The organism is Actinophytocola sp., assembly GCF_036378875.1.
GTDB lineage: Bacteria > Actinomycetota > Actinomycetes > Mycobacteriales > Pseudonocardiaceae > Actinophytocola.
Genome location: NZ_DASUVO010000020.1, coordinates 1 through 57671 on the forward strand (window position 1 = coordinate 1; position 57671 = coordinate 57671).

Below are 57671 nucleotides of genomic sequence, written 5' to 3' on the forward strand. Positions count from 1 at the left end.
CGAGAACACCAACGGCCTGCTGCGCCAGTACTTCCCCAAGAGCACCGACCTGTCCGTTCACGGCCGCGACCACCTCGACACCGTCGCCGCCGAACTCAACGGCCGCCCACGCAAAACGCTCGGCTGGGACACCCCAGCCGAACGCCTCGCTAAACTCCTGACCGAAGCCAGTTAACCACTTGTGTTGCGACGACCCCTGGAATCCGCCCGCGCCCTGCCAGGGCTCTTCGGTCAGCGCACCACGTAGGTGTGCCCGGCCGCCGCGTTGATCGTGATCTCGCGGCCGTCCCGCTGGAATGGGACGCGCTTCACGGTCCGTTTGTCGACGACCGTGAACTTGCCGTCGAACAGTTCGCTGGACACCGTCAGCGGCCCGGTTTGTCCGGTCCGGAGCGCGATCCGGGTCGGCACGCCGTTCGCCCACGCGGCATCGACGGTCACGTCGCCGCGCGCCCGCAGGCCCTTCACCGAGCCGGTCGCCCAGACCTCCGGCAGCGCCGGCAGGACGTCCACGACACCGCGGTGGCTCTGCACCAGCATCTCCGCGACGCCCGCCGTGGCGCCGAAGTTGCCGTCGATCTGGAACGGCGGGTGCGTGTCCCACAGGTTGGTGAGCGTGCTGTTCTTCAACAGCTCGGACAACATCAGGTGGGAGTGGTCGCCGTCCAGCAGCCGAGCCCAGAAGTTGATCTTCCAGGCCTTGCTCCAGCCGGTGCCGCCGTCGCCGCGTGCGGTCAACGAGACGCGGGCCGCGTCGACCAGCGCCGGGTCCTCCTGCGGGGTGATCTGGCGGCCCGGGTGGAGCGCGAACAGGTGCGAGACGTGCCGGTGTTCGTTGTTCTCCTCATCCCAGTCGGCCTTCCACTCCTGCAGCTGACCCCAGCCGCCGACCCGCAGACCGGGGTCGAGCCGGTCGAGATAACCACGCGTTTCGGCCGCGAAGGCGTTGTCCCCCAGCGTGGTCGCCGCCTCGGCGGTGTTGGTGAACAGGTCCCACACGATCTGCTGCGACATCGACGCGCCTGCCGAGAACGGGCCCTGCTCCGGCGAGAAGCTCGGGCTGACAACCAGCTTGCCGTCCCGCGGGTCCGCGACGAGCTCGTCGAACCAGAACCGCGACAGCTCCCGCATGACCGGATAGGCCCGCTGGCGCAGGAAGTTCTCGTCGCCGGTGAACAGGTAGTGCTCGTAGTAGTGCTGCGCCAGCCACGCGCCGGCCTCCGGGAACCAGAACGCGGTCGGCCAGTCGTGCACGCCGGTGAAACCGAACGGGGTGGTCTCGTTGTGCACCACCCATCCCCGGTTGCCGAACATCTCCCGCGCCGTCTTCGTGCCGGGCGGCACCAGCGAGTCCACGTAGTCGAACAGCGGTCTCGTCGTTTCCGACAGGTTGGTGGTCTCGGCGGGCCAGTAGTTCATCTGCAGGTTGATGTTGACGTGGTAGTCGGCGCTCCACGGCGCCCACTGGTGGGTGTTCCACACGCCCTGCAGGTTCGCGGGCAGCGAGCCGTCCCGCGACGAGGAGATCAGCAGGTACCGGCCGTACTGGAAGTACAGGACCTCCAAGGCTTTCCTGGTGGCGGCCGGTGTGTTCGCGTCGCGGTAGGCGCCGAGGAGCTCGTCGGTCGGGATGTCCGGCATCCGCTGGCCGACGTCGAGCGCGACGCGGTTGAACAGGCGCTGGTAGTCGGCGATGTGCGCGGAACGCAGTGCCTGGAAGGACTTGCGGGCCGCGGCGGTCACCCGGTTCGTCACGGCGTCGTGCGGGTCGCTCGTGCGGTAGGCGGGATAGGCGGTTGAGTAGTTGGTACCCGCGGCGAGAACCAGCGTGACCGCGTTGGCGTTCGCCACGGTGACGGTGCCGTCGCTGTTGTCGGTCCGGGTGCCGCCCTCGTTGCGCAACTGCAGCTGCGACTCGAACCGCAGGCCGTTGTCGTTGAGGTTGCCGGCGAACGTGATCCGCCCGTTCCGCGCGGTGGCCGTCTTCGACCGGTCGTCCGGCGCGGTGATCGCGGCGGTGAAGCCGATCCGCCCAGGCTGGCTCGCGGTGAGCCGCGCGACGATCACGTCGTCCGCCGCGGAGGCGAAGTACTCGCGGCTGAACGTGACCCCGTCGGCGGTGTAGGTGATTCCGGCGAGCGCCTTGCCGATGTCGAGGCCGCGCCGGTAGTTCGCGACGTTCGGCGGGTCCTGCGGCTGGGTCAGCCGGACGTCGCCGAACGTCGTGTAGCTGCCGTACCCGGTTTTCGGCTGCCCGAGCAGGCCGGCCACCCATTCCGGGGCGACCTGCTGCTCGGCGTTGATCCGGTTCTGGACCTCCGTGATGGCACCTGGTCGCGGAGCGCGCCAGTCGCCGAAGTCGTAGCCGGCCGAGCCGGGCCCGCCGGTCCACAGTGTCTTCTCGTTGAACTGCAGTTGTTCGGACCGAACCCCGCCGAACACCGTCATGCCGAGCGCGCCGTTGCCGATGGGCAGTGACTGGGACTCCCAGTCGGTGGCGGGCTCGTCGTACCACAGAGCCATGGGGTTTCCGGCCGGCTGGGCGCTGTGTGCAGGGGCGCCCGCCATGGACAAGGCGGTCGTGGTCATGGCCACGACCGCGAGGATATGGGCCGCTCTTCGTTGAACGCGCATCGCTTGGTACATCCCTCGCGGTAACCGATCGACTCTCGCAGGTTACCTTCACGCCCATGGATTTCTCGAAGCTGACGGCCGCGGCGGACGCGATACGCAAGTTCGCCGAAACCGCCACGGACGCGGGGGACAAGGACGAGGAGAAACCCGCCGGCGGCGCGGTCCCGACCAACTCGGCGGCGGTGCAACTGGCCCGCGATGCCCGACAGAGCTACCAGAAGACGGCACGTTGGATGCTGGCCGCGTTCGCGGCGGTGGGCGCGCTGATCTTCGGCTCACTGCCGTTCGCCGGCATCGCGGACGTGGAGCTGACATGGCCGAACGGCCTGTGGCTGCTCGGCGGCCTGCTCCTGGCGGTGGCCGGCATCGTCAGCGCGGTGGTGGCGGTGTCGCTGGTGAACGAGCCGGAGGACGCGAGCCTCGGTGAGCTGGACTGCGACCTGCGGGAGATCCAGAAGATCGACGCGCAGGGCTTCGTGTGGGCCAAGGACAAGCCCGTGTTGATGGTCAACAAGCTGCGCGCACTGTGGAATCCCAGGCTGGCGAGCCGCATCGAGCTCGTGAACATCCTGCACGGCCCGGAGTCCTCAGCCCACCTTGGCCCGAACCTGGAGGACGACCGCCCCGCGTCGGTGACGAAGCTGATCCAGAAACTGGGTGAGCTGGAGTCCGAACACGCGAAGCTGGCGCCGACGGTCGCGAAGCACACGGTTGCCGTCGAAGGATACGAGAAGCGGGTGGCGGACCTGGCGAAGCTGCTCGAGGAACTACGCAAACGTCAGGACAACCAGACCGAAATCGGCACGGCCTCAGCCATGTACACCGCGGCCGCGACAAAACTGGACTCGGAACGCGCGACCCTGACCACGGAAAAGCAGGCCCTGGCGGAGATCGACGACAAGCTCAGGATGTACCAGGACCACCGGGAGCTGGTACTGGCGGAGTCGGCCGTCATGCAGGTACGCGGCACGTTCCGCCTGGCCCGCCGAATCCTGGCCATAGCGGCGGTCCTGACCCTGTTCGGCGGCACCGGCTACGCCCTGTCCCTGCCGGGTGCGACAAAGACGGAGGGAACGCCGACGGCAGCGCCCCCGGCACCAACCACTCCACCGCCCCCGGTCTACGCGACAGGCCTCCCGGCGATCGTGGTGGTACACGAGGGAACCGCGGCCGCCCGCGAACTTCCCCGCGACTGCGTGGACCGCGAACTACCGGCGGTCTGGATCGGCACCGGCCGAGTCCCCGCGACAACCGGCCCGTTCACCGCGATCGTCACGGACCAGGCCTGCACGGGGGAAGTAACGGTCGCCAGGGGCGAAGGCCGTTTCGCACTGACCCGCTGACCCTGCTCCTGAAAGACGCGATCGGGACGTTCAACGACACGAACGCGTCTTTCAGGACACCGGCCACGTCCCGAGGTGGCCCCTCAGGACATCAGGCCCGCGCCATCCGGCTCAACCCGGAGGCCGGCCTTGCCAAACCAGCCCACTACCCGGCCGTCGCCCTCCCCCTCCGGGGGCCCACCCACGGCCCCGGCCAACAAAAGCAACCCGCTCACACCCGCTCGATCAAGTGCCCGATCACGTCCGGTCCTGGATGCGCCGTGCCCGACCCGTCCCGGCGCTTGTCCACCTCGGGCAACTCCACCGACGACCCCGTGTTCGACGCGCCTGCCGGGCGAGGTCCGACCCACGCCAGCACCAACTGGTGCTCCCCCTTGAGGAAGCGGTGCGTCCGCACGCCGCCGGTCGCGCGGCCCTTCGCCGGGTACAGGCCGAACGGCGTGACCTTCACGCTCTGCCCGGTGCACGTGACCACCATCGGCTCGCCATGGTCGTTGTCGTCGGTCCGGATGGCGGCGAAGAACACCGCCGACGCGTCGGCCGCCAGGTTGATGCCCGCCATGCCGCCGCTCTTCACGCCCTGCGGCCGCACCAGCGACGCGCTGAACCGCAGCAGCGACGAGTCGGACGACACGAACACCAGCGTCTCCTCGCCGTCGGTCAACCACGTCGCACCGACGACCTCGTCGCCGTCCTTCAACGCGATGACCTCGAACTCGTCGGAGCGGACCGGCCACTCCGGCGCGCAGATCTTCACGATGCCCTGGCGGGTGCCGAGCGCGAGCCCCGGTGAGCCCTCGGCACGTTCACCGAGCGGCGCGATGCCGACGACCTTCTCCCCCTTCTCCAGGGGCACCAGCTCGCTCGCCGCCATGCCGCCACGCAACGACACCGTGCCGCCGGCCTCCGGAAGCACCGGCAGCGGCAGCACGTCGGTCTTGAACGCACGCCCGCGGCTGGTGACCAGCAGCACCTGCCCACGCGCGGTCGTGTGCACCACCGAGGACACCGTGTCGTGCTTGGCGCGGCCACTGCGTTTGCGTGCCTCGGTCGCCTCCTCCGACTCGGCCGCCGTGCGGGCGACAAGACCGGTGGCCGACAGGATCACCTGGCACGGGTCGTCCGCGACCTCCAACGGGCCGGCCGGCTTCGACGCGGCCAGCACCTCCTTGAGGTCACCGTCGATCAGCGCGGTCCGCCGCTCCGCCCCCAGGTCCTTCGCGACCTTCGCCAGCTCGGACGAGACGAGCCGCTTCAACACCGAGTCGTTCTCGAGGATCTTGGTCAGCTCGGCGATCTCGTTCCGCAGCCGCTCCTGCTCCTGCTCCAGTTCGAGCTTGTCGTACCTGGTCAGGCGGCGCAGCGGCGTGTCGAGGATGTAGGTGGCCTGGATCTCGGAGAGCTTGAACCGCTTCATCAAGCCTTCCTTCGCCGCGGCCGCGTCCTCGCTGGCGCGGATCAGCCGGATCACCTTGTCGATGTCCAACAACGCGATCAGCAGACCCTCGACGAGGTGCAGCCGCTCCTCCCGCTTACGCCGGCGGAACTTCGTGCGCCGCGTGACGACCTCGTAGCGGTGCCGCAGGAACACCTCGAGCAGCGCCTTCAACCCCAGCGTCTGCGGCTGCCCGTCGACCAGCACCAGGTTGTTGATGCCGAACGACTGCTCCATCGGCGTCAACCGGTACAGGTCGGCCAGCAGCGCCTGCGGGTTGACACCCACCTTGCACTCGATCACCACACGAGTGCCGTTCTCCCGGTCGGTGAGGTCCTTGACGTCCGCGATCCCGGTGAGCCGCTTGGACTTCGTCACCTCGTCGGTGATCTTCTCGATGATCTTCTCGGGCCCGACGGCGTACGGCAGCTCGACGATCGTGATCGCCTGCCGCCCCCGGCTCCCTTCGAGCGGCCCGATCTCCACCTTGGCCCGCATCCGGACCACCCCGCGGCCTGTCTCGTAGGCCCGGCGCACCTCGTCCAGCCCCAGCAGCATCCCGCCCGTCGGCAGGTCCGGCCCCGGGACGAACTCCATCAGCTTGTCGAGCGAGGCCTCCGGGTGGTGGATCAGCCACCGCGCAGCCCCGACCACCTCGACGAGGTTGTGCGGAATCATGTTGGTGGCCATCCCCACCGCGATACCCGACGTGCCGTTCACCAGCAGGTTCGGGAAAGCGGCCGGCAGCACCGACGGCTCGTCCAACGACCCGTCGTAGTTGGGCCGGAAGTCGACCGTGTCCTCGCCCAACTCCCCGACTAGCAACATGGCCTCATTGGACAGCCGCGACTCGGTGTTGTGGTTGACGAACCCACCGGCGAGGAACGAGTGATCGTCGGACTCGACCCGGACCGAGTACACCTCGGCAGGCTCACCAGCCTCGATGCCGACGACCTCTTCGAACCGGTAGCCGGAGTCCATGATCGGAAGGATGGTGGCCAGGATCTCCGGATCCTTGATCCGATCAATGATCCGGAGCCGCTCCGTCTCCCAGCGTTCCACACGGTCGAAGTTGTGTTGCGTCAACCATTTACGGCCACTGCCACGCCGATCGAAGTCGAGCGCGCCGCGCACGTAGTCCGCGACGAACGGCACACGGTCCTGGCTGAGACGGTGCGGACGCAACGGCGAACGCCTGAGGAGCTGGTGCGGCTTGGCCTGCTTGGTACGCAGGAACCCAACGCGCTCGGTGTACGCCCGGACGTTCCGCAGGCCGGACACAACGAGACGGTGCTCGACGGCTCCACTCGCACGCGTGTATTTCCGATTTGTGGCGATGACACCGAACTCGGCCAGCAGTTCCTGGACCTCGTTGGCCAGCCGCGCGCTGTACGTTGAGTAATGGATCGTAAACCCATCGTACGCGACTCTCGGACCCCCGTCTCCTTCGAACAACGCCATCAGGAACGCGCGCTTGACCCCCCAGCCGCCAGACCACACGAACTCGGGAACGAACTTCTCCCTTGCGTGGTAGCCGATGAGCTCGCCAAGAGGACTGGCGCGGAAGGCGGCCATGCCACCCTCCTGGATGTCCATCTCCTGGATGCGCTTCCGATCGCGGCGCGTCTGCCTTTCGGAGACGTATCGGGTTCCTCCCACGACTTGGTCGTAGGCGTGAAGCACCTCGCTGAAGAAGTGCTCATCGGTGTTGTTGAAGCCGGCGCGGTTCTCACTCGCCCAACCTTCGGAGACCCAGGCGCCTCCGAGCACACCGAGCATGTACTCACGTGCCGTCGGGATGACCTGCATCCAGGAATTCCTGGCGATGCAGACAACCATCCCCGGCTTGATCTCGTCGAGTCGCCGCCACTGGAAGATCGGCACACCCATCGGTGCTTCGAGACACAGCACAAGGTGGTTCTCGCTGCCGCGTACCGAGAAACCGGACTTCGAGGTGACGCGAAGCGTTGGGTGCACACCCGAGTTGAACACCTTGTTGACGCGAACGGCCTTGCCGTCCTTGTCGAGCACCTCGAAGTCGGCGTCCGCCTCGGAATCCGGTGGCAGGTTGACCACGTCGGCGATACGCGGGCTCGAGCCGTCCGCGAGTCGGATCCGCGTGTCGCCTACAACGCAGTAACGACTCGCGGCCGGTCCGTCGTCTGGCGACCCAAAGTTACCGTGTCCGTCTACAAGTGGCGCGTTCATCGAGAAGTCCTGCGCCAGGCGGACCATCGCGTCGTAGATGGCGCCGTCGCCGTGCGGGTGGTACTTACCCATCACGTCACCGACCACACGGGACGACTTCACGTACGCGTGTGTCGGCCGGTAGCCGTTCTCGTTCATCGAGTACAGGATCCGGCGGTGCACAGGCTTGAGACCGTCGCGGGCATCGGGCAGCGCACGCGAGTGGATGACCGAGTACGCGTACTCCAGGTAGGAGTCCTCGATCTCGGTCTTGAGCGAGTTGTCGAAGACCTGGGCGCCCGCACGGTCGAAAGCGGACGGGTCGACCCTGGTCGCGGATGGGCCCTTGCGGCGTGCCATGTTTCCCTAGTCCCTCTAGATGTCGATCGCCGACTGGTCGACCCGCGCGGACGACTCGACCAGCCAGGCGCGCCTCGGCTCGACCTTCTCCCCCATGAGCAGTTCCAACGCCTTCTCCGCGGCCTCGACATCGTCGATCGTGATACGCCGCACCGAACGCGTGGCCGGGTTCATCGTGGTGTCCCACAGCTCGTCGGCGTCCATCTCACCGAGCCCCTTGAACCGCGGCACCGGCGTGACGACCTGCTTACCGGCCCTCTGTAACGCGGCGAGTTTGGTCTCCATCTCACGCTGGGTGAACGTGAAGTGCGTCTCCGGGTTACGCCCCCTGGTGGTGATCTTGTGCAGGGGAGGCATCGCGGCGAACAGCCGTCCGTCCTCGATCACCGGCCGCATGTACCGCGCGAACAACGTGATCAGCAACGTGCGGATGTGCGACCCGTCGACATCCGCGTCCGCCATCAGGATCACGCGGCCGTACCGCATGGTCGACAGGTCGAAGGTTCGCCCACTCCCGGCCCCGAGCACCTGCACGATCGACGCGATCTCCACATTGCGCAACGTGTCAGCGAGACTCGCCTTCTGGACGTTCAATATCTTGCCACGCAAGGGAAGCAGCGCCTGGTACTCCGACACTCGGGCAAGACGCGCACTGTTGTGCACGAAGACGCCGGCTTCGAGCGCGAAGTTGTGGTACCCGTCGACGGTGAGGTCGTAGACGTCAGCGGTCTCCTCGAGCGGTTCCACCGAGACGACCGCGTGGTTCATCTGGGCCGCGGCCTCGCGCAGGCGCGAGTAGTCGCCGTCGTAGTGGGCGAGCAGGCGGTCGAACCGGAGCCCGGTCCGCGCGGTGCGCATCCGCTCGGCGTCGTACGCGGCACCGATCTCACTGTCGGACATCGAAAGTAATGCCGAGACCCGCTTGAGCGCGGCGAGCCGCCGACCGTCGTTCTGTTGGGCGACCCGAACGGCCCGCGGCACCGACTCGACGTACTTCCGGCGTCCCCGCTCAGCCGGGTCGGCGACCTGCTCGATGGTCTTCTCCCGCCGCCACGCGAGTAGTTCCGGGTCCTGCCACTCGCGGAACGCCGGGTCCTTCCACTGGTCGGACAGCATCGCGGACTTGAACTCGAGCCCGCCACTGGTGAGCCAAGCCCGATAGCCCTCGACATGATGACGGACTGTGCCGTTGTCGGCACTGTCCAGGCCGTGGCGGAGGTTGTAGCCGTCCGCGAGATAGTGCGTGTAGACCCACTCCTCGCGGTCGTTCATCCACACGCGTTCGTATCCGTCCAGCTTCTCGCCGGCGGACTTGGCGGACACCGAACGGTACAGCGGCATCAGGGAGTCACCGGGAGCCAACTCGTCCGCTCGCCGGTAGGAACCGTCACGAAGGCGGAACAGGTGGTCCGGCGTGCAGCGCACCGACTCGCCGTGATCGAGCGTGATGCGCACGAGCGGGGCGTTCCGCTTGGTCATGCGTGGCTCGACCAGCGGCGCGACGACGACGCGCCCCGCTTTGTTGGTCGTGTAGCCGAAGTGCTTGATCCCCTTCGCCCAGTCCTCGGCGAGGTCGGCGAAGGAACGACTCTTCCCGGACGCGAGCGCGACCAAGGTGTCGCCCGTGAAACAGCCGAGGGCGGAGTCCCCTTCCACGAGAAAAAGTTCGCTGCGGCTGATGCCCGTGGTGCGGCAGTCGACCAGTTTCGGGGGCATCGCGGCGCCCTCTAGGGCGGTCTTGCGGCGGGCGGCGTCCTTCTGCTGTTTCTGCGTCAGCCGGACGCGGGCGGCGTCGACGACTTTCTGGAGGACGGTCTTCGCCTCGGTCTTGGTTTTGCGGTTCTCCGACCACGCGCGGACTTCGCGCTCCACGATGGACTGCAGGACCCTCGTGATCCCGGCGGTCGACAGTTCGTCCTTGGTCTGGGAGGTGAACTGCGGCTCGGGGATCTTGACGTGCACGACCGCGGTCATGCCTTCCTCGACGTCGTCGAGTGTCGGTGGGTCCTCTTTTGGCTTCAGTAGGCCTCGGGTCCTGCCGATGGCCTCGTTGACGGCCTTCACCACGGCGCGGTCGAAGCCTCGGCGGTGTGTGCCGCCGTGCATGTTGCGGATGGTGTTGGTGAAGCATTCGATGGTGCGCTCGTAGCCGGTGCCCCAGCGGAACGCGATCTCGACCTCGGCCGTACGCTCCACTTTGGACTGCATGACGCCGCTCTCGTCGGCGGCGTTCTCCCGGTAGGTGCCCGTGCCGTTGATCATGATGGTGTCGCACACCGGTTTGTCGCTGGCCGGGGTCAGGAACTCCACCATGTCGGCGAGACCATTGGGGTAGTGGAAGGTCTCCTCGTCGATCGCGCCTTCGAGTGTGTTCCGCAACACATAGGTCACGCCCGGCACCAGGAACGCGGTGTTGCGGAGCTTCGAGCGCACGGCGTCGACGTCGAGTGCGGCGCCGTTCTCGAAGTACCGCGTGTCGTACCAGTAGCGGATGGACGTGCCGGTCGCCTCGCCGCGTTTCATCCTGCGCACGACGTTCAGTCCGGACCGCTTGGTGAACTTGGCTTTCGGGCCCGGGCCGTCGAACTCGCCTGGCACGCCGTGCGCGAACGACATCTGCTGGACCTTGCCGTCCTGCTTCACCGTGACGTCGAACCGGTGGGACAGAGCGTTGACCGCGGACGCGCCGACGCCGTGGAGGCCGCCGGATGTCTTGTAGCCCGAGCCGCCGAACTTGCCGCCCGCGTGGAGCCGGGTCAGCACGAGTTCGACGCCGGACAGGCCGGACTTGGTGTGCACCCCGGTGGGGATGCCGCGCCCGTCGTCGTCGACCTGGACGCTGCCGTCAGCGTGCAGTATGACCACGATCTTGTTCGCGTGCCCGGCGATGCCCTCGTCGGTCGAGTTGTCGACGACCTCGTTGAACAGGTGGTTGATGCCTCGGCTGTCGGTCGAGCCGATGTACATCCCCGGCCGCTTTCGCACCGCCTCGAGGCCCTCGAGGTGGGTCAGATCGTCGGCACCGTAAAAGGTTCCCGCAGTCACGTCTGGTCGTCTCCCGATTCATGGCGCGCCCGTGCTCAGGCGTCCACCACCGTAGGAGAGCCTATCCGCTACCTCCGACAAACCCCGGCATATGTGCTCTCCGGGATCCCTGGTGCAGGTCCGACCAGCCTTCCGCGAGGTTCTCGAACAGTGCGTGCGAGAACTCTCCTGCCTGGTCAGGACCCGGTGGGCATCCACGGGACGGGTCACAGCCTGATCGTCCGGCCCAACACCCATTGCATCCGGACGACGGCGAGCATACTCGCGAGCACCAGGGAGGAGCCGGGGCCCGCGCACGAGTCGGCGAATGTGGCGTGGATCTCCCGAATCACGGGGAGCGGTACGGCTGCGCGGATGCCGGGCGTTCGGCGACAAGCCAGATCGAGTGAACCCCGTGGCGAGTTGTCGGGGCGTCGTCGTAAGGTGAACACATGTTCGTTTCAGTTGGACGCGTCCACCGCTGAGGAGCCGCCTTACCGCTGACCACCCCATCCCCCGGACCAACACCCACCCCTTTGTCCCTGTTGCCGTCCGTGTTCGAGGAGGCGCCCTTTTGACATACACCTAACTTCATCCCCTGAGGTGTTTGACCGCGACGCCGGTCGGGCAGCCAGAAGGCATGCTGCACATCACGCCGGAGGCGGGACTGGCCATACAGAAGCTCACGCGCACGCAGGGCGTGGGCCAAGGCGGCGGCCTACGCGTGGAGGCACGCGCGGGCGAGGACGACTTCGAGATGTCGGTGGCCGCCCTTCCCGACGAGACCGACGTGGTGATCACGGAGGAAACGACGGGCGCCCGCGTGATGCTGGACGCGGTGACCGCCGACTACGTGGAGGACAAGACCCTCGACGTCGCCGACACCGTGGAGAGCACGGCGCGCTTCGCACTCACAGGGCAGGGCACGACCACGGAATGACCCCGGCCCGGTACCGGGCGCCACCATCGCGCCTGCGACGGCCCGGGCAGCGGGGCCGACCGCGGCAGCGGAAGCCGTGCGCGCGATGCGGGCGCGAGCGGAGGAGGACCCGCTGGCGCGCCTGGATCTGGGCAGGGTCACACGGTGGCGATGAGGCAGTAGCGCTCGTCGGTGATGGTGCGGCCCCACAGGGTCGGGTCCGTGAGTGGTTCGACCCGGAGGTCGGTGACGAGCGGTTTCAGTGTGCTGGCAAGGGTTTCGGCGCTCACGCCACCGGTCCACGGGAGCGACTGCGAACCTTCGACGTAGGCGCTGTCTGCTTCGGAGGTCGCCCAGCGGCCTTCGATGAGGACCAGTCTGCCGCCCGGGCGACACAGGGCTATCCAGCGGCGCAGGGCGGCTTCGGGGTCGGGCAGCGTCCAGAGCAGGTGCCGGACGAGCACGGCGTCGACCTCGCGGGGCGGAGGGTCTGCCGCGTCCCCGACCAGGACGCGGACATCGGTGTCGGCCAGTTTGGCGCGGGCGTTGGCGACCATGTTCGGCGACAGGTCGACCGCGGTCACGCGATGGCCGCGTCGGGCGAGTAGCAGCGACAAGGAGCCGGTGCCGCAGCCCAGGTCGAGTACATCGGCCGGCGCGGTGGGCAGCCACGACGCCAGCCGGGCGTCCCAGGCCGTGCTGACCTGCGCGTCACGCAGTCCGTGGTCTGCCTCCTTGTCGAAGGAATCGGCGGCCTCGTCCCAGAACTCGGCGATGCGGGGCGTGATCGACATGGGCCTCATTGTGACAGCGGGCGACTGTTGACACGGTAAAGCTAAGTACATTAGCTTTACGGCTATGCAAGGTAGCCGTCATGCCTAGGGCAGGGCTTTCCACCACCGCGGTGGTGGACGCCGCCCTTGCCGTTGTGGATGAGCACGGGGCCGAGGCGCTCACACTCGCCGCCGTGGCGCAGCGGACCGGGGTGGCCACGCCCTCGCTCTACAAACACGTTGCCGGGCTTGGGGAGTTGCGCACGCTCCTCGGTTCGCGGGTGCTGGAGGACATGGCCGAGTACTTCACGCGCGCCGTGTTGGGACGTGGCGGTGAGGACGCCGTCCGTTCACTCATGCACGCCTACCGCGCCTACGTGAAAGAGCACCCCGCGCGGTATGCCGCCGCGCCCCTTGATCCGCTTCACGATCCCGCGCTGGCCTCGGCGGGCGGGAAGCTGATGGAGGTCGTGCTCGGCGCGCTGCGCGCCTACGACCTCTCACCCTCCGACACCATCCACGCCGCTCGCTGCATGCGTGCCGTCGCGCACGGGTTCGCCTCGCTCGAGGCGGGCGGCGGGTTCGGCCTGCCAGAAGACCTTGACCACACCTACGACCAGCTCATCGCCGCCGTGCTCGGCACGCTGCCCCGCCACTAGGAGGAACCCCGTGTCCAGAATCGCTTTAGCCGTCGCAGGCCTGCTTTTCCTGCTCTACCCCGCCTTCCGGCCGTGGACCGACGAGACGACCGCTGCCGGGGCGCTCGAGGCCATGGGCTCCAACGCCTGGGTCGTCTCGCATCTCTTCGCCATGGTCGGGTTCGTGCTGGTGTCCCTCGCCCTACTGGGGATGCGGGAGATCGTCGGCATCCGGGCGGTGGCCGTCACGTGGGCCGGCGCCGGGCTCACGCTCCCGTACTACGGCGCCGAGGACTTCGGGCTGCACGCCGCCGCGACCAAGGGGAGCAACCTGCTCGCCGTCGCGGAAGCCGTGCGCTACAACCCCTTCGCCGTCACGTCCTTTGCCGTCGGGCTGATCCTGCTCGGCGTCGGCGCTGTGCTCGTCGCGGTCGCGGTGTGGCGGTCCGGGACCGTCGCCAAGTACAGCGGGTTCGCGTTCGCGGCCGGGTTCGTGCTGTTCCTGCCGCAGTTCTTCACACCGGCACCGTTCCGCATCGCGCACGGGGTGCTGATGCTGGTCGGACTGGTGGGGCTCGCGATCGCGGCAGCACCCGCGAAAGCAGCGTCCGCGCCGCGACCGGCCCTGCCGACGCTAAGCGGCCAGGGCGCCGCGTAGCGACCGGTAGAGCAGCGCGGCATCGCCCAGGCGGTGCCGCAGCTGCCGTTCCAACCCGCCGATCGGCACCAGGTTCTGCGGGGCACGCGGGTCCTTGTGCGGGGCGCTCGCCAGCGACGGCAGCACCTGCGCGGTCACGTCGGCCAGCGCGATCGCGTCCTGCGCCGGCAGGTCGGCCGCACACTCCAGCCGCACGATCGCCGACCACGGCGCCCGCGTCGCGCCCGGCAGACGTAGGTACCAGGACAGCCGCTCCCACGAGGTCCCCATCTTGAACACCGGGCTGCGCTGCCCCGGCCCGAGCGACGCGACGACCTCCGCCTGCGAGGCCTGCAGGTACGACTTCTGGTGCGTCTTCACGTAACCGACCGTGCGGGCGAGGTGGGTGCGGCCACGCAGCGGACCGTCCACCACCAACAGATCGTCCTCCACATTGGACTCTCGGCGCCACGTGTTGGCGAGCTCCACCTCGAGGGCGGCGAGCCGGGCCTGCACGCCGAGCGTCAGCTTGTCCAGCCCGCCGAGGGTGCGGTGGAAGCGGTAGCGGGCATGGCGGGTCTCGACGTCGCCGCCGGACTCCGCGTACAGGCCGCGGTCGACCTCCACCTTGACGAGCTGCGCGGCGCCGTCGCAGCGGACCAGGCCCGCGGCGAGGGAGGCGATGACACCGGGCAGCGGCTCGGGGCCGTCGCCGTGGACCCACACACGCGCGTCGATCCGCCGCACACCGTCGAGGAACAGCACCGAACCGGGCAGTGGCCCATCGCCAGGCGTCAGCGGCCGCCACGACGACGCCGGCAGCTCGACGTCGAGGTCGAGACGGGCGGACGACTCGCGGCCGTCCAACTCGTCGCCCCGCGCGACCCCGTACCCGGGATCCCATGGGTCGACGGAGTAGGAGATGGGCGTGAGAACTCCGGTCATGAGGGCACCATTACACCTCGACGCGCCGAAGTCGGGACGACGCGCCGTCGCGGGTGACCGCGAACTGGACGGGGACCCGTTCGGCCAGGGCCGGCACGTGCGTCACGATGCCCACCATCCGGTCGGTTTCGGAAGCCAGACGCTCCAATGTGGCCGCCACCGTGTCCAGTGTGGCCTCGTCGAGGGTGCCGAAGCCCTCGTCCAGGAACATCGAGTTCAGGTCCCGCTTGCCCCCGGACAGGCCGACGACCTGGTGTGACAGGGCCAGCGCCAGCGCGAGCGACGCCTGGAACGTCTCCCCTCCCGACAGCGTGTTGACGGGGCGGGTGGTGCCGGCGTCGTTGTGGTCCACCACCACCAGGTCGTTGCGGTTGTCCCGCTGCAGCTCGTACTGGCCGCCGGAGAGCTGCATCAGGATCTCCGACGCCTCGATCACCAGCGAGTCCAGCGCCTCCTGGCACAGCCACGCCTCGAAACCGTTGGACTTCAACAGGTTCCCCAGCATGCGGGCAACCTGCTCCTCCTCGCGGCACTGCTCGACCTCGGCGGCCAGCGACGCCGACTGCGTGCGGCGCGACTCCAGGTCGGTCAGGTCGCGGCGCGCGTCGGCCACGCTGCGCGCGAGCACGACATCCGGCTTTTCCTTGTCCGGCAACGAGATACGGTGTTCGTCGAGCAGCCGGGCCAGTTCGGTGCGTACCGAGGTGCCCTCGGTGAGGAAGTCCCGTTCGGCCTGTTCCAACTCCGCGACCCGCGACGTCAGCGCGTCCCGCTGCGCACCGGTCCACGAGAGCAGGCTCTGCCAGGCGGCGGCGAGATCGGTGCCCTCCACCGGCGGCACGCCGAGTGCCACGAACCGGTCGCGGCCGGCACGGAGCGCTGCCCACGCCTGCTGCTCCTCGTCGCCGAGCGCGGTTCGTTCCCGCTGGGCATCCTCCACGGCTCGGCGGGCGCCACGGGCACGGGTCCGCGCCCGTTCGACGGCCGCGTCCGCGGCCGCACGCTGCTCCAGTACGGCCTCGACCTCCGCCAGCGGCGGCGCGGCACTCAGCTCCGCGGTCAGCTCGGCGGACTGTCGCGACGCGCCCTCGACGTCCGCCTTCGCCGCCGCCGCGGCCTTGCTCGCGTCGGCATGGGCCCGCCGCGTCGCGGTGACCGAGGACTTCGCGTTCTTCACCGCGAGCCGCGCCTCGTCGAGGTCGGTCGGCACCGCGTGGTGGGGCAGATCGTGGACCTGCTGGCGGCACACCGGGCACGGCTCGCCCTCGACCAGGTCGGCGGCGAGCGCGACCGCGCGGTGGGCCCGGTCAGCCGAGGCCGACGCGGCCTCGGCGGCGACCAGCGCCTGTTCCGCCGTGGCGAACTCGGCCGCCGAGGACTCCTCGGCGGCGACCGAGGCGGACGCGTCCGCACGAAGACGCTCCAGCCGGGAGGTCAGCGTCGCCAGCCGGGTGTGGGCGTCGCGCCAGCGAACCAGTTCCGCCTGTTCCGGCAGGTCGGCGCGGGCGGCTTCGGCGGCTGCCTCGGCCTCCTCCGCCGCTGTGCGCTCGGCCTGCCTGCGGGTGATCTGCTCGTCGGCGTCCGCGATCCGGGTGGCCAGGTCGACCACGTCACCCGGCCTGCGCAAACCGGTGAGGCCGGTGAGCTGCTCCCGAGCGGTCTTCGTGGCGGCGTTGGCGTCCTTCCACTTCTCCCTGACCTCGGCCATCTTCTCCACGGCCTCGTCCACGGCCGGCACGAGCGCCTCCAGGTCGGCGACCCGGCGCGCGGCGGCCTCGACCACCTCGTCGGTGACCGTGCCCATCTCGGCGAGCCGTTTCTCGGCCATGGTGAGCTTCCCGGCGGCCAGCTTCGCTCGCTCACGCGCCCGCTGTCCGACGTCCTCGTAGACGGCGTAGGCCAGCAGCTGGATCAGCAGGTCCTGCCGGTCACCGGGTTTGGCCTGCAGGAACTCGGCGAACCGGCCCTGGGGCAGCACGACGCACTGGGTGAACTGCTCGTAGCCGATGCCGAGCAGCTCGGACACCGCGCCGGTGACCTTCTCACCCTCCGCCATCGGCTGCGCCACTTCCAGCAGCTTGGCGAGGTCGGCGTCCGCCGGCAGGCTCGGGTCGAGCCGGTCGAGGCGTGCCTCCTTGGTCTGCACGTTGCCCTGCGCGGTGCGCCGCAGCAGCCGGACGGCCGCGTACCGGTCGCCGGCGGCCTCGAACACCAGGCACACCTTGCCCTCGTTGACCGACGGGGCGAGCGCGTTGCGGACGGCGTGGCCCTTGCCCCAGCGTGGCACCGTCCCGTAGAGGGCGAAGCACAGCGCGTCGATCACCGTGGACTTGCCGGACCCGGTTGGTCCGGTGAGCACGAAGAAGTCGACGTCGTGGAGCTGGACGTCGGTTTCGTCGCGGTAGCTGCCGAACCCTTCGAACACCAGGCGCAACGGACGCATCAGCGACCTCCGCTCGACTCGTCCAGCAGTTCGGCGAACATGGCACCCAGTCGTGGGTCGTCGATCTCCCGCTCCGACAGGAAGTCCGCGAACAGGTCGGTGGGCGTGCGACCGATGCGCGAACGCACCTCGCCGGTCTGTGACTTGGCGCGGTACGTCTCGTCGATCTGCACGTCGAGCGTGTTCGGCAGCTTCTCGCGCACCATGTCGGCGAGCCCGGCGCTGGCCTTCTGCGTGAGGATCACCCGCAGGAACGCGTCACCGGCCTCCTCGCCCGCCGCCACCACCTCGTCCACCGTGCCGCGGAGGGTGGCGAGCGACCGGCCACCGCGCACGGGCATCGGACGAATCGACGCGCGCGTGTCCGGTGTCGCCTGGACGATCAGCGCCACCGGCTCGTTGGCCTCCTCGCCGAAGTCGAGCGCGAGTGGTGAGCCCGAGTAGGCGATGGGGCAGGGGCCGCCGATCTCCTGGTAGCGGTGCAGATGCCCCAGCGCGGCGTAGTGGGTGCTCGTCGGGAACGCGTCCGGCGGCACCTCGTAGCCCAGCAACGTCTGCACGGCCCGCTCACCACCACCCCACCGGCCGCCGAGCATCGTGGTGTGCGTGGTGACCAGGTTGACGCTGTCGCTCGTGAACCCGGCGCACAGCGTCTCGATGATCGCCCTGACCCGGTTCGCGTAGTCCTGGTTGTGCTGCGACGGGTTGTGCAGCAACACTTCCGCGGCCCGCACCGCGACGCGGTGCGACAGGAACGGCAGCGCGGCCACCACCGCCTGCTCCCCCGACCGCGTGGTCAGCGTGAGGGTGCCGCCGCGATCCGGACGTTGCGGCGTGCCGATCACGTGCATGCCCAGCTCACCGAGCACCGGCCGGTACACGTCCTGCACGAGCCGCGAGTTGTCGTGGTTGCCGGCCAGCACCACGACGTGGCGGCCCTCCTGACGGAGCGCGACGAGGGTGCGCATGACGAGGCCCTGAGCCGCGGGTGTCGGCGCGGCGGTCTCGAACAGGTCCCCTGCCACCACGACGAGGTCGACATCTTCCTCGTTAGCGATCTCCACCAGATGTCCGAGGACGGTGACCTGCTCGTCGATACGCGGCTGGTTCTTGAGCACCTTGCCGACGTGCCAGTCGGCGGTGTGCAGGATCTTCATTTGTCCCCTCAGAACGGCGGTGGGTCGTCGTCCAAACCTGCGAAAGGATCGGCGGGCGGGGCCGGTCCGTCGTCCACCCCGTGCCACGTGCCCTTCTCGGACGACCGGGTCGCCCACGCGGGGAACGGGAACTCGATGGCGAGCGGCACCGGGATGTCCGGCTGCGAGACGAACATCGTGCCGGGCTTGGCGATCGTCGCCCGCTGCCGTTGCGCGGCCGGCAGGTAGCCGTACTCCGGGCGCGACGCCTCCGCGGGGTCGAGCCGGCCAGCCACGCGGATGGAGCAGTTCGCGACGATCCGGCGTTCGACCTCCGACGCGGTCTGCTGCGCGCCGATGAGGATCACGCCCAGCGACCGGCCACGCTCGGCGACGTCGAGCAGGATCTGCTTGATCGGACTGTCGCCGTCCCGCGGCGCGTACTTGTTCAGCTCGTCGAGCACGATGAACATCAGCGGACGCGCGGTGCCCTGCTCCTCCTTGCGGCGGAACTCCTGCCGCAGCGACACACCGACCACGAACCGCTGCGCGCGGTCGGGCAGGTTGTGCAGGTCGATGACCGTGACCTGCGCCTTCGACGTGGTGAGCGACCGGTCGCCCCGGTCCTTGAGGTCCGCGCGGATCAGCCGTTCGAGCGGCTTGACCGCCGAACGCAGCCGCCGCAGGAACGCGTTGACGCTGCCCATGGACGTCGAACCGGCCACCCAGTCTCGGCGCAGCTCGTCGTCGAGCAGCTCGTCCTCGATCAAGGCGACGAGCTGGTCGAACGTGCGGACGGGGCCGCCGTTGCGAGTGTCCACACCGGACACCGAGATCGCGCCGTCCGCGCCGACCTTCTGGTAGTCGCGCTTCAGCCGCGCGGCGACCTGGCCGATCAGCATCGTGTACTGGGCGCGTTCGTCCTCGCCGTCGGCGAACACGAACGGCATCAGCTCCTGCTCGCAGAACTCCGCGAGCGTCCAGTAGAACGGGCTGACCGCACGGTCGCGGGCCCGCACGTCCGGCGTGCCGTTGGGGTCGCCCGGCCGGGGCGGCGCGAACACCTGCACGTTGCGGAACGAGGTCGCGGGCAGTCCGAGCAGCCCGTACTTGGCGCGGAACTCGTCGCGCAGCCGGGAGTTGTCGTAGTCGAGGAACAGCAGGTCCTCGCCCTTGACCGAGAAGATCAGCGCCTTGGTGTTGTGCGCCTCGCCGGCCAGCACGCCCGAGTTGAAGATCGAGTGCAGCAGGAACGTGGCGAACGACGTCTTGGTGGCGATACCGGACACCCCGGAGATCGACACGTGACCGCCGCGGGTGCCGTCGACGAAGTCGAAGTTGAGGAACACGGGCTGCCCGTCGCGCCCGAGGCCGACGGGCACCTTCGCGTCGGCCATCGTGTCGAAGTACAGCGCGGAGTCCCGTTCCTCGCCGACCGCCCTGTTCACCTCGCTGCCGGGCCGCGGCGGCACGTACACCTCGGGCTCGACGCGCGTGACGGTGACCTCGGCGACCTCGGACACCTCGGCGGGCAGCGCCCCGTCCTTGATCAGGAACACGTCGGAGGCGAACCGGGCGCCCTCGTGCCCGGCCTCGATGTTGGTCACGACGCCCGCGATCTGCACCTCGCTGCCGTCCGGCAGCTTGCGCCTGGTGACGACCACGTCGTCGAGCTGCAGGTACTGGTCTGCGGCGACCCCGACGGAGAACTCGAGCGGGCTGGCGGCCACGGTGCCGACCACGAGGCCGACGGGACGCTGCCCCGCCACCGCCAGTTCCGTCACGCCGTTCGGGGATCCGTTCGGCTCTGGCACGCGTGCTCCTTCAGGTGGGAAGGACCGCAGTCTAAAACCGGCGACCGACGAAACCGGGGACCCGGGGGGCTACGGGAGTGCCGGTTGGAACAGCCACGCGTCGAAGAACCCGCCCAGTGATCGACCCGCGTGCCGCTCGGCCAGCGCGACGAAGTCGTCCGTGGTCGCGGTGCGGTGGCGGTGCGTCGCGGTCCAATCCCGTAGCAGTGCGAAGAACGAAACGTCACCCAGTTGGGTGCGCAGCGTGTGCAGGGTCAGTGCGCCCCGCTGGTAGAGGCGGTCGTCGAACATGTCGCGGGTCGGCGGGTCACCGATGCGGAGGTTCTGCGGCAGGCCGCCCAGCATGGCCCGTGACCGGTCGGCCAGGGTGGTCGCGGACGGTCCACCGGACCGCTCCGACCACAGCCACTCCGAGTAGGCGGCGAAGCCCTCGTTCAACCAGATGTGCCGCCAGTCGGCCAGCCCGACGCTGTTGCCGAACCACTGGTGGGCCAGCTCGTGGGCGACCAGCCGCTCGAACCCGCGCTTCCCGTCGACGTGGTTGGCACCGAAGATCGACAGGCCCTGCGCCTCGACGGGCACCTCGAGCTCGTCGTCGGTCACCACGACCGCGTACTCGTTGAACGGGTACGGCCCGAACAGCTCGGTGAACACCCGCATCATCCCGGGCTGCCGGCCGAAGTCGTGCTGGGCGGCGGCCAGCCGTCCCCGTGAGGCGGCCAGGATCTGGCCGGACGACACCAGCACCCGCTCATATCGTCCGATCTGGACGGTGGCGAGGTAGGGCGCCATGGGCTCGTCGGACACGTAGGTCCACGTCGTGGTCGAGCCGCTGGACGCACGGGACGCCAGCACACCGTTGGCCACGACGGTGTACTGCGTGGGTGCGGTCACCGCGATCCGGAACGTCGCCTTCGCCCCGACGAGATCGGTGCAGGGGAACCAGGACGGCGCGCCGACGGGCTGGCTGGCCACGATGACGCCGTCGGTCAGCTCGTCCCAACCAACGTCGCCCCAGTACCGGGTGTGGATCGGCTCGGGCCGCCCGGCGTAGCGGACCTCGACCGAAAACGGCGTGTCCACGAGGAAACGACCCCGGACCCGCAGTTTCCCGCCGCGGTGTGTCCAGCGCGCCGGCCGGCCGTCGACGAGCACCCGCTCGACCCGAAGCGAACCGAAGTCCAGGTCGAGCGGCGCGTCGACGGCGGACGCGACCACCCTGAGCCGGGCATGTCCCGATAATCGCCCGGTCGCCGGTTTGGTGCGCAGGTCCAGGTCGTAGTGCGAGACCCGGAACTGTTTCAGCGCCATGCCGAGACGGGGTTGCCCAGCCAGCGGGTGCCCGCCGGCACCTGCTCGCCCGCCATCACCAGCGACGCCGGCCCGACACATGTGTGCGCGCCGACCGTCACTCCGGGCAGCACGATGCCGTGCGGTCCGAGCGTCGCGCCCGCCGAGAGCGTCACCTGGTCCATACGCAAGATCCGATCATGGAACAGGTGGGTCTGCACAACGCACCCCCGGTTGACGGTCGCCCCGTCACCCAGGCGGACCAGGTCAGCCTCCGGCAGCCAGTACGACTCGCACCACACGCCCCGCCCGACCTTCGCGCCGAGTGCCCGCAGCCACCACGACATCAGCGGTGTCCCGCCGGCCCCGCCGACGAGCCACGGCACGGCGAGCACCTCGACGAACGTGTCCGCCAGCTCGCCCCGCCACACCGCGGCACTCCACAGTGGGTGGTTGCGGGCCCGGAACCGCCCGACCAGCAACCACTTCGCGGCCGCGGACACCAGGCACGCCACCACTCCGGCGGCGCCGAGCAGCACTCCGGCGAGCAGCAGCCCGAGCGGGAAGCCGAGGACCGCGATGCCCGCGAGCACCCCGACCGCGAGCGCGACCGAGCACATGACCGGCACGATCCGGCACAGCTCGACGAGCGCGCGGGCCACGAGCAGGCGTTTCGGTGGCTCGTACGTGCGCCCCGCGTCAGCGGAGTCGGCGACCCGCGGCAGCTTCATCGGCGGCATGCCCAGGTAGGAGCTGCCGGCCTTCGCGTGTTTCGGCGCCGCGGACAGCACGCCGACCAGCCCGCGCTTGGGCACCGAGCGGCCCGGCGCGGCCATGCCGGAGTTGCCGACGAACGCGCGCTTGCCGACCCGGACGGCGGCGATTCGCAGCCAGCCGCCACCCAGTTCGTAGGCGGCGACCATGGTGTCGTCGGCGAGGAAGGCACCGTCACCGATCGTGGTCATGGCGGGCAGCGCGACCACCGTCGAGGCCTCGACGTTGCGGCCGACCTTCATGCCGAGCGCCCGCAGCCAGACCGGCGTGAACAGCCCGGCGTACAGCGGGAACAGCAGGCTGCGGGCGGAGTCCATGAGCCGCAGCGTGGTCCACGCCTGCCACGCGACCCGGCCGCGCACCGGGTGGTGTCCCTCGCGCATGCCGATGCCGAGCAGCCGCACACTCACGAGCGTGACGAGCGCATGAGTCACGAACCAGGCGACGGTCACGGCGGGCACCGCCGTGAGCAGCCCGCCGAGCGTCATGGGAAATAGGGTCAGCAGCCACAGCGCCGGCAGTGCGGACGCCGCCGGCAGCAGCGACAGTGCCATCGACGTCGCGTCGTAGACGGCGAGCCAGGTGCGGCGACGGCCAGGCCGGACCTTCGGCCAGCGGCGCGTGGTCTTGCCCGCCTTCACCGCGGGCACGCCGGACCAGCGCTGCCCGGTCGGCACGGACCCGGTCACGCCGGAGCCGGCCGCGACCTCGGCACGCTTGCCGACCCGGGCGCCGGGGAACAGCGTGCTGCGGGCGCCGACCACGGCACCCGCGCCGATGCGGATCTTGCCGATGTGGACCACGTCGCCCTCGACCCAGTGCCCGGACAGGTCCACCTCGGGCTCGACGGCCGCACCCCGGCCGACCCTGAGCATGCCGGTGACCGGCGGCAACGAGTGCAGGTCGACGTCCTCGGCGATCTTCGCGCCGAGCGCGCGGGCGTAGTGCGTGAGCCAGGAACCGGCGAGGTCCGTGGCACCGGACCGTTCGGCGAGTTGTTCGGCCGCCCAGAGCCGCAGGTGCACGGACCCACCACGGGGGTAGGTGCCCGGCTTGACGCCCTTGAGGAGCAGCCGTGCGCCGCCTGCGGCGATGGCGAGCCGGCCGGGCGGGCTGAACAACAGCAGCCAGCCGAGGCCCAGCAGCCACCACGACACGGTCCACGGGTAGCCGACGACGTTCCCGATCGCGCCGAGCACGACGGTCCAGCGCAGTCCGACGAGCGTCAGCAGCGGCAGCGTCGCGAGCATCTGGATGATGGCGGCCCGGCGCGGCACCGGGGTCACGGCCCGCGTCGCGGTGTGACCGCCGGCCAACTCGTCGAGGAGCGCCGCGAGGCCGGCGACGGTCGGCTGGTGGTAGACGTCGGTGACGGACACGGTCGGGTAGTCCGCCCGCACCAGCGACACGAGCCGAGCGGCGGCGAGGCTGCCGCCACCGCTGGTGAAGAAGTCGGCGTCCGGTCCGGCCGGCGGCGTGCCGAGCACCTCGGCCCAGCGCTCGCCGAGCCACGCCTGCGTGCCGTGCAGTTCCCCGGCCGCCACCTCACCGAGGTCCAGCGGCCAGGGCAGCGCGTTCCGGTCGACCTTGCCGGACGTGCGGGTGGGCAGCGTGTCGACGACCGCGAGGCGCGGTACCAGCGCCGCCGGCAACGCCTCCCGGAGTCGGTCGACCGCCTTCTCGGCGTCGAAGTCGGGTTCGGTGACGACGTAGCCGACCAGGAGCTGCGTGCCGCTCGCGGTGGTGCGGACCGCCGCCGCCGCGCCGGTCACCAGCGGTAGGGCCTGGAGCGCGGCGTCGATCTCGCCCAGCTCGATACGCCGGCCGCCGAGCTTGACCTGCTCGTCGGCGCGGCCGAGGAACAGCAGGCCTTCCGGCTCGGCACGCACGAGGTCGCCGCTGCGGTAGGCACGGTCCCAGCCGAGCGAGGGCAGCGGCGCGTACTTCTCCGCGTCCTTGGCCGGGTCGAGGTAGCGGGCCAGGCCGACGCCGCCGATCACCAGCTCGCCGGTGTCACCCATCGGCACGACCTCGCCGGCCGCGTCGATGACCGCGAGCTCCCAGCCGGCAAGGGGAAGGCCGATGCGCACCGGGCCGTCGCCGGTCATGCGGGCGCCGCACGCGACGACCGTCGCCTCGGTGGGGCCGTAGGTGTTCCACACCTCGCGGCCGTCCTGCGCGAGCCGTGCCGCCAGCTCCGGTGGGCAGGCCTCGCCGCCGAGGATCAGCAGCCGCACGTCGTCGAGTGCCTCGGCCGGCCACAGCGCGACGAGCGTCGGCACCGTGGACACGACGGTGATCTCCTGCTCGACGAGCCACGGCCCCAGGTCGACACCGGTGCGGACGAGCCAGCGGGGCGCCGGCACCAGGCACGCGCCGTACCGCCAGGCCAGCCACATCTCCTCGCAGGAGGCGTCGAACGCGACGGACAGGCCGGCGAGCACGCGGTCGTCCGGCCCGATCGGGTCGTCGACGAGGAACAGCTGGGCCTCGGCGTCGACGAACGCGGCCGCCGACCGGTGGCTGACCGCGACTCCCTTCGGCTTACCGGTGGAACCGGAGGTGAAGATGATCCACGCGTCGTCGTCCGGGGTCGCCGGGCCATCGCCGATCGGCGTGTCACGCATCGTGATCGCGCAGCCCTCGCCCAGCACCGCGCACACGGCCGCCTCGCCGAACACCAGCTCGGCCCGCTCGTCCGGGTCCTCGAAGTCGACGGGCACGTAGGCGGCGCCTGCCGCGAGCACCGCGAGGATCGACACGTACAGGTCGGCCGTGCCGGACGGCACGCGGACGCCGACCCGGTCGCCGGCGCCGATCCCCTGCGCGACGAGCTTCTGACGCAACTCGTCGACGACCGTCAACAGCGCCGTGTAGGTGAGGGCCGTGGTGCCGTCGTCGAGCGCGAGTGCGAACGGGTGGCGGGCCGCGGTCTCGGCGAGCACGTCGTCGAGAGTGCGTGCCGAACTGGCCGCGGCGCCGCTGAACCGCGCCAGCGGCATGGTGAGCGTGTCGAGCGAGAACTCTTCGTAAACGGCGGTCATCGACCACCGGCCAGACGCGAGCGCAACAGGTCCCCTCCGAGGTTCGGGCGCTGCGTCCGGTCACGGAGAGCAGCGAGCAACCCGCGACTTTACCCCGAGTTCATGTGAAATCCCCTGTCAGGACACCTGCAGGTGTGGGACCTCACAGGCTGTCACCGCCAGCCGGCTCAGCCCTTTGTCGCCTTGGCGGCCATCCGGGCCTGGACTTCCGGGCGTCGTAACGGCGGGACCGTCGTCGGTGGTTGCTTGCGCGGCGGCAGTTCTTCCAGCAGGCGCGTGGTCGCGGCCGTCACCTCGGCGACGGCCCGCTCGAAGGCCTCGCGGGTGTTGTCGGTGACCGTCTGGACGCCGGACACCTTGCGGACGTACTGACGCGCGGCCGCCTCGATCTCCTCCGCGGTGGCGGCGGGTTCGAGCCCACGCAGCGCGGTGATGTTTCGGCACATGCCCCGACCCTACGACGACCAGGCCTGACAGAAAGTCGCAATACTGCTCGATTGGCCGAAAATTCCTACCGTTTCGGCCGATTGCCCGCTGATCAAACAGGACCGCACGCTGAGCGTGTCCAGTCACCCTGGACTCCCTGCGAACGTATGGAGGCAGCCCATGCGTATCCGTTCCCTGCGACTATCCGTCATCACCTCGGCCGTCACCCTGCTGTGCCTGACCGGCACCGGGCAGGCACAGGCGGCAGCCGGCCCGTACACGGCGCTCGGCGACTCGTACTCGTCCGGCGTCGGCACCAGGACCTACTACTCGGACAGCGGTTCCTGCTACCGCGGTCCGCAGGCCTTCCCGGTGCAGGTCGCGGCTCGCCTCGGCGCGCCGCTGACCTTCGTCGCGTGTTCCGGCGCGAAGGTGCCGGACGTGCTCAACCAGCTCGGCGGCCTCAACACGAGCACCGCGTTCGTGACCGTGTCGGTCGGCGGCAACGACGCCGGCTTCGCGGACGTGATCACCCGGTGCGCGCTGCCGTGGCCGTGGACGTGCACGACACAGATCAACAATGCCAACAACTACATCCGCAACACCCTGCCGGGCGCGCTGGACAACCTCTACACCCAGATCCGCGCCAAGGCGCCGAACGCGACCGTCGCCGTGGTCGGCTACCCACGCCTGTTCAACGGACAGGAGTGCAACGCCCTGGCGCGGATCAGCCCGTCGGAGCAGACCGCGCTCAACAACACCGCCGACCTGCTCGCCACCACCATCGGCGGCCGGGCGGCGGCGCACGGGTTCCGCTTCGTCGACGTCCGCACCGCCTTCACCGGGCACGCGGTCTGCGACAACGTGGAGTGGCTCAACGGCCTGTCCAACCCGGTCCTCGAGTCCTACCACCCGAACCCCGCCGGGCAGACCGCCGGCTACACGCCCCTCGTCGCGAGCGCGCTCGGCGCGGTCCCGGCACAGGCCTGACCGCTACTCGGGTGAGCCGTTTGGTGCAGTCGTCGTAGTGCGCCTGCACCAGACGGCTTATTCATGAAAATCATCCGACCGGGTCGCTGTTACTCCAACCCGGGAATTTGGCCGGATATTTTCCGTGGCATTACGGGAGCGTATCCACCTGAATGTTTCTCTCGTTACTCCAGCAGAAGGACGACTCGTAACAGCAATTCGACTCGCCGGGATCCCCCGGCAGGAGGGAACGGCGATCGGACGGGTCGCCGAACAAGCAGATAACCGTCCCCCTGGAGGAGAGAGGCATGACGCGTCAGGTTTCCGAGAACGACTCGATGGAGCAAGATGGGAGAAGTATCCGGGTGTTGCTTGCGGAGGACATGGACCTTCTGCGCACCGCTCTCGTGAGCCTGCTGGAGGACGAGGAGGACATAGAGGTCATCGCGGACCTGAAATGCGACCAGCAGGCGGTGACCGTGGCTTTGCGGCTGCGACCCGACGTGGCCGTCGTGTCCGCCGACCTACCGGAGACCAAGGGGTTGACAACAGTACAACAGTTACGCAAGCGATTGCCGGAGTGTCAGATCGTCGCGCTGACCGTGAAACGTCCAGCCGGCTTGCTCAAGCGTTTGCTTGCCGCGGACGTGTCGGGATTGATCGACAAGAACGCACCGGCGACCCGGTTGCTACACGCGATACGGAACGTGGCCGACGGCGGCACGGTGATCGACGCGAACCTCGTGGTCGCCGCGTTGTCTGCCGGCAGCAACCCGTTCACCCCGAGGGAATTGACGGTGCTACGACTTGCCGCCGAAGGCGCGAGCGGTCCGGAAATCGCGAAACAGCTGTCACTGTCGCCGGGAACGGTGCGCAACTATCTGTCAAACGCCATGAACAAGGCGGGTGCGCGGTCGCGGATCGACGCGATCCGGATCGCGACCGAGTCAGGCTGGTTGTGAGGTTGGGGTCCGTCCGGCCTCCCAGTGGCCGAGGAGGTCGCGGTAGAGCGGGGAGGTGCGCAACAGCGCACCATGATCACCGACGGTGGCGCCCGCGCCGTCGAGCACGAGTACGCGATCGGCACGCAGGGCGGAGCTGATCCGATGGGCGATCACCACGAGTGTGCCGGGCCGGCGGGCGAAAGCCAGTTCGGCACGGCGCTCCGCGGCCGGGTCGAGGTGGCAGGTCGCCTCGTCCAGCACGACGAGCGGCGCCGGCGAGAGGAACGCGCGGACGAGCGCGACGAGCTGTCGCTCTCCGGCGGACATGTCCTGGGGGTGGATCTCGGCGTCGTAGTCGCCGAGATCCGCACCGATCGCCGCGACGGCCGCGTCGAGCTCCGCGGTGGTGGCGTCGGGGTTCAGGTAGGTGAGGTTGTCGCGCAGGGTGCCGGTGAAGACGTAGGCCTCCTGGGGAATGAGCACCCTGGCGGCGGCGAGCGCGGCGGTGGACAGTCCGGCGGCGGGGGTTCCGCCTAGCGTCACCTCGCCGTGGTCGGGCCGGCGCAGCCCACAAACCAGGCTGACCACAGTGGACTTACCGATGCCACTGGGCCCGACCACGGCAAGGTGTTCTCCCGGAGCGATGGTCAGATCGAGGTTCCGGACGACGGGCTCGGCGTGCGGCCCGTAAGCGAAGGTGACGTCACGCAACACGACGGCCTGCCCGGCCGTGGCCTGGTGCGGCCGTTCCGGAGCGGCGGGCACGTTGCTGCCGTCGAGCACCCGCCCGAGCGTGATCACGAACCGAAGCCCGCTGCCCCCGACCCCGGAGACGAAGCTCTGCAGGGCGGGCTGCAGTCCGAAGAGGACATATGTGGCGCCGCCGAGGAGCGCGCCAGCACTGAGCCCCAGCGACGGCCCGGCGAAGAGCAACACGAGCAGCGGAAGCCATCCGCCGACGGCGAAACACGCGGTTCGCAGGGCGGCCACCCCGGCGAGGGCCCGCTCGGCAGCGGCCTGCTCGTCGATGGGTGCCTTGACGAACGCGGCGGCGCGCTCCTCGGTACCGCAGGCCACAACATCGCGGGTACCGGCGAAAACCTGAGCGGCGGCGGCACTGAGCCGTTCGTCGGCGAGCACGGAGACCCGCTGACGCGCGGCGGCGAGCCCCAACACGGCGACGAACGCCCCGAGTCCCAACAGGAACGGCGGCAGAATCAGAAGAACAATCACCGGCGCAACGGACGAGAGCCCGACGACCACCCCGACGACAGTGACGAGAAAGCCCCGCACGACCAGGACGAGCCCGGCATAGGTATCCCGCGCGACCTCCACCTGCCGGGTGAGCCGGGCAAGCGCCCCATGATCCGGCCGCTCGGCCACCCCGTTGCGCAGGGCCCCGCCGACCACCCGCCTGACGAGATCGTCCCGGAACGGCTCGGCGAGACCGCCAAGGCGCCGGAACACCATCCTCGAGCCCATGCCACCGACGACGGAAACGAGCAGCAACGACCCGAGCCAGCCGAGCCCCACCCAGAGCCGCCCGGCGAGGAACCCCCGGTCGACGGCGTTGGCGACGACCAACCCGGAGAGCGCGGCCGGCAAAGCCTCCGGAACGGACCAGACAACGAGCGCCAGGGTGGACCGCCGCTTGAGCGACGCGAGGGCGAACCGCAACTCACGCTTCACACGACACCCCACACCCCGCACGAAAGTCCCGCTCGTGCGTCAGGAGGTCCCCGGGTTTCGACGCGCCGGTCATCCGAACACCTCGCGATACTCTCGGTCACGCCACAGTTCGTCGTGCGGGCCTACCGCTCGCACACGCCCGGCCTCCAGCCACACCACGACGTCCGCGCGCGCGGCGGTGGACAGCCGGTGCGTGACCACGAGCCTCGTCCGCCCGACGGCGTCGGCCATCGCATCGCTGATGCGCATCTCGGTCACCATGTCCACACTGGACGTCGCATCGTCCAGGACCAGCAGGCGAGACGCCGGCCAGGAGCGCGCCAACCCCAACCGCTGCAGTTCGCCGCCCGACATGGGTGCCTCGGTGAGCGGGGTCTCGTACCCGTCCGGTAGCCGCGACACGAACTCGTGTGTGTGCGTCGCCCTGGCCGCTTCCTCACCGCCCGGCACGATCGCGTCCCGCACTGTCGCGCCCACCAGGTGGGGCCGTTCGAACGCGCACCCCACCGCGGCCCGCAACTCGTTGTGCGACAACGATGTCAGCGGCACCCCAGCCAGCAGCACCGCACCACTGTCCGGGTCACGCAACCGGGTGGCGACCTGCGCCAGCACCGACTTCCCCGCCCCGGACCGCCCCACGACCGCGGCGACACACCCACCTGACACGGTGAAGGACACGTCGGTCAGCAGCGAGCCGACCGAAACACCGCGAAACTCCAAAGATCCAGAACTGGACGGCAATGCCTCTTCGCCGTACCGCACCGCCGGCGCCGACAGCACCTCGCCGACCCGCGCCGCACCGGCGCGCGCCCGCGCCAACCGTCCGAACACTCCCGTCAGCGAACCGAGCCCCGCGCCGAGCATCGCGTACTGCCCGGCCGCGAACAGCTCTCCCGGCGTCAACCGTCCCGCCACGAGTCCCCAACCCCCGGTTCCCAGCACCGCCACCAGCACCAGCGGCCCCACGACCGCCCCCTGCGCCGCCGACCCCGAAAGCACCTGCCAGCTCCGCATCCCCTCCGCGTGCAACGCGGGTAGCTGGGTGAGCACCCGCCGCTCCTCGCGTTCGACCGTGCCGGCAGCCGCGATCGTCCGCACCCCGGTCAGCGACTCGGAGAACCGGGACATGAGCCGCCCCTGCGCGGCCAGGTAGGCACTCACCACGGTCGCGGTGCGCCGGGTGAACACCCGCAACACCACCGCGACGAGCGAGAGCCCGGCGAGGAACGCGACCGCGAGCCAGATGTCCAGGTATGCCAGCAAAACCAGGCTGCCGACCGGTGGCAGCACTGCCGTCCACACCGTGACCAACGCGGGACCCGCGTTAGCCGCCTCGGCCGCGTTGCCGGACATCCGGGTGACCAGGTCGCCAGTCTCGAACCCGTGCCGCGGCCCGGCCGACAGCACGTGCCGCACGAGCCGGTCCCGCAACCACGCCGTCGTGCCGGCCAGGCACGCCGTGCCCGCGTACGCGGCGACGAGGCTGACCGCGATGTTCAGCACGATCAACCCGACGACGAACCAGAGCCATCGCGGCGAACCACCGGTCACGATCGAATCGACGGCCCGGCCCAGCATGACCGGCAACGCGAGGGAGCCCAGGGTGCCGAGCAACGCGCTGGCGCCGATCACCGGCAACCAGCCAGCGGACTTTCGGGCTATCTCCGCGAAAGCCGTCACGGTTACCCTTTCGACCAAGGGCCGCGGCCCCGGACAAACGCCAGTTGTCCGGGACCGCGTCCCGCTCGACGTCACGCGAACGTCAGAAGTGACCGATCAGTTGTGGCAGATCGCCACGCTCAGGACGGAGTGTCCCTCGCAGACCGCGACCGACAGGTTCGACGCGTCGCAGGAGTGGCCGCTCGAGTTGCTGTGGCCGCCGCCACCGGTCTGCGGAACGGCGTCCATGCCCTGGAGGTCAAGCAGTGCCATGATGGCTCCTTTTTCGGGGGTTTTCTTACTGGCCCACGCCAGCCGGCGTGGGGGTCTGTGGTGGCTCGACCCGTGACGGGGCGAGCAGCGGGGCGTGCACCGGCTGGTCGTGCAGTGCCGCGGCGACCGCGAGGAGCACACCGGCGGTGCCGGTGGCGAGGTCCATCGACAGCCGCATCAACGCGGTGCCGGGGAAGGCCATCCCGTCGCCGTACGGCAACGCGTGCCATGCGAGGTTGCGGACCTGCCGGGCCACGTCCGGGTCGTGCGCAGGGTCGGCGGACCGCCCTGCCAGGTAGAGCAGCACGCCGGCTCGGCCCGTGAGCAGGCCCGGCAGGATGTACATCGGCGACCGCGCCGCACGCGCCGCGTCCCGCGCCGCGGTCGCGAACTGCTCGTCGTGGCGCCTGCGCAGGTACTCGTCGAGCACCAGGCCGATGCCGATACTGCCGCCGTCCAGGTACGGCATGGTCCGCCAACCCTCGTTGACCCAGAGCATGCCGTCCCGCACCACACAGCGACGCAGGTCGTAGCGCAGTGCGTCGGCGGCGCGGTCGAGGAAACCCACGTCACCCGTGTCGTCGTACATCCGGATCAGGAACAGGGCGGCGCCCGACCGGCCGCGGAACAACCCGGCCCACGGCTGTCCGGAGCCGCTGATCGGATCGTCCGCGTCTGTGCCCGTGTCCTCATCGGATGCCTCGGCGACCAGTTCCGCGGCCCGGCGCGCCACCACCCGCAACGCCGGCTCGCCGGTGGAGTCGGCGAGGTGCAACAGGTTCAGCCCGAACCCGGACACGCCGCCGAACAGGTCGTGACCGATGGACTCCCAGTTCTCACGCAGGCAGATGTCGACGACGTCGAGTGCCTCCTGCCGGTGGCCGAGGTGCGCGAGCGTGAACGCGGCGCCGTGCAGGCCGTCGTACAGGCCGAGCCTGCTGCCGACCTTCGGGTTGGTCGCATGCTTGATCAGCCAGTCCTCGTACTGCTCCACCCGGCCCGCGCCGGTGACGTCCAGTGCGTACAGCACGCCGGCCGCACCGTAGGCGAGGCCGAGCCCACCGACCGCGAACTGCTGCGGATCTCCGGGGAACAGCCGGTCGTCGCGGTCCGGGGAGGCACTCGCGTGGATCGACCGCACGAGGTCGGCACGGATCTCCGGCCACGCGGCCGGGTCCGGTTCGAGGCGCGGGCTCGACAGGTCCGGTGTGCCCGGCGGCACGATCGTGTCGAGCGCGGGCTGGAGGAACTCCCTCGGCACCGGGAAGTGCTCGGTGATCACCTCCGCGAAGTGCCGCGCCTTCAACCGGTGCAGGCCGATCAGGTCGGTCATCGGCAGGAACAGCGCGAACCTGAGGCAGGCCAGCGAGTAGTCGTCGATGTCGAACCCCTGCGTACCCTTCGGCGGGGCGAACCCCATGTTGCCCAGCGCGGGGGCTGTCGACTCCTCGACCGGTGCGGCCACCTCGTAGTCGAGCAGGGCGACCGTGTCGTCCGGCCGCACCAGGACGTTGTGCAGGTGCAGGTCGCCGTAGACGATGCCGCGCTCGTGGACCTGCGCGATGGTCTCGCTGATCTGGCGGTGGATGTCGAGCGCCCACGAGGTGAACTCCGCGAAGTCCTCCGGCGTCGCGTCGGGATCGATCAGCGGGAATCGCAGCACGATGGACTTGCCGAGCGTGTTGCCCTCGACGTGGTCCATGACGAGGAACCGGTGTTCGCCGAGCCAGAACAAGTCGTGCACGCGGGGGATGCCGGGGATGCCGGCCAGTCTCGTCAGCGTCTCGTGCTCGCGGTGCAGGCGGTAGACGGCGTCGTGGCGCCGGCCGTCGAGCCCGGCGTGCGGGCGGGCCTCCTTCAGCACGACCTTGTCGCCGGTGCGGGTGTCGGTGCCGACGTAGATGCCGCCGCCGTTGGAGAAGTGCAGCACCTTTTCGATCGTGTAGGGCAGATCGGTCGTGGTGACCGCGTTGCGGGCCGCGAGGTGCGGTTCGAGGAACTTCGGCAGCGTCACCCACGACGGCACGTGGAAGACCGGGCCACGCCGGTCGGGCTCGAGGTTGCCGTCCGGGTCGGCGATCGCCGCGACCATCGCTCCCGAATCGTCCACCGTGTACCTGTGGGTGAACGCTCCGTACCGGACATACAGGGGACCCTGGCCCCAGCGGAGGTCGCTCAGAATGTAGGGACTCGGCTCGCCATCCAGTTGTTCGCCGAGTTCGGTGAGGATTTTCTCGCAGGCCTCGTCGTTTTCCGGGTAAATCGTGACGAGTTTTCCGGCATAGCCACGCGGCGCATACTTGGAGACCCGGACGAACAACGCGGAACTCGAGCGAAGGAACTTGAACGAGATACCGCGTGCGACGCAATACTCCCACACCGTGTCAAGCACCCGATCGGCGTTGTCCATCGTGGCAGATGCGTGAATTTTCCAGCCCTGCACAGGAGTTTGCTGCCGCACGGCCGGCCTGACCGACAACCAGTCGGCCTGTTCGCGCAACGTCCAACCGTCCGGCAGGGGTCGGGAGGCGGTCGCGAACGACTCTCCGGCCGTACCCTCAGAATGCATGGCATCGTAGAAGGACGGGTCGGCCATGCAGAACTGTTGATAGTTCTGTTCCATCCCGGGTTGCTCCAAGTCGTCTGATGCAAAATCCGACTCAATCCTCTGTCATTGGCACTGACCCGGCTTAGTGCAAACTGTCATGTTTGGACCACGCACATGTCACATCACCGTACGTGGCACGCAGTCGAATTAGCCTGTTCGGGGGATATTTTGTGAGCTATTGGGTCGCCACGTCCCGTAACGCGTCGAGCAAACCCGCGAGCGCGGGCCGCGCGAGCGACGTCTCGCGTACCGCGGCGTAGATCGACCGGACGGGTTCGGGATTGCGCACGCGGCGCACCACGACGGCCGGATGGCGCTGCCCGAGCCCGAGCCCCGGGATGAGAGTGACCCCGAGCCCGGCCGCGACCAAACCCTGCGCGGTGGCGTAGTCGTCGCTCTCGACGATGAAGTTCGGGGTGAACCCGGCCGACGCGCAGGCACTCAACATCAACTCCTGGCACCGTCCCCCGGACAGCTCGTTGCTGACCCACGGCTCGTCGGCCATGTCGGCGAGGTCAACCACCCGCTTCGCGGTGAGCGGGTGCCCCTTCGGCAGCACGGCGTGGTACGGGTCGTCGAGCAGGTGCACCAGCCGGATGCCGTCCGCCGGCTGGTCCCGCGGCGACACCACGATCGCCAGGTCGGCCTGCCCCCGCACGACCTCGGGCAGCGGGTCACCGGGGTCGATCAGCTTCAGGTCCACCTGCACCCCGGGGAACTCGGCACGCCACTTCGCCAGCGCGGGCGGCACGAGCGCGGCGCCGGCGGTCGCGAAGTAGCGGATGGCGAGCAGGCCCGTACGCCCGGCACGGAGGTCGGCCAGCGCGGTCTCCGCCTCGGCCACGTACTTGGCGATGATCGCGGCGTGCTCGGTGAGCAGCCACCCGGCCGCGGTCGGGCGCACACCGCGGCCGACTCGTTCCAGCAGGGGCAACCCGACCTGCCGCTCCAGCGCGGCGATCTGCTGGCTCACCGCCGACGGCGTGTAGCCGAGGTTCGTGGCGGCCGCGGTCACCGACCCACTGGAGACCACGGCACGCAGCACCTGCATCCTTCGCACGTCGAGCATGTAGCAGAGCTTAATAGTTCAGGGGACTGGTTTTAGCGCCGATCGTCCATGGACGGCAGGACGCCGCGCGCCTTCTCATGATCGAGGCCGGTGGCCTGGAGCAGGTCGACGGCGACGGACCGCAGCTGCGCGGTGACCACCTGCGCGGAGAACCCGGCATGCTCCAGTTCGTGGGCGTCGACGGTCCTGGCCGCGACGCGAATCGCCTCCCGCACCTCGGCGGGATCACCGCTCTCGGCGAGCACACCGGCGAACATGGTGGCCGCCTCGGCCAACTTCCGGAGCGCGGCGGGCAGCACGGGCGGGAAGGGCTCGTCGTCGGTGAGGGCGGACCGAGTACGCCGCAACAGGACCCGGCTGTTGCGAAGCGCGAGGTCGACGGGCTCGGTGGCCCGCGCGTAACGCGCGACGCGGTGCCGCTGGCGCCGATGCAGGGGCGAGATGGCGACGATCTCCTTGGCGTCCCGCAGAGCGGCCCGATAGTCGTCGCCCGCGTGTTGCGTACGGGCGCGACGCAACGCACGCACGGCGATCTCCCGGTCCCGCTCGGTGATCGCGTCGGCTGCGGCCGTGAGCGCGGCGGCCAGCTCACCGAGCAGGTCCCGCACCCGCCGATCAAGCACCTCATGGGGATGCCCAGGCAGCACGGCGATGGCGACGATCCCGAGAAGCCCACCGATCAACGCGTCGACCATCCGGTCGAGCCCGGCCGTGCCCCCGGGCGGCAACAAGGTCGCGACGAGGATCGCGGACGTCCCAGCCTGGAGGGTGACCAGCGTGCCCCCACCGAGCAGCACGGAGATCGTCATGGCAAGCCCGAGAACAAGTGCGAGCTGCCACCACCCGCCCCCGATCTGCAGGATCAGCAGATCCCCGACCCCGATCCCGACACTGACCCCGACGACAAGCTCCACGACCCGCCGCAACCGCTGCTGCCCGAACCCGACCCCGATACAGATGACCACAGCCATGGGCGCGAAGAAGGGCCTGCTGTGCCCGAACACCTCGGTAGCGACGAGCCAAGCGAGCGCACCGGCGACCGAACACTGCAGGATCGGCCGCGCCATCATCCGCAGCGCACGCCAACGCCGCCGCATCGTCGCCCGCACCCGAACCCGCCCAACCCGCACCCGATCACGCTAAAACACAATCCCGACCCCAACAGAACCAAGTGCCCAACCCCACGCCCCCGAGACACCCACCCGAAGCACCCACACGCCCCCGCGTGTCCACCCCCGACACACCCGCGTGTCCACACCCCAGCCCGGCGAGTTCAACAACCAGAACGCGCGAGTCGCGCACTCAGCCCCCGCGAGTCGCACACTCAACCCCCGCGAGTCGCACACTCAACCCCCGCGAGTCGCACACTCAACCCCCGCGAGTCGCGCGTTCGGCCCCGGCGAGTCGCGCGTTCGGCCCCGCGAGTCGCGTTCAACCCCCGCGAGTCGCGTTCAACCCCCGCGAGTCCCGCCTTCAGCCTCCGCGAGTCCCGCGCTCAACCCTCGCGAGTTCCGCGCTAAACCCCGCAAGATCCGCGTTCGCGTTCCGCACTCCCCCATGTTCATCGCCCAGGCGGTCGAGCAGGTCGCGCTCGCTGAACCGCCCCCAGGTGGTTGCATAGGCACTCCCACCCGATCCCGCCAGGGCTCCCGCAGGCAGGCACCCTGTTGCCCTCGTCTGGCCGGGTCCAGATAGGACTGGGCAAAGCGTTCGCGGTCCCGCGGTCGGGAGTTCATGATCAACGCCAAGACAGATGGGGGCGTAGGCATCCCCCACCCATACCCGCAGGGCTTCGTCAAAGCCTGGCTTCTCCAAGCAGACGGCTGTTGCGGCCCGGTGGCGGCCGATGTCTTGAGGACGCTGAACGTCTTGAGGGTGCCCCTCAGGACATCCGCGGAACCGGCCTGGCCGAGCGCGGTGCGAACGCCTTCCTCGCACGGCCACCTGCTCGAACCGCCCGCGAAGCGGGCACCGCCTGCTGCTAGACCCGCGCAACCGTGAAACCACCACACGGGTTCCACGCTCCGACATCGGCTGAGCGGTTTCATGATCAACGCCAACACAGATGGTTGCGCAGGCATCCCCCACCCATACCCGGGGGGCCACCCCGAGGCCATCGTACCAACCGACACAGACAAAACCCCAGGTCGCGCAGCCCTGTGGACAACTTTCGGTGGCGAGTCCGAGTGAAAGGGACACTCGTGTGCCCGATCGGCCTTGCTGGGGTCCTGTTCTCGTTCCCTTGAACTGTGCTTCCGCCACTCGCGGCGCGGGTTTGGTCGGTGTGGTCCGTGGTGTCCGGCGTTTGTGGGCGTGGTGAGCGGGTAGGTCCTTCTTGGTTGCTTCGAGCCGGACGAGAGGTCATGCCATGAACCGACCGTACGATTCCGACCGGACACGTCTCGACATCACGCCCGCCGAGGATCCGGCCGTCGGGGCCGAACCGCCGCTTGTCGAGCAGGAAGAGGTCGCGGATCCCGACCAGCGGCGGCGCCGGGTCGTCGGCATCGTGTGCACGGTCGTGAACGTGATCTGTGCCGTGTTCGCCGTGGTGTTGGCGTTGCACATCGTCCTGGTCATTGGTTCTGCCAACCAGGGCAACGGGTTCGCCGCGTTCATCAACGACTGGTCGTCCGCCGTGTCGCTCGGCCTGCGCGACCTGTTCGTGCCGGCGAACGAGGGGGTACGCACGTTGCTCAACGACGGTCTCGCCGCGCTCCTGTGGCTGCTCATCGGCGCGGTGCTGACCTACGTCATCCGTCGGTTCGCGCTACCCGCGCCGCGCCGTGTCGCGCACTACCGGCGCGCCTGGCGCTGAAGTCCGCTGAGGGTCGAGGCGGCCGACTTCAGGTCCGTGACCAGGGCCTGATAGGCCGCCTCTCGGTCATCCGACCGCAGCACCGACGACGGGTGCACGGTCGCCACCGCCCGTTCCGGGCGGTCGGGCAGCGAGACGACCTTGCCGCGCTCCTGGGTGACCTTGAAACTGGTTCCCAGCAACGACTGCGCGGCCGTCGACCCGAGGAAGACCACCAGTTCCGGCCGTACCGTGTCCAGTTCGGCGAGTAGCCATGGCCGGCAGGCGACAACCTCCGTGCGGCCGGGCTTCTGGTGGATCCGTCGCTTGCCACGCTCGGCGCGCTTGAACTTGAAGTGCTTCACCGCGTTGGTGACGTACACCTGTGTCCGGTCGATGCCGGCTTCGACGAGCGCGCGGTCCAGCAGTTTGCCGGCCGGCCCGACGAACGGATGTCCCTGACGGTCCTCCTGGTCGCCGGGCACCTCGCCGATGACCAGGACCGTGGCGTCCGCCGGCCCTTCGCCGAACACCGCCTGCGTCGCGTCCTTGTACAGGTCGCAACCGCGGCAGTCGTGGACCGCCGTGCGTAGCTCGTCCATGCCCGCACCGTCCGGCACGTACTCCTCAGCGCCAGCCATACCGGACGAACTACCCGTCGCCGCCGACCCGAAACATCAGTCCACTGTAGACCCGTCCTTGTCGTCCTGCGCCGGTACGCGCAGCGGTCGCAGCCACGTCCACAGCACGAACAACGCGCCAACGGCGAGCATGGCCAGGCCTGCCCACAGATTGATGTTCACGCCGGCGGACTTGTCGATCTCCTCGTCGGTGGTGAAGAAGAGCCCCATGATCGTGATCACCAGGCCGTAGCTCCCGAGCAGCAGCGCGATGATCAGCCGGATGTCGAAAGCGGACGTACGGGTTTGCGTACTCATCGGCCCTCCCTCAGAAGAAGATGTTCAGCAGGATCGTGATGACCAGGACGATCCCGGCGAGCAGTCCCGGGTTGCGGTACCAGCCGGCGTCCTCGCCCGTGACCTCGCGCTGACGCGTTTCCTTTGGTGTCAGCGAGTACACGAGGCCGACGAGCTGATCGGCGGGTTTCGGCCGCGTCACCATGGTCACGCCGACGCTCACCACGATGTCGACCACGAACGCGGCCCCGGCACCGACGAACGCCGAACCCTGACCGGGCATCGTCCACACACCGCTCTCGGACAGGATGAACACGAAAACAGCCGAGAACGTGCCGGAGACGAGGCCGATCCAGCCGGCCGCCGGTGTCATGCGCCGCCAGAACATGCCGAGGATGAACGTCGCGAACAGCGGTGCGTTGAAGAACGAGAACAGCTGCTGCAGGTAGTCCATGAGGTTGGCGTAGGTCGAGGCGATGAACGCGGTGCCGATGGCGAAGACCGTGGCGATGGCCGTCACCACTCGACCGACCCGCAGGTAGTAGCCGTCCGGCCGGTCCTTGCGCAGGTAGGACTGCCAGATGTCGTAGGTGAAGACGGTGTTGAACGAGCTGAGGTTCGCGGCCATGCCCGCCATGAACGAGGCGAGCAACCCGGCGATCGCGATGCCGAGCATGCCATTCGGCAGCAGGTCTCGCATGAGCAGCAGAAGTGCGTTGTTGAACGTGGCACCGCTCGGCGCCGCCTCACCGGCCATGAGCGCCGCTTTGTTCTCGCCCTGCAGCTCCGTGACCGCGACGCCGGCGACCATGCCGGGAATGATCACGATGAACGGGATCAGCATCTTCGGGAACGCGCCGATGATCGGGGTGCGCTGTGCCGCGGACATGCTGCGCGCGGCCATCGCGCGCTGCACCTCGACGAAGTTCGTTGTCCAGTAACCGAAGGAGAGCACGAACCCGAGCCCGAACACGAGACCGAGAACGGACAGCAGGTTGTCGGAGAAGCCGGTGAGCTGGTTGCCTGGCCAGCTGTCGAGTTGCTCCGGACCGCCCGGCCCGGCGGACACCTTGTCGACGAGTCCCTGCCAGCCACCGACCTTGTACAGCCCGACGATGGTCAACGGCAGCAGGGCGGCGACGATGACGACGAACTGCAGGACCTCGTTGTAGATCGCGGCGGAAAGCCCGCCGAGCGCGGTGTAGCTGAGCACGATCGCCGCGGCCACGATCACCGAAACCCAGATGGGCCAACCGAGAAGCAGGTTCACGACGGACGCGAGCAGGAACAGGTTGGCTCCCGCGATGAGCACCTGGGCGACGGCGAAACTGATGCCGTTGACGAGATGTGCGGGCTTGCCGAAGCGGCGCAACATGAACTCTGGCACGCTGCGGACTTTCGAGCCGTAGTAGAACGGCATCATCACGACGCCGAGGAACAGCATGGCGGGAACGGCGCCGATCCAGAAGTAGTGCGCCGTCGGCATGCCGTACTCGGCGCCGTTCGCGGACATCCCCATGACCTCGATCGCCCCGAGGTTTGCGGAGATGAACGCGAGGCCGGTGACCCAGGCGGGCAACGAACGCCCGGACAGGAAGAAGTCCATGCTGGTGGAGACATGCCGTCTGGCCATGTAGCCAATGCCGAGCACAAGGACGAAGTAGAACGCCAACAGGACATAGTCGATCGCGTTGGCGTCCAGGCGTAAGTCAGCCGCCAGTACCTGCAACTCCAGTCACCTCCCAGACCCACTGGGTAAAGCGAACACCACAAGTGATCTCCCCGCACGACGAGCGGTCGCCCCCACCGAGGTGTCAGAAGGACGCTCATCGCCGCACGGGAACAGGTCCTGGCCGACGGCGACTACATATGGCCATGGGAGGACGTCGATCCCGACGAGTTCGACAACGAGATCCTTCCGCGTCCCCGGTCGCTGACCGAACTCGCGGCGGCCAGGGAAATCGACGAGTTCTGGGAGGAGGGCGCGCACCCCATCCTCGACATCGATCGGATCATCTCGACCGACAGCGACGAGGTCGGCGCCATCCGCCCGCGGAACTCCGCGGAACTCAAGCAGGTCTTCGGCACCGAACAACCGTCCGCCGCCGACTTCGACCGCGTCTACCGGCCCGGACCGGCAGGGGTGCTTGGGGACCTGCTGGGTGACAGGTGGAGCGGCCGGATCATGGTGATCTTCCGCCACGGCGCCCCGGACGAGATCTTCTTCTGGGGATTTCCCGGAGACTGAAACAAATCGGTCAGTCAGGCAGCAATGGCACTGACAGTCCTGGATCCCGCCCGAGTAGCACCGCCCGCGTCACCGCCAGAGAGCCGAACTTCTCCCGCACTCCGTCGACAGCCGCGTCCAGCGCACCCGGTGTCGCCTCGCCGAAGGGCAGCATCAACTGCATGGTGTCCTCGTCGTCGAGGTTCGCCAGCGAGACGCCCACCAACGTGCAACCACGGTCGAGCAGCATGGGTAACGCCGCGCGCAGCAAAGCGCGCGCCGTCACCAGCAGCGTCTCGGTGTCCGCGGTGGGATGGCTGAGCGTGTGCGAACGGGTCACCCGCGCGAAGTCCGCGAACCGCAGGCGCAGCACCACGGTTCGGCAGCATCGCTTCGCCGCGCGGAGTCGACGCGCCACCCGGTCGATCAGCTGTGCCAGCACTGCCTCCATGTCCTCCGGCGTACGCGACGCACGACCACCCATCGCCCGCTGCGAACCGATCGACCGGCGCCGCCGACCAACGTGGACCCGCCGTGGATCCTGGTTGTGCGCCAACGCGTGCAGGTGTCGACCCGACGCCTTGCCCAGCATCCCGGTCAGCGTCGACTCGTTCAGCTTCGCCACCTGGCCGACCGTGGTGATGCCACGCTCGTGCAGCTTCGCGGCGGTCACCTTGCCGACGCCCCACAGCCGCTCCACGGGTAACGGGTGCAGGAACTCGAGTTCGCGTGCCGGTGGCACGACCAGAAGACCGTTCGGCTTGGCGACCCCGCTGGCGACCTTCGCCAGGAACTTCGTGCGTGCCACGCCCACGGTGATCGGGAGGCCCACCCGCTCCAGCACCGTCCTGCGTAATCGTTCTGCGATGACCTCCGGCGTACCCGCGATCTTGCGTAAGCCGCCGACGTCCAGGAACGCCTCGTCGATCGACAGACCCTCGACCAGCGGTGTGGTGTCACGGAAGACCTCGAACACCGCCTTGCTGGCCGCCGAGTACGCCGACATCCTCGGCGGTACCACCACGGCCTGCGGGCACAGCCGTAATGCCCGCGCGCCACCCATCGCCGTCTTCACCCCGAGCCGTTTGGCCTCGTAGCTGGCGGCCAGCACCACCCCGCCACCCACGATCACCGGACGGCCACGCAGCGCGGGGTCGTCCCGCTGTTCGACCGACGCGTAGAACGCGTCCAGATCGGCATGGAGGATAGTCGCCTCGGTCACGAACATATGTTCGCATCCGCCACCGACAAAAACACGTCCTCCGCCTCAACCTCCTTCCTGACCTGCGCCAACCGCGCCGCCGTCGCCGGGTCGCGCAGCGCCGGCAGCGACGGGTCGTCGTCCACCGGGCCGTAGCCGAAGGTGGCGGCGCGGCCAACGGCGTACGGCGTCGCCGCGGCGAACACCTCGTGGTGCACGGCCCGCGCCGCGTCGACGTCGGCAGCCGGTGACAGCACCCGGAGGATGTGCGTGGCCTCCCGGTAGGGCACCGCGTTCGGCGTCTCCGGTGGGCGGGCCATCGCGCCGCCAAGATGCCGGATGTCGACCACGCAGGGCACCGGGGCCGCCGGCCCGGCCAACACGGGAACGGCGTCCAGCAACTCTGGCGGCAGCTCACCCAGCAGGACGTTGTCGCCCACGTACGCGTGCGGGAAGTCCGGGTCGCCGTAGATCGAGCCGACCTCGGCGGCAGGCACCTCGCCCACCCGGTCGACGAGCGGTCCGATCGCGCGCAGCCTGGCGAGCAACGAGGGCTCCAGCGGCACCGTGCTCGCCAGGCGCACATGCAGGACATGCCTGCCACGTAACGATTCCGGCACCGCGTCGACCGGCGGCAGCCCCACCATGCCGACCGAGGTCGTCAACGTCTCCTGCGCCGTTTCCGTCAGCTCGCGGAACGCGGCCAGCACCTCCGCCGCGTGCACCGCGTCGAAGTGCAGGCCACCGCCGTACACGACCGGAACGGGCACCAACCCGATCTCCATCGCGGTCACGATGCCGAGCAGCTCTCCGCCGCCCCGTAACGCCCAGAACAGGTCGGGATGACTCGTGGCGGTCACGTGCCGGAGGTTGCCGTCGGCAGTGACCACGTCGAGCGCACGCACGTGGTCCGCGGCATACCCGAACGTGCGACCAAGCAGGCCGACGCCGCCACCCAGGGTGTAGCCGACGGCGCCGACCCCGGGCGAGGAACCGGCCAGCGGCGCGAGCCCGTGTGCGGCCGCCTGCTCGATCACGACCGACCAGCGCACACCGGCCTCGACCCGCGCGGTCCGTGCCACCGGGTCGATCCGCACGCCGGACATCCGCCGGGTGGTGACCAGCATCCCGACGGCCGGCACCCGCGCACCATGGCCGGTGGCCTGCACGGCGATCCGTGAACCACGGGCACGGGCCGTTCGCACCGCCTCGACGACATCGTCGGCGGAGGACGCCGCGACGACCATCTCCGGCCGATGCGCGACCCCGGTCTGGAAGCCGGCGATCTCGGTGTCATACCCCACGTCACCCGCGAAGAACGTCTGCATGCCACCACTGTGGCCCGAGTCGATCCATACGTCAAACAGCTGGATCTGATCCTATGTATAATGGTCGGTTATGGAGATCCGGCAGCTGCGGTACCTCGTGACGATCGTCGAGACGGGCGGCTTCACGCGGGCGGCCGAACGCGTGCATGTCGCCCAACCCGGCGTCAGCTCGCAGATCCGCCTACTCGAACGCGAGCTCGGTCAGGAGTTACTCGACCGCTCCGGGCGCGCGGTCCGCCTCACCGACGCGGGCGCCGCCGTGCTGCCGCACGCCCGCGCTGCCTTACGCGCCATCGACGATCTGCGGGACGTCGCCGACGAGATGGCGGGCCTGGTACGCGGCCGTGTCCGGCTCGGCATGGTCACCTCGTGCGGCGTGCCCGACATGCCGGCGTTACTCGAGCGGTTCCGCCGGGACTACCCCGGCATCGACATCACGCTCGTGGAGCACAACTCGCACGCGCTCGTCGACCAGCTGCGGGACGGCACGCTCGACGTCGCGCTCATCGCGTTGACCAGGAACGACCCGGAAGGCCTCGAACTGGCGGTGATCGCGGACGAGCCGATCGTGGCGGTGGTCGCGTACGGCGAGCCGCTCAGCGACCAGAAGAGGGTCACGCTCGGCGCACTCGAAGAGCACACGCTGATCAGCATGCCGGTGGGCAGCGGCATGCGGAGCGTGCTGGACGAGGCGTGCACCGCCGCCGGTGTGCGCCCGCGGATCGGGCTGGAGGCGACCAATCCGGCCATGCTCGCCCAACTCGCCGCACGTGGGCTCGGCGTGGCGATCGTGCCCGAGTCGACGGCGCGGGAGCACGACGACGTACTGCACATGGTGAAGATCGTCCAGCCTGCGCTGCGGGGCCGATTAGCTCTCGCGTGGCGGGCGGAGGGCCAACGGAGCACCGCCGCACGGGCGCTGATCGACATGGCCCGAGGAGCGACGACGTGATCCCGTTCCGCATAGACGTGCCGGACGCCGAGCTCACCGACCTACGAGAAAGGCTGCTGCGCACGAGGTGGCCGGATGAGGAGCCGGTCGACGACTGGTCACAGGGCGTGCCGCTCGCATACCTGCGCGAGCTGTGCGGCTACTGGGCCACCAAGCACGACTGGCGTGCCACCGAGCGACGACTGAACGCGTTACCCCAGTTCCGCACGGAGATCGACGGCGTGGGCATCCATTTCCTGCACGTGCGATCTCCACACGAGCGGGCTCTGCCGCTGGTCCTCACGCATGGTTGGCCCGGATCGGTGCTCGAGTTCGAGAAGGTGATCCGTCCGCTGACCGAACCCGACGATCCCGCCGACGCCTTCCACGTGGTGATCCCGTCGCTACCCGGCTACGGCTTCAGCTACCGGCCTGCCGAACCTGGCTGGGGCGTGCAGCGGATCGCCTCGGCCTGGCGCGAACTGATGGCACGGCTGGGCTACGAGCGGTACGGGGCGCAGGGCAGTGACTGGGGCACGAGCGTGACCACGTGCATGGGGCAGCAGGACACCGGTCAGTTGGCTGGGATCCACGTGGTGCCACCGATAGCGGCACCCGACCCGGACACGTTCGACGACCTCACCGAGGCGGAGGAGGCCGCGCTCGCCGACCTGCGGCACGCGAACGCGCACGAGTCCGGGTACGCGGAGCAGATGACGACCAAGCCGCAGACCGTTGGCTACGCGCTGACCGACTCTCCCGCCGGCCTCTGCGGGTGGATCGTGGAGAAGTTCGCGGCGTGGACCGACAGCGGCGGCCGTCCGGAGACGGTGCTGACGCGTGACGAGATGCTCGACGACATCACGTTGTACTGGGTCACCCGAACCGCGGCGTCGTCCGCGCGGTTGTACTGGGAGAGCTTCCGCGAGGTCGGCGAATGGTTCAGCTCGGCGACGACCGACACGGTCACCGTGCCGACCGGCTGCTCGGTCTTCCCGAAGGAGATGCCGAGGCCGTCGCGCAGATGGGCGGCGAAGCGCTACACCGACATCCGGCACTGGGGCGAACCGAGTCGAGGCGGCCACTTCGCCGCGTTCGAACAACCCGACCTGTTCGTGAGGGAGGTGCGTACGTTCTTCGGACTGGTGCGCTGAAAATGATCATGACCGTACCCCGCCGATGAGCTCACGGGTATGGTCTTCGCGTGACTGTCGACCCGCGCACCAATGTCGTTGTGTTCCAACTGAACACCGGTGCTGACGAGATCGTGGTGGGGCACGCCCCGACGCTCGCCGAGGACGGCGTCAGCCAAGCCTGGGAAGGCGTTCGTCACAAGCATGGCGCGCACGCCGGAAGCGTGGTCGCACTACACGCCGAGTGGGAACCATCGCCGACGGACGTGACGTTCATCGAGGCGACCTTCCCCGCCGCGGCCGTGACGTTCAACTTCCGCCGCCCCGACCCGGTCGACTGGGACGAGGCATTCACGGCGGCGCGGGCGACCATGCTGGCGGCCGCGGCTGGCAACGACAGCGGGCAGCAGAACGCCGACGACCAGCAAGCCGGCGACGGGCAGTTGTTGCCGGTGTTGTGGAGCGACTCGTCGCCGCAGGTGGGGTTGCTCGAGGCGGTGCCGCACTGGCCGGTGGCCTCGGGGCGGTTACACCTCGCGCTCGCGGTGGTCGCGATGACACCACGGGGCACGCTCGGCATGTACCACGTGACGCACCACCAACTCGGTGAGCATTCGTTCGACGAGCTGATGGCGGAGGCCTGCGAGAACCTCACCACCGATCTGCGGGTGAACGGCCACCAGACCGACGACGGACAGCTGCTGTCGTTGTCCGGCACGCTCGTCTCGGCGATGGTGTGCCTGCCGGACTTCTACCGTCGGCTGTCCGAGCTCAGCGGCGCGAAGCGGCTGGTCGTGGGTCTGCCCTGTCCCGACGAAATCTATGTGGCGGACGCGGACTCACCGCTCGCGGACACGGTCCGCCGGGCGGTTCACGAGTCGGAGTACCCCACGACCGAGCTGGTCCCCTGCGTGTTGACCATTGAAGGGGACCACATCGAGGTGATCTCCGAGCGCGACCTCACGGGGCCGTGACCGTCACCAGCCAGGCCGGGTGGTCGGTCGTGCCGGACATGCTCAACTCCGTGCCGCTGACGAAAGCCAAGCTGGTCGACGCGAACACATGCTGCACGTCGCCGTCGCCCTTGCGATAGAAGCCCGCCGGGTTGCAGTCCTGCACGTTCGGGCTGCCCTGATAGCGCAGGTTCATGTCGCCCGCCACGACCGTCGGGCCGGGTAGACCCACCGCACGGCCCAGCAACTCCTTGCACTGCGCCAACGCGACCGAACCGGTCCTCGCCGACAGGTGGGTTGTGCACGCGCTCACGCCACCCGCGGGAAGGCACGCCCACACGCGCATCTCGTTGCTGGTGTCCTGCGCCGTGTACCGGCCGGTGCTCGCAGGGCCGCCGGCGAGCGCGGCGACGACGATCAGGATGTTGCCGAACTGCTGACCGTTGGTGCAGGTGACCGGTGTGCCGTCCCTCCTCTGCGCCGCCACGAACACCGCCTGCGACGCCCCCATCGCCGCCTGCAGCCTCGCCACGTCACCCGCGCACGCCTCGTTCACCGACAGGACCTGCGGTCTCGTCGAGCCGATCACCGAGACGGCCTTCGCCATCACCGGTTCCGCGCCCGTGTAGCAACCCGCGAGACCGCTGTGGCAGATGTTGAGCTGCAACACCTTCACCGTGGTCGCCGCCGAGGCCGGCGAGGCGACCAGAAAACCGGACAGAAGCAGCAGTACCCCCAGAACAGTCCGCATCTGCCCATACCACCAGAAGCCGTCGCGTCTGACAAGAGACGCGAATCCACCTGAAAGATACCTTCCACTAGGCCATTCTCGCGAATTTCGGCTCATCTCGCGGGCGACCACCAGGGTTTGCTTCACTCTGACCGGGGAAAGACATTCCAACTCGATGACCGCTAATGTCACAAGCGTTTTCGCAGCAGCGAAACAATCGCCGAACGTGGAGGTGCGCGTGATCGGTATCGGACTTGGCATCGTGGTCAGCATCTGCGGCACTTGGTGGTGCTGCTGCTGAAATCATCGGAAGAGTCCGCTGTCGGCTGAATTGAGGAGAGGCGTCCGGGTCGAAATTTCCCCGCCGGCCCGGGCGCCGACTCATGTCCGTCAATCCGCCCCGAACCAGCCGAACGAATCAACACGCAAACCAGGCGGCACCACCGCCCGCAATGCCGATTCCAAGGAATCGACCCGCTCGATCCCCAACGTCGCGACCCACTCGGCACGCAGTTCGTCGAAGATCGCGGCCGAGCGTGCCAACAGGTCCACCCCGAACGACGTCAGCCGCACCACCTTCGCGCGGCCGTCGACCTCGGACGCCGCACGCTCCACGTAACCGAGGCGCACCAGCCGATCCACCGTCTTGCCGGCCGCCTGCTTCGACACCCCGAGCCGCCGCCCCAGCTCCGCCGCGGTCACGCCGGTCGTCCCGATGGCCTGCAACGCGAACCCGTGCGCAGGCCGCGCGTCGACATGGCCCTGACGCGCCAACTCCTCGTGCAGCCGGTCGATCAACGCACGGAACCCGCCGAACAGCAGCAGGGGTAGCTCATAACCCGAGGTCACAGCGGACATTGTCAACTTAGACAACCTCGTTTACTATTTGGTCAACCACGTTGTCTATCTCTACAGGAGTGAGATGTTCGTCGACCACACCGTCGAGACCGCGCCCGAGGCCGCCCGCCGGACCCTCGTGGCCACCGAGAAGCGCTTCGGCTACCTGCCCGCCGCCGTCGCCCGGCTCGCAGAGGCACCACTGCTGCTCGACGGGTTCCTCAAGCTCACCGCGATGTTCGAGACCACGAGCCTCGATCCGCTGGCGCGCGAGACACTGATCATGACGATGGCGACACGCAACGGCTGCCACGTCTGTGTGGCCATGCACACGGCCAAGCTGCGCCAACTCGACGCCGACCCCGCGCTGGTCACCGCGTTGCGCGAGGACAAGCCACTGCCGGACGAGCGTCTCCAGGCGATCCGGGACTTCACCCACACGGTGCTGGACACGGCGGGCGCCGTGCCCGACGACGCACTCGACGCCTTCACGACCGCGGGCTTCACCCGCCAGCAGGCGCTCGAGGTGGTGCTGGGGATCGGCACCTACACGATGTCGACGCTCGCGAACCGGCTCACCCGCGCGCCGCTCGACGAGCCGATGACACCGTTCGCCTGGGAGCCTGCCACGTGAACACCACCATCGGCTGAAAGTCCACAGTGAACTCGGCCTCCTGCCGCCACCCTTCCTCCCGGTACATCCGCGCGGCAGGCGCTTCCGAATGGGTGGCGAGCCAGGCGGCAGGCCACTCCTCGACGTACCTGGTCAGGAGCGCGCGCCCGATGCCACGGCGCTGGCGGCGGGGGTCGATCATCAGCTCCGCGACCACGACCGCGGGCGCGACCAGCCGGCGCGCGATCTCGGGGGTGACCGCGGCGGCCAGCGCGTCGTCGAACGGCGAACCGCTGGCGAGCTCGTCGCCGGCGGGCCAGCCGTAGACCACGCCGATGAGCTCCTCACCATCGGTCACGACGACGCCGCTGGCCCCCGGGTTGGACAGGTGCTGGTCGAAGCGGTCGTGGAACCCCACCAGCCGCTCCTCCGACTCCAGCCACGGGGGCGTGGAGAAACACAACCGGTACAGACGCTCCACTTGCACGGCGTACGCGGCCAGCTCGAACCCGTCCATAGCGCGGACGGCGATGGCACGGCTCACCTTCGCAAGGTTAACCGCAGTCGGTCACTCGTGGTCGGTCAAGCCGGCCCGCTGCTCCAAGCGGTCGAGCCGGCGCAGCACCGGTTCCAGTGCCTGTGTCACCGCGGCCGTGATCGGCGACGCGCCCGCGGCCTGGGTCGCCTGCAGATATCCCGCGAGCAACGCCGACACCGCCTGCCGTACGGCGCGCGAGTCCGCACCCATGCCACGCAGCACCTGCCCAGCGGTGCCGTCCGGTTCCGCGACCAGGCCGAGCAGCAGGTGCTCGCAGCCGACGTAGTTGTGCCCGAGCGTGAGCGCCTCGATGACGGTCAGCTCCAGCGCGTTCGCCGCCGTCCTGCTCACACGCCGGGCACCGGTGCCGCCACTCTCCCCCGCACGTCGCGCCAACTCCTTGAGCACCTGCTCCGGCTCGACCTCGATCGAGCGCAGCGCGTGCACGCCGAGGTTCGTCCCCTCGCTGATCATGGCGTGCAGCAGGTCCCTGGTCCCGACCTCCTCGGCACCCCGGTCCCAGGCACCCTCGATCGCGAGGTTCACGACGTTTTTTGCCTTCGGGGTGAAGGAGGCCAGACCCGCGGTCGGGTCCAGCTCCCCGACCACCGCGGTCCGGATCGCCGACACGCGCTTCACCGACTGCTCCAGTGCGCGCTGGCAGATCGCGGAGACCGGCAGCCCGATCTCCTTCACCGTCTCGGCGAGGTCATCCGGCAGATACACGTTCACTTTTGGCATGACCCCATGTATACCCCCTCAAGGGGTTATACGACAACCAGGCTTGGCGAGAGCAGTCCCTGGCGCGCGAGCACCGGCCGCACCCCCTCGCCGAACCAGTACGCCTCCTCCAGGTGCGGGTAGCCGGACAGGACGAACTCCTCGATGCCGAGCGCGTGGTACTCCGCGATCCGCTCCGCGACCTCCTCGTGGCTGCCGACGAGGGCGGTGCCGGCACCGCCCCGCACGAGACCGATGCCCGCCCACAGGTTCGGGTAGATCTCCAGCGAGTGCACGTCACCGTCGAGCGCGCCGTTGTGCAACGCGACCATCCGCCGCTGCCCGACCGACTCGCTCGCGGCGAGTTGTTCCTGCGCCCGGCGCACCTGCACGGGGTCCAGCGCGTCGAGCAGCTTCCGTGCCTCCTGCCAGGCCTCCGCCGACGTGTCCCGCGAGATCGTGTGCAGCCGGATGCCGAACCGGACGTCCCGGTCGCCGGCCAGGTCCCGGACGCGACCGATCTTCTCCGCCACCTGCGACGGCGGCTCGCCCCACGTCAGGTACACGTCCGCGTGCCGGGCGGCGACAGGCAGCGCGGCAGGCGAGGAACCGCCGAAGTACACCCGCGGCAGCGGGTCCGGCGGCGCGAGCGTTGTCGCGCCCTCGACGGACAGGTGCTCGCCGACGAAGTCGAACGGCTTACCGCTCCACACGCCGCGCACGATCGACAGGAACTCGTCGGTCCGTGCGTAGCGGGCGTCGTGGTCGTGCCAGTCGCCGAACCGGCGCTGCTCAACGGCATCCCCGCCGGTCACGATGTTGAGCAGCAGGCGGCCGCCGGAGATCCGCTGGTAGGTGCCGGCCATCTGCGCGGCGAGCGTCGGCGAGATCACGCCGGGCCGGAACGCCACGAGGAACTTCAGCTTCGTCGTCTCACGGATCAGTGCGGCGGTCGTCAGCCACGCGTCCTCGCACCACGTGCCCGTCGGGGTGAGCACGGCCTCGAACCCGAGCTGCTCCGCCGATCGCGCGATCTGGGCCAGGTAGTCGATGTCGGGCTGACGCGCCGCCGACGGGCCAAGCGACCGGTTGGCGTGGAAGCGTTCCACGATCGTGCGCCCGTCGCCGGATGTGGGCAGGAACCAGTGCAGGTGAACGGTCATGGGTCGTCATCCCTTGTTGATGTCGTTGACGTAGCGCCGGTCCACGAACTTCGCGAAGTCGACGCGACCAGGCAGCACGCCGTCCTCGGTGAACGCGTTCGCGAGGTCCTGTTCGGACTTGACGACCGAGTCGTCCAGCGGCACCGGCAGGTCCGGTCCGGCCTTGACCACCGCATGAGCCACCTCGATGGACAGCCCGGTCTCCTCGGCCCACGCCTGCGCCCACTCCTCGCGATGCGTGTCGGCCCAGCGCTCGGCCTGCGCGTGCCGCAGCACGTAATCCCTGATCGCGGAGTTTGTCGCGGCGTTGGAAAGCGACTGGGTGCCGCCGGCGAGGAAGGTGTAGCCGTTGGCGGTGCCGCGACCGTCGGCCAGCACTCGGGCGCCCGACTCCAGCTTCGCCTGCGACGTGTAGGGGTCCCACACCGCCCACGCGTCGATCTGGTGCTGGTTGAACGCGCCGTAGGCGTCGGCGGGCTGCAGGAACGACAGCTTCACATCCTTTGTGGACAACCCGGCCTTGCGCAGGTTGTACAGCACCTGACCGTGCGCGGAGCTGCCCTTCGCAACGCCGATCGTCTTGCCCTTCAGGTCCTTCACCGTCTTCAGCGACGAGTCCGCGGGCACGAGGATGGCATCGCTCGCCACGTTGCCCTGGGAACTGGAGACCAGGGCGATCTTCGCGTTGGCGGCCGCGGCGAAGATCGGCGGCGTGTTGCCGACGCGGCCGACGTCGACACCGCCCGCCGAAAGGGCCTCCAGCAGCGGCGGACCGGACGTGAACGTCGCCCACTCGATCTTGTAGGGCACGTCGTCGAGCAGGCCTGCGGCCGTCAGCAACGCCTTCGAGCCGCCCTTCTGGTCACCGACCTTCAACGTCACCTTGGCGAGTTCGTCGCCGCTCACCGGGGCCGGCACGCTCGCCTGCCGCGGCTCGTTCGAGGTGCCGCACGCCGTCAGCGCGAGCAACGCGGTGACGAGAACGGCATTACGCAATCGCATGGTCGGTCACTCCAAGATCGGCCAGCACGCGGGCACGCACGTCGAGGTGGTCGGCGAGCCGGCGCGGTCGGGCATGGGTCAACACGTGTTCGGCGACGATCGCGCCGCCGTCGAGGATCAGGACGCGGTCGGCGAGCAGCAGTGCCTCGTCGACGTCGTGGGTGACGAGCAGGACGCTCGGTTGGTGCTGTGCCCACAGGTCGGCGACGAGCGCGTGCATGGCGAGCCGGGTAAGGGCGTCCAGCGCGCCGAACGGCTCGTCGAGCAGCAGCAGGTCCGGCTCGCGAACCAGCGCTCTGGCAAGGGAAAGGCGTTGCGCCTCACCACCGGAGAGCGTGCGCGGCCACGCGTCGGCGTGATCGCGCAGCCGCATCTCGGCGAGAGCCCGTTCGGCCAGACCGCGGTCGGCGCCCCGACCACGGAGCCCGAGCACGACGTTGCGCCACACCTTTCGCCACGGCAGGAGCCTCGGCTGCTGGAACGCCACGGACACCGTGCCGTGCACTGAGAACTCTCCGTCTACTTCGGAGTCGAGGCCGGCGAGCACCCGTAACAGCGTCGACTTGCCCGAGCCGCTTCGGCCGAGCAGCGCGACGAACTCGCCCGGCGAGATCTCGAGGTCGAGCCCGGACAACACTTCGCGCGTGCCGAACCGCTTGGTGAGCCCGCGAGCCTCGACGGTCAGCCCTTCCGCCACCGCAACGCCTTCCTCTCCAGCAGCCGGACGAGCGCGTCGGTGACGAGCCCCAGCACGGCGTAGACGACGAGCCCCACGACGATCACGTCGGTGCGCAGGAACTCGCGTGCGTTGTTGATGAGATAACCGAGGCCCGCGTCCGCGTTGACGGTCTCGCCGACGATCAGCGCGAGCCACGCGATGCCCAGCGACTGCCGCAGACCCACGAGCGTCTGCGGGACGGCCGAGGGCAGGACCACGTGCCACAGCCGTTCCCAGCGGGTGAAGCCGAGCGCGGTGGTGGCCTCGATGAGCTGGTCGTCGACGTTGCGGATCCCCGAGTGCACGTTGAGGTACAGGGGAAACGCCACGCCGAGCGCGACCAGGACGATCTTCGGTTCCTCTCCGATGCCGAACCACAGGATGAGCAGCGGGATGAGACCGAGGAACGGCAACGTGCGCAGCATCTGCACGGGCGGGTCGATCAGCGCGTTGCCCCAGTTCGACAGGCCCGCGACGACACCGAGCACCAGCGCGATCGCGGCCCCGAACGCGAACCCGACGCCGACCCTGGTGATCGACACGGCGAAGGCTTCGCCCAACTCGCCGGAGCGCGCCGTGTCGATGCCGGCCCGCAACACGGTCCACGGCGAGCTCAACTTGTCTGGCGGGAGCAGGCCGGTGGCCGAGGACACCTGCCAGAGGACGACGAGCGCGATCGGGCTGAGCCAGCGACGCAGGTCAGGCAATCGTTTGCGGCGCTTGGCCTGGACCGTCGCCACCGGTTCGGCGACGCGCTCCAGTAATTCCACAGTGGACATAGAGTTCCTCTCGGACCACGGCCGAATGAGGGCATGCCGAAACCACGTGAAGAGGCGTTACTGGACTACCGGGGACACGCCTGAGCGCAGACTCGGACGAAGTCGACGTGGCGTCGCTTGGTCAGGGCGGGAGTCACGTCTTTCATCGCAACACTCCGTGGACACCGCGGTCAACGGAGTGGGAAAAGCTTCCACAACATGGGATCAACCCGCCTGACGGGCCACCCACTCCTCGTACGCGGCGTTGTCCGGCGGGGTCGCGGCGATGACCTCGTCGAGCAGCGTGCGTGCCGTGGCGAGCCCGTCGATGGCCATCGTCATGCGGTCGCGTTCCCTGGTCAGGTGCGGCAGCAGTTCGGGGCAACCGGGAGCGAGACCGTCGCCGGTGTCGACCATGCAGGGCAGGACTTCCCTGATGAACGCGGTGTTGAGCCCGGCGTCGAGCAGCATCCGCACGTGCCGCACGACGTCCACATCGGACTCGGCGTAGACGCGGTAGCCGCTCGGGGTGCGGGTCGGGTTGAGCAGCCCCTGCTCCTCGTAGTACCGCAGCGAACGCTCGCTGGCCCCGGTCCGCTTGGCGAACTCCCCGATCCGCATGACTTGACCTTAACACCGGCGTGAGGCTTTAGCGTCCGGGTCATGACTGAACCAGTGACCGTGCTCGGCCTCGGCGCGATGGGCTACGCGATCGCGTCGGCGTTCACCGCAGCCGGGCATCCGACGACGACTTGGAACCGTTCCGCACGTCCCGCACCCGACGGCGCCGTCCGCACGGACGACGTGACGGCGGCGGTGACGGCGAGCAAGACCGTGGTGGTGTGCCTGACGGACTACGAGGCGGTCCGGTCGGTGCTGCCACCGCTGGCCGACACCCTCCGCGGCCGGCTGGTCGTGAACCTGACCAGCGGTTCCCCGGACGCCGCACGCGAGCTGGCGGAATGGGCCGCCACGCACGACATCCTCTACACCGACGGCGCGATCATGACCCCGACCGACACGATCGGCACCGCCTCCGCCTTGACCCTCCACAGTGGACATCAGACGGAGGTGCTCTCCGCGCTCGGTGGCAACCAGCCCTACCTCGGCGCGGAACCGGGTCGGGCGGCTGGGTTCGACGTGGCGCTGCTGGACCTGTTCTGGACGTCGGTGGCCGGCGTCGCGCACGCCTTCGCGATGGCCCGCAGCGAGAACATCGCCGCGACCGAGCTCGCGCCGCTGGCCCGCGGCATCTCCGACCTCCTGCCGATGGTGATCGACGAGTACAGCGCCCGTCTCGAGGAGGGCAAGCACCCCGGCGACGCGGCGAACCTACGCACAGCGGCGGCCGGCATGGCACACATCATCGAGACGGCAGAGGCACGGGGCCTCGACGCGAGCGTCATGCGGGCGGCCCACACCCTCGCGCAGCGAGCCGTCGATACCGGCCATGGCGCCGACGGCATCTCCTACCTGACCGAGATGCTGGAGCGAAACGTTCCCGAAAACGCAACTCGCGGGGGCTGAACGCGCGACTCGCGGGGACCGGCAGCTGAGCTGTGGTCACTCCCACCCAAGCCGCCGTGGATTCCACCGCTGCGGTGGATCGTCGGGTCCGAGGAGAGGATCGAGCAGGGTGTGCGCAAGGCCCGCGGCCAGTTCGATCGTGCGGTAGTTGGCCAGGCCGGCGACCTTTGCCGCAGCGGCGCGGTAACCGGTTGGCCAGTTCGTGCCCGGGATGGTGAATGTGGTCGGAAGGTCGAGCACGGTGCCGCAAGCTCTGCGGCGGCCGACTTCGGTTCGAAGCGCGAGGTGCACCGGAGGGCCGTCGAGTGGCTCGCGGTGGGCTATGAGCACAGCGCCCGCGGTGACTCGTAGGTCACGGAGTCTCCATCTCGTCGTCGTGATCGTCGTGGTCGCGGCCGGTCTCCGGCCTGCGGGTTTGTTCCCTGGTTCCTCGCGTAACCTTCTCCACCAGACCAGGGGACCGCAGAAGCATCGCGAGCCTGCGTAGCTCATCTGGTTTGAGCGTTACCAGCCGGTCGGCGACGGCGAGCACCTGTCGACCGTGGTCCTCTGCAGCGCGGTGGTCGCTGTCCCCAAGATCCCGGTATCCGACCTGGTCAAGTAGTCGCGTGATGAGCTTCATACCGCGACTCGACCCCGCGCCTCGGATCCCGTAGGCCGTCGCGAAGCGCACCACCCGCTTGGACAGGGCAGACAGATCGACGAGGTTGCGGCGGTGCGCGTCGGCCATCACATCTCCGACGTGGCCACCGTCGGTGTGATCGGCCAGCAGGTCCACGATGGTGCGTTCCACGGTGGTGACTGGGAGCCCATCCACACTCGTGACGTCGTCGTCAGTGAGGTGCGCGATGCGGAGGCGCACGTTCGGGTCGCGGCTGGTGCGTCGACGAGGAACTGTGATCTCCACGCTGTCCGGTGCCAGGTCACCCAGGCCGTGCAGGACAGCGGCCGACCGATGGGAGAGCACTCCACTGTCGGGATCGAGTGGCTTCCGTTCCCATCCCGGGCGACCAGCCGCCAGCCGTAGCCAGGCAGTGCGCTCAAGCAGGTGCTCGGCGGCCATCGCGGCCGGCATCCCGTACACGCCATGTGCAACACGCTCAAGCAGCCCCGCGTCGACCAGCCGACGGAGGGTGACACCGTCGACTCCCACGATCTTCGCCTGCGCGGAAGTCACGAGGCCTCCCTGGTCGGCGGCGTAGTCACCGACCAGTCGAAGCGCCTCAGTCAGCTTCACAAGTCAAAGATAACAGGCGACGACAGCGAAAATAACACCTGGGTGTTATTTTCGCTGTCGTAGTCATGTCACACATGGCCGCTGGTAGAGGCGGTAGGTGACGTCGAACCGGGGCCTCGCGGGGCAGGTGGGAGCGCGGTAGCGTTGGCGGCCTGAATGCGCTTACACGTATGCGCTTACTTGGAAGGTCCTCGCTGGTGGGAGTGCCCACGGTCTATGACGTTGCCGAGCGGGCGAACGTGTCCATCGCGACCGTGTCGCGGGTCTATCGCAACCCCGACTCGGTGCGGGCGCAGACGCGGGACCGGGTGCTCGCCGTGGCCCGGGAGCTGGGGTACGTGCCGAGCGGCAGCGCGCGGGGTCTCGCGTCGCGCAGCACCGGGGTGCTCGGTCTGTGTTTCCCGGACCACGCGGACCCGGAGATCGACGAGCAGGACGGCGAGGACGCGGATCTCACCCTCTACGCCGACGAGATCACCCGCGGCATGGAACGGGCGGCGCGGCGGCGCGGGTACGCGTTGCTGATCGCCGCCTCGCTCGCCGGCGGGCCGGAGAGCCTCGTGGCCTCGGTGGCGGGCCGGGTCGACGGTTTCGCCGTGCTGGCAAGGACGATCGCCACCGAGGACCTCGAGCTGATGGCGCGGCGCCTGCCGGTCGTGATGATCGCGGGTCCCCGGGAGATCGACCAACTCGACCACGTGGAGGTGGCGAACACCGACGGCGAGCGGGAACTGGTCACCCACCTGGTCGCCGACCACGGCGTGCGCCGGTTCGCGTTCGTCGGCGGCCCCGCCGACTCGCCGGACGCCAACGCCCGGTTCCTCGGCTACCGGCAGGCACTCACCGCCGCCGGCCTTCCGGCCGCCGACGAGCCGGACAGCCGGGGTGACTTCACACAGGCCGGCGGCCGCGACGCGACACGGCGCCTTCTCGACCTGCCGCTGCCGCAGGCGCTGGTGTACGCGAACGACCAGATGGCGATCGGCGGGCTCGACGTACTGGAGCGCCGCGGTGTCCGCGTCCCCGAGGACGTGGCGGTGGTGGGCTTCGACGGCATCCAGCTCGGCCGCGTCGTCCGCCCCGGCCTCACGACCGTGACCCAACCCATGCGCCGCCTCGGCCAGACCGCGGTCGAGCTGCTGATCGAACGCCTCACCGAGCCCGCCCGCGAACCCCGCTCGGTGCTGCTCCCGGTCACCCAGACCCGCCGCACAAGCTGCGGCTGTCCCGGCTGACGCCGATCCACGTCCCTTGCGAGGGGTTGGTACGCGCCCCTAATGTATGCGCTTACAGACAGCGCTTACATCG

47 protein-coding genes are annotated in these 57671 nt (G+C 69.2%); 14 read left to right on the forward strand and 33 right to left on the reverse strand.

Annotated elements, in window-relative coordinates; all coding sequences use genetic code 11:
* Window positions 1-175 (forward strand): transposase (locus VF106_RS05275; protein WP_414638872.1); only part of this gene is annotated, 175 nt, incomplete at its 5' end.
* Window positions 176-231: 56 nt separating this feature from the next.
* Here VF106_RS05275 and VF106_RS05280 read toward each other — a convergent pair.
* Window positions 232-2589: a glycosyl hydrolase family 95 catalytic domain-containing protein gene (locus tag VF106_RS05280; RefSeq protein ID WP_330838414.1), complete on the reverse strand. Its 2358-nt coding sequence runs from the start codon at window positions 2587-2589 to the stop codon at window positions 232-234.
* A 101-nt stretch (window positions 2590-2690) separates the two neighbouring features.
* Here VF106_RS05280 and VF106_RS05285 point away from each other — a divergent pair, with 101 nt between their 5' ends.
* On the forward strand, window positions 2691-3977 hold the full coding sequence (locus tag VF106_RS05285; protein ID WP_330838415.1) for a hypothetical protein: 1287 nt from the start codon (window positions 2691-2693) through the stop codon (window positions 3975-3977).
* A gap of 211 nt (window positions 3978-4188) precedes the next feature.
* Here VF106_RS05285 and VF106_RS05290 read toward each other — a convergent pair whose 3' ends face one another.
* On the reverse strand, window positions 4189-7959 hold the full coding sequence (locus tag VF106_RS05290) for a DNA gyrase subunit A (RefSeq protein ID WP_330838416.1): 3771 nt from the start codon (window positions 7957-7959) through the stop codon (window positions 4189-4191).
* 15 nt (window positions 7960-7974) lie between these two features.
* Window positions 7975-11004, reverse strand: coding sequence for an ATP-binding protein (locus VF106_RS51160; protein ID WP_524535850.1), 3030 nt, complete (start codon window positions 11002-11004; stop codon window positions 7975-7977).
* A gap of 586 nt (window positions 11005-11590) precedes the next feature.
* Here VF106_RS51160 and VF106_RS05305 point away from each other — a divergent pair.
* Window positions 11591-11923 carry a hypothetical protein gene (locus VF106_RS05305; RefSeq protein ID WP_330838417.1) on the forward strand — a complete coding sequence of 111 codons (333 nt, stop codon included), beginning with the start codon at window positions 11591-11593 and terminating at the stop codon, window positions 11921-11923.
* 137 nt (window positions 11924-12060) lie between these two features.
* Here the strand turns inward: VF106_RS05305 and VF106_RS05310 are convergent, their stop codons facing one another.
* A complete protein-coding gene (locus tag VF106_RS05310) occupies window positions 12061-12696 on the reverse strand; it encodes a class I SAM-dependent methyltransferase (protein ID WP_330838418.1) in 636 nt (211 codons plus the stop codon).
* 80 nt (window positions 12697-12776) lie between these two features.
* Between VF106_RS05310 and VF106_RS05315 the strand changes: the two genes are divergently transcribed.
* Entirely contained in the window at window positions 12777-13334 is a 558-nt protein-coding gene (locus VF106_RS05315) for a TetR-like C-terminal domain-containing protein (RefSeq protein WP_330838419.1), read from the forward strand.
* A 10-nt stretch (window positions 13335-13344) separates the two neighbouring features.
* Window positions 13345-13971: a hypothetical protein gene (locus tag VF106_RS05320; protein WP_330838420.1), complete on the forward strand. Its 627-nt coding sequence runs from the start codon at window positions 13345-13347 to the stop codon at window positions 13969-13971.
* Here the strand turns inward: VF106_RS05320 and VF106_RS05325 are convergent.
* The 7 genes from VF106_RS05325 to VF106_RS05355 form a co-directional block, all read right to left on the reverse strand.
* Window positions 13948-14895: a DNA double-strand break repair nuclease NurA gene (locus VF106_RS05325; protein ID WP_330838421.1), complete on the reverse strand. Its 948-nt coding sequence runs from the start codon at window positions 14893-14895 to the stop codon at window positions 13948-13950. The genes VF106_RS05320 and VF106_RS05325 overlap by 24 nt on opposite strands.
* Before the next feature lie 10 nt (window positions 14896-14905).
* The gene (locus tag VF106_RS05330) at window positions 14906-17338 is read right to left on the reverse strand and encodes an AAA family ATPase (RefSeq protein ID WP_330838422.1); all 2433 of its coding nucleotides are present in this window, start codon (window positions 17336-17338) and stop codon (window positions 14906-14908) included.
* Window positions 17338-18495 (reverse strand): exonuclease SbcCD subunit D, encoded by a 1158-nt coding sequence (locus tag VF106_RS05335; protein ID WP_330838423.1) that lies wholly within the window; start codon window positions 18493-18495, stop codon window positions 17338-17340. Before VF106_RS05335 ends, VF106_RS05330 begins: the two co-directional genes overlap by 1 nt.
* A gap of 8 nt (window positions 18496-18503) precedes the next feature.
* Window positions 18504-20288 (reverse strand): ATP-binding protein, encoded by a 1785-nt coding sequence (locus VF106_RS05340; RefSeq protein ID WP_330838424.1) that lies wholly within the window; start codon window positions 20286-20288, stop codon window positions 18504-18506.
* A 69-nt stretch (window positions 20289-20357) separates the two neighbouring features.
* On the reverse strand, window positions 20358-21599 hold the full coding sequence (locus VF106_RS05345; RefSeq protein WP_330838425.1) for a M1 family metallopeptidase: 1242 nt from the start codon (window positions 21597-21599) through the stop codon (window positions 20358-20360).
* The gene (locus VF106_RS05350) at window positions 21590-25396 is read right to left on the reverse strand and encodes a Pls/PosA family non-ribosomal peptide synthetase (protein ID WP_414638869.1); all 3807 of its coding nucleotides are present in this window, start codon (window positions 25394-25396) and stop codon (window positions 21590-21592) included. Before VF106_RS05350 ends, VF106_RS05345 begins: the two co-directional genes overlap by 10 nt.
* A gap of 167 nt (window positions 25397-25563) precedes the next feature.
* Window positions 25564-25842: a DUF2277 domain-containing protein gene (locus VF106_RS05355; protein WP_330838426.1), complete on the reverse strand. Its 279-nt coding sequence runs from the start codon at window positions 25840-25842 to the stop codon at window positions 25564-25566.
* 160 nt (window positions 25843-26002) lie between these two features.
* Here VF106_RS05355 and VF106_RS05360 point away from each other — a divergent pair, with 160 nt between their 5' ends.
* Both VF106_RS05360 and VF106_RS05365 read left to right on the forward strand, forming a co-directional pair.
* A complete protein-coding gene (locus VF106_RS05360; protein WP_330838427.1) occupies window positions 26003-26812 on the forward strand; it encodes an SGNH/GDSL hydrolase family protein in 810 nt (269 codons plus the stop codon).
* A 287-nt stretch (window positions 26813-27099) separates the two neighbouring features.
* Window positions 27100-27753 (forward strand): response regulator transcription factor, encoded by a 654-nt coding sequence (locus tag VF106_RS05365; RefSeq protein WP_330838428.1) that lies wholly within the window; start codon window positions 27100-27102, stop codon window positions 27751-27753.
* Here the strand turns inward: VF106_RS05365 and VF106_RS05370 are convergent.
* From VF106_RS05370 to VF106_RS05395, 6 genes are all read right to left on the reverse strand, one after another.
* Entirely contained in the window at window positions 27739-29424 is a 1686-nt protein-coding gene (locus VF106_RS05370) for an ATP-binding cassette domain-containing protein (RefSeq protein ID WP_330838429.1), read from the reverse strand. The two genes, VF106_RS05365 and VF106_RS05370, sit on opposite strands and share 15 nt — an antisense overlap.
* A 69-nt stretch (window positions 29425-29493) precedes the next feature.
* Window positions 29494-31104, reverse strand: coding sequence for an ABC transporter ATP-binding protein (locus VF106_RS05375; RefSeq protein WP_330838430.1), 1611 nt, complete (start codon window positions 31102-31104; stop codon window positions 29494-29496).
* A gap of 96 nt (window positions 31105-31200) precedes the next feature.
* Window positions 31201-31356: a SapB/AmfS family lanthipeptide gene (locus VF106_RS05380; RefSeq protein ID WP_330838431.1), complete on the reverse strand. Its 156-nt coding sequence runs from the start codon at window positions 31354-31356 to the stop codon at window positions 31201-31203.
* A gap of 25 nt (window positions 31357-31381) precedes the next feature.
* Window positions 31382-33979 carry a class III lanthionine synthetase LanKC gene (lanKC, locus tag VF106_RS05385; protein ID WP_330838432.1) on the reverse strand — a complete coding sequence of 866 codons (2598 nt, stop codon included), beginning with the start codon at window positions 33977-33979 and terminating at the stop codon, window positions 31382-31384.
* Window positions 33980-34139: 160 nt separating this feature from the next.
* Window positions 34140-35033: a LysR family transcriptional regulator gene (locus VF106_RS05390; RefSeq protein WP_330838433.1), complete on the reverse strand. Its 894-nt coding sequence runs from the start codon at window positions 35031-35033 to the stop codon at window positions 34140-34142.
* Window positions 35034-35065: 32 nt separating this feature from the next.
* Window positions 35066-36163, reverse strand: coding sequence for an FUSC family protein (locus tag VF106_RS05395; protein WP_330838434.1), 1098 nt, complete (start codon window positions 36161-36163; stop codon window positions 35066-35068).
* Window positions 36164-37401: 1238 nt separating this feature from the next.
* Between VF106_RS05395 and VF106_RS05400 the strand changes: the two genes are divergently transcribed.
* On the forward strand, window positions 37402-37851 hold the full coding sequence (locus VF106_RS05400; protein ID WP_330838435.1) for a hypothetical protein: 450 nt from the start codon (window positions 37402-37404) through the stop codon (window positions 37849-37851).
* On the opposite strand, the gene VF106_RS05405 is transcribed toward VF106_RS05400, so the two are convergent.
* From VF106_RS05405 to VF106_RS05425, 5 genes are all read right to left on the reverse strand, one after another.
* Window positions 37830-38471 (reverse strand): UdgX family uracil-DNA binding protein, encoded by a 642-nt coding sequence (locus tag VF106_RS05405; RefSeq protein WP_330838436.1) that lies wholly within the window; start codon window positions 38469-38471, stop codon window positions 37830-37832. The two genes, VF106_RS05400 and VF106_RS05405, sit on opposite strands and share 22 nt — an antisense overlap.
* A 36-nt stretch (window positions 38472-38507) precedes the next feature.
* Entirely contained in the window at window positions 38508-38768 is a 261-nt protein-coding gene (locus VF106_RS05410; protein ID WP_330838437.1) for a hypothetical protein, read from the reverse strand.
* A gap of 10 nt (window positions 38769-38778) precedes the next feature.
* Window positions 38779-40476, reverse strand: coding sequence for a sodium:solute symporter family protein (locus tag VF106_RS05415; RefSeq protein WP_330838438.1), 1698 nt, complete (start codon window positions 40474-40476; stop codon window positions 38779-38781).
* Between the two features lie 529 nt (window positions 40477-41005).
* A complete protein-coding gene (gene dinB / locus VF106_RS05420; RefSeq protein WP_330838439.1) occupies window positions 41006-42202 on the reverse strand; it encodes a DNA polymerase IV in 1197 nt (398 codons plus the stop codon).
* Window positions 42193-43503: an FAD-binding oxidoreductase gene (locus VF106_RS05425; protein WP_330838440.1), complete on the reverse strand. Its 1311-nt coding sequence runs from the start codon at window positions 43501-43503 to the stop codon at window positions 42193-42195. Before VF106_RS05425 ends, dinB begins: the two co-directional genes overlap by 10 nt.
* A 70-nt stretch (window positions 43504-43573) precedes the next feature.
* Between VF106_RS05425 and VF106_RS05430 the strand changes: the two genes are divergently transcribed.
* Genes VF106_RS05430 through VF106_RS05440 form a run of 3 tightly spaced genes read left to right on the forward strand, consistent with a single transcriptional unit; the run spans window position 43574 to window position 46541 of the window.
* Window positions 43574-44455, forward strand: coding sequence for a LysR family transcriptional regulator (locus tag VF106_RS05430; protein WP_330838441.1), 882 nt, complete (start codon window positions 43574-43576; stop codon window positions 44453-44455).
* Window positions 44452-45588: an epoxide hydrolase family protein gene (locus tag VF106_RS05435; protein WP_330838442.1), complete on the forward strand. Its 1137-nt coding sequence runs from the start codon at window positions 44452-44454 to the stop codon at window positions 45586-45588. Before VF106_RS05430 ends, VF106_RS05435 begins: the two co-directional genes overlap by 4 nt.
* 50 nt (window positions 45589-45638) lie before the next feature.
* Window positions 45639-46541 (forward strand): hypothetical protein, encoded by a 903-nt coding sequence (locus VF106_RS05440; protein ID WP_330838443.1) that lies wholly within the window; start codon window positions 45639-45641, stop codon window positions 46539-46541.
* On the opposite strand, the gene VF106_RS05445 is transcribed toward VF106_RS05440, so the two are convergent.
* Window positions 46528-47271, reverse strand: a complete 744-nt coding sequence (locus VF106_RS05445; protein ID WP_330838444.1) for an endonuclease/exonuclease/phosphatase family protein — start codon at window positions 47269-47271, stop codon at window positions 46528-46530. The two genes, VF106_RS05440 and VF106_RS05445, sit on opposite strands and share 14 nt — an antisense overlap.
* A gap of 369 nt (window positions 47272-47640) precedes the next feature.
* A complete protein-coding gene (locus VF106_RS05450; RefSeq protein WP_330838497.1) occupies window positions 47641-48108 on the reverse strand; it encodes a MarR family winged helix-turn-helix transcriptional regulator in 468 nt (155 codons plus the stop codon).
* A 64-nt stretch (window positions 48109-48172) separates the two neighbouring features.
* Here VF106_RS05450 and VF106_RS05455 point away from each other — a divergent pair, with 64 nt between their 5' ends.
* Window positions 48173-48721, forward strand: a complete 549-nt coding sequence (locus tag VF106_RS05455) for a carboxymuconolactone decarboxylase family protein (protein ID WP_330838445.1) — start codon at window positions 48173-48175, stop codon at window positions 48719-48721.
* Here VF106_RS05455 and VF106_RS05460 read toward each other — a convergent pair.
* The 7 genes from VF106_RS05460 to VF106_RS05490 all read right to left on the reverse strand — a co-directional run bounded on the left by VF106_RS05460 (window position 48663) and on the right by VF106_RS05490 (window position 54220).
* The gene (locus VF106_RS05460) at window positions 48663-49244 is read right to left on the reverse strand and encodes a GNAT family N-acetyltransferase (RefSeq protein WP_330838446.1); all 582 of its coding nucleotides are present in this window, start codon (window positions 49242-49244) and stop codon (window positions 48663-48665) included. The genes VF106_RS05455 and VF106_RS05460 overlap by 59 nt on opposite strands.
* A gap of 24 nt (window positions 49245-49268) precedes the next feature.
* Window positions 49269-49979 carry a Clp protease N-terminal domain-containing protein gene (locus VF106_RS05465; protein WP_330838447.1) on the reverse strand — a complete coding sequence of 237 codons (711 nt, stop codon included), beginning with the start codon at window positions 49977-49979 and terminating at the stop codon, window positions 49269-49271.
* A 26-nt stretch (window positions 49980-50005) separates the two neighbouring features.
* On the reverse strand, window positions 50006-51121 hold the full coding sequence (locus VF106_RS05470; protein ID WP_330838448.1) for an LLM class flavin-dependent oxidoreductase: 1116 nt from the start codon (window positions 51119-51121) through the stop codon (window positions 50006-50008).
* 6 nt (window positions 51122-51127) lie between these two features.
* Complete coding sequence (locus VF106_RS05475; protein ID WP_330838449.1) at window positions 51128-52123, reverse strand: ABC transporter substrate-binding protein; 996 nt, start codon at window positions 52121-52123, stop codon at window positions 51128-51130.
* Window positions 52110-52820, reverse strand: coding sequence for an ABC transporter ATP-binding protein (locus VF106_RS05480; RefSeq protein ID WP_330838450.1), 711 nt, complete (start codon window positions 52818-52820; stop codon window positions 52110-52112). Before VF106_RS05480 ends, VF106_RS05475 begins: the two co-directional genes overlap by 14 nt.
* On the reverse strand, window positions 52805-53620 hold the full coding sequence (locus VF106_RS05485) for an ABC transporter permease (RefSeq protein WP_330838451.1): 816 nt from the start codon (window positions 53618-53620) through the stop codon (window positions 52805-52807). Before VF106_RS05485 ends, VF106_RS05480 begins: the two co-directional genes overlap by 16 nt.
* 204 nt (window positions 53621-53824) lie before the next feature.
* Window positions 53825-54220: a MerR family transcriptional regulator gene (locus VF106_RS05490; RefSeq protein WP_330838452.1), complete on the reverse strand. Its 396-nt coding sequence runs from the start codon at window positions 54218-54220 to the stop codon at window positions 53825-53827.
* Between the two features lie 42 nt (window positions 54221-54262).
* Here VF106_RS05490 and VF106_RS05495 point away from each other — a divergent pair, with 42 nt between their 5' ends.
* Window positions 54263-55126, forward strand: a complete 864-nt coding sequence (locus VF106_RS05495) for an NAD(P)-dependent oxidoreductase (protein ID WP_330838453.1) — start codon at window positions 54263-54265, stop codon at window positions 55124-55126.
* Between the two features lie 36 nt (window positions 55127-55162).
* On the opposite strand, the gene VF106_RS05500 is transcribed toward VF106_RS05495, so the two are convergent.
* Complete coding sequence (locus VF106_RS05500) at window positions 55163-55366, reverse strand: hypothetical protein (RefSeq protein ID WP_330838454.1); 204 nt, start codon at window positions 55364-55366, stop codon at window positions 55163-55165.
* A 112-nt stretch (window positions 55367-55478) separates the two neighbouring features.
* Window positions 55479-56363: a type IV toxin-antitoxin system AbiEi family antitoxin domain-containing protein gene (locus VF106_RS05505; protein WP_330838455.1), complete on the reverse strand. Its 885-nt coding sequence runs from the start codon at window positions 56361-56363 to the stop codon at window positions 55479-55481.
* 197 nt (window positions 56364-56560) lie between these two features.
* Between VF106_RS05505 and VF106_RS05510 the strand changes: the two genes are divergently transcribed.
* Complete coding sequence (locus tag VF106_RS05510; protein WP_330838456.1) at window positions 56561-57598, forward strand: LacI family DNA-binding transcriptional regulator; 1038 nt, start codon at window positions 56561-56563, stop codon at window positions 57596-57598.
* The last annotated feature ends 73 nt before the right edge of the window (window positions 57599-57671 follow it).

What these genes read in the sequence shown, in the direction of transcription:
- VF106_RS05365 (WP_330838428.1), top strand. Translation starts at nt 27,100, where the DNA reads ATGACGCGTCAGGTTTCCGAGAACGACTCGATGGAGCAAGATGGGAGA.
- lanKC (WP_330838432.1), bottom strand. Translation starts at nt 33,979, where the DNA reads ATGGAACAGAACTATCAACAGTTCTGCATGGCCGACCCGTCCTTCTAC.
- VF106_RS05405 (WP_330838436.1), bottom strand. Translation starts at nt 38,471, where the DNA reads ATGGCTGGCGCTGAGGAGTACGTGCCGGACGGTGCGGGCATGGACGAG.
- VF106_RS05470 (WP_330838448.1), bottom strand. Translation starts at nt 51,121, where the DNA reads ATGACCGTTCACCTGCACTGGTTCCTGCCCACATCCGGCGACGGGCGC.
- VF106_RS05285 (WP_330838415.1), top strand. Translation starts at nt 2,691, where the DNA reads ATGGATTTCTCGAAGCTGACGGCCGCGGCGGACGCGATACGCAAGTTC.
- VF106_RS05325 (WP_330838421.1), bottom strand. Translation starts at nt 14,895, where the DNA reads ATGACCGGAGTTCTCACGCCCATCTCCTACTCCGTCGACCCATGGGAT.
- VF106_RS05335 (WP_330838423.1), bottom strand. Translation starts at nt 18,495, where the DNA reads ATGAAGATCCTGCACACCGCCGACTGGCACGTCGGCAAGGTGCTCAAG.
- VF106_RS05465 (WP_330838447.1), bottom strand. Translation starts at nt 49,979, where the DNA reads ATGCCAAAAGTGAACGTGTATCTGCCGGATGACCTCGCCGAGACGGTG.
- VF106_RS05310 (WP_330838418.1), bottom strand. Translation starts at nt 12,696, where the DNA reads ATGTCGATCACGCCCCGCATCGCCGAGTTCTGGGACGAGGCCGCCGAT.
- VF106_RS05495 (WP_330838453.1), top strand. Translation starts at nt 54,263, where the DNA reads ATGACTGAACCAGTGACCGTGCTCGGCCTCGGCGCGATGGGCTACGCG.
- VF106_RS05350 (WP_414638869.1), bottom strand. Translation starts at nt 25,396, where the DNA reads ATGACCGCCGTTTACGAAGAGTTCTCGCTCGACACGCTCACCATGCCG.
- VF106_RS05330 (WP_330838422.1), bottom strand. Translation starts at nt 17,338, where the DNA reads ATGCGTCCGTTGCGCCTGGTGTTCGAAGGGTTCGGCAGCTACCGCGAC.
- VF106_RS05425 (WP_330838440.1), bottom strand. Translation starts at nt 43,503, where the DNA reads ATGCAGACGTTCTTCGCGGGTGACGTGGGGTATGACACCGAGATCGCC.
- VF106_RS05430 (WP_330838441.1), top strand. Translation starts at nt 43,574, where the DNA reads ATGGAGATCCGGCAGCTGCGGTACCTCGTGACGATCGTCGAGACGGGC.
- VF106_RS05360 (WP_330838427.1), top strand. Translation starts at nt 26,003, where the DNA reads ATGCGTATCCGTTCCCTGCGACTATCCGTCATCACCTCGGCCGTCACC.
- VF106_RS05290 (WP_330838416.1), bottom strand. Translation starts at nt 7,959, where the DNA reads ATGGCACGCCGCAAGGGCCCATCCGCGACCAGGGTCGACCCGTCCGCT.
- VF106_RS05355 (WP_330838426.1), bottom strand. Translation starts at nt 25,842, where the DNA reads ATGTGCCGAAACATCACCGCGCTGCGTGGGCTCGAACCCGCCGCCACC.
- VF106_RS05475 (WP_330838449.1), bottom strand. Translation starts at nt 52,123, where the DNA reads ATGCGATTGCGTAATGCCGTTCTCGTCACCGCGTTGCTCGCGCTGACG.
- VF106_RS05345 (WP_330838425.1), bottom strand. Translation starts at nt 21,599, where the DNA reads ATGGCGCTGAAACAGTTCCGGGTCTCGCACTACGACCTGGACCTGCGC.
- VF106_RS05450 (WP_330838497.1), bottom strand. Translation starts at nt 48,108, where the DNA reads ATGTCCGCTGTGACCTCGGGTTATGAGCTACCCCTGCTGCTGTTCGGC.
- VF106_RS05455 (WP_330838445.1), top strand. Translation starts at nt 48,173, where the DNA reads ATGTTCGTCGACCACACCGTCGAGACCGCGCCCGAGGCCGCCCGCCGG.
- VF106_RS05490 (WP_330838452.1), bottom strand. Translation starts at nt 54,220, where the DNA reads ATGCGGATCGGGGAGTTCGCCAAGCGGACCGGGGCCAGCGAGCGTTCG.
- VF106_RS05315 (WP_330838419.1), top strand. Translation starts at nt 12,777, where the DNA reads ATGCCTAGGGCAGGGCTTTCCACCACCGCGGTGGTGGACGCCGCCCTT.
- VF106_RS05445 (WP_330838444.1), bottom strand. Translation starts at nt 47,271, where the DNA reads ATGCGGACTGTTCTGGGGGTACTGCTGCTTCTGTCCGGTTTTCTGGTC.
- VF106_RS05400 (WP_330838435.1), top strand. Translation starts at nt 37,402, where the DNA reads ATGAACCGACCGTACGATTCCGACCGGACACGTCTCGACATCACGCCC.
- VF106_RS05485 (WP_330838451.1), bottom strand. Translation starts at nt 53,620, where the DNA reads ATGTCCACTGTGGAATTACTGGAGCGCGTCGCCGAACCGGTGGCGACG.
- VF106_RS05410 (WP_330838437.1), bottom strand. Translation starts at nt 38,768, where the DNA reads ATGAGTACGCAAACCCGTACGTCCGCTTTCGACATCCGGCTGATCATC.
- VF106_RS05280 (WP_330838414.1), bottom strand. Translation starts at nt 2,589, where the DNA reads ATGACCACGACCGCCTTGTCCATGGCGGGCGCCCCTGCACACAGCGCC.
- dinB (WP_330838439.1), bottom strand. Translation starts at nt 42,202, where the DNA reads ATGTTCGTGACCGAGGCGACTATCCTCCATGCCGATCTGGACGCGTTC.
- VF106_RS05390 (WP_330838433.1), bottom strand. Translation starts at nt 35,033, where the DNA reads ATGCTCGACGTGCGAAGGATGCAGGTGCTGCGTGCCGTGGTCTCCAGT.
- VF106_RS05380 (WP_330838431.1), bottom strand. Translation starts at nt 31,356, where the DNA reads ATGGCACTGCTTGACCTCCAGGGCATGGACGCCGTTCCGCAGACCGGT.